The following is a 57,671-nucleotide window of genomic DNA, read 5'->3' on the forward strand; positions in this document are numbered from 1 at the left end:
GTAGTAAGTGGCGAGTAACCCCGTCACCAAGGGCCGAACAGGTTATGCCGCCAGTAGGCGTCAGAGTCTCGTCGAATGTTGAAACGCAGAATATTCTCCCAGAGAAAACTGTTACCCCAAGTCCCGGACGGTATCCGAGGATGACGGCTGACAGGGCGCAAGCATCGACGGCGTCTGTGACGTGGACGAACGCGGAGCCGGACACGCTGATGGCGCGGGTGCTTGCACCGGCCAACCTCAAGCGTGCGTATCAACGCGTAGTCAGCAACAAGGGYGCRCCGGGTGCCGATGGCATGACGGTCGACCAATTGGCRGGCTAYGTGAAACAGTATTGGCCGATCCTCAAGRCYCGGTTGCTGGCCGGCGAGTACCAMCCGCAAGGTGTACGCGCCGTCGACATCCCCAARCCCAAAGGCGGAACACGGCAACTGGGYATYCCCWGYGTCGTGGATCGCCTGATCCAACAGGCTTTGCTGCAACAGCTCACACCTATCTTTGATCCGCTGTTCTCGGACTACAGCTACGGCTTTCGTCCGGGCAGAAGCGCTCATCAAGCTATCGAAACGGCCCGTGCCCACGCGGCGGCGGGTCACCGCTGGTGCGTGGAACTCGATCTGGAGAAGTTCTTTGATCGGGTCAACCATGATGTTCTGATGGCCCATGTTGCGCGTCAAATCGAAGACAAACGCGTCCTCACGCTGATCCGTCGCTACCTCGAAGCGGGAACGATGTCAGGCGGCCTCGTCAGCCGACGGCAGGAAGGGACGCCGCAAGGCGGCCCGCTCTCGCCGTTGCTGTCGAATATCCTGCTCAACGAACTTGATCGTGAATTGGAGCGGCGGGGCCATCGCTTCGTGCGGTATGCCGATGACGCGAACATTTATGTGCGCAGTCGTCGMGCAGGTGAACGGGTGATGGCCAGCGTTGAGCGTTTCCTGAGCGAGCGCCTGAAACTGACGCTGAACCGGGAAAAGAGCCGAGTAGCCGGGTCGTGGATGTGTGATTACTTGGGCTATGGGATGAGCTGGCATCAACAGCCGAGACTAAGAGTGGCAACGATGAGTCTGGATCGCTTACGCGACCGACTTCGAAGTTTGCTGCGCACAACGCGAAGCCACAAAGTGGCGAGCGTCATCGAGCGGATAAACCCCGTACTGCGTGGTTGGGCTGGCTACTTCAAGCTGAGTCAGAGCAAGCGGCCACTTGAGTATCTTGATGGCTGGGTGCGTCACAAACTTCGCTGTATCATCTGGCGCCAATGGAAGCAGCCCTCGACGAGGGCGCGCAACTTGATGCGTCTAGGGCTCAACGAAGCCCGTGCTTGTCACTCAGCATTCAACGGTCGAGGCCCTTGGTGGAATTCGGGAGCACCCCATATGAATCAGGCGCTGCCGAAGAAACTCTGGGATCGACTCGGGCTGGTCTCAATACTGGACACGATAACCCGGCTTAACCGCTTAACCTGAACCGCCGTATACGGAACCGTACGTACGGTGGTGTGAGAGGACGGCGGATGTAAATCCGCCTCCTACTCGATTCTGATCCGAAAGTTGTGTTGTCCAGTCCGGCCYCATCGCGAGCAAGCTCGCTCCCACATTGTCCGCAGATGCTCACAGATCATGTGTCCACCACGAATCCCTGTGGGAGCGAGCTTGCTCGCGATGRGGCCGGCCCTGACACCGAAAACTCAATGCCGCTTGATAAACCCGGTCAACGCCGCCAACGCTTCCGGCGACCGCAGCCGCTGAGTAAACAAAGCACCCTCTTCTTCTATCACCTTGCGCACCAACTCCCGATCCGGCGCCTTCATCAATTGCTTGCTGATCCGCACCGCTTCCGACGGCAGCGACTCAAAGCGCAACGCCATCTCCCGCGCCTTGGCCAAGGCCTCCTCGCCACTGCCCAGCGCCTCGGACGCAATGCCCCACGCGGCCGCCTGTTCACCATTGAAACCATCACCGAGCAGCAACAACTCCGCTGCCTTGGCCTGCCCGAGCAAACGCGGCAGGATCAGGCTGGAGCCAAACTCCGGGCACAGGCCAAGGTTGACGAACGGCATACGCAAGCGTGCATCGCGGCTGACGTAGACCAGATCGCAATGCAGTAGCATCGTCGTGCCAATGCCCACCGCCGCGCCAGCCACGGCGGCGATCACCGGTTTGCGGCATTCGAGCAGATTGAGCATGAAGTGAAACACCGGGCTGTCGAGGCCGTTCGGTGGTTGCTGGATGAAGTCGGCGATGTCGTTGCCGGCGGTGAAGCATTCGGCAGAGCCGGTGATCAGCACGGCGTTGATCCCGGGGTCGCTGTCGGCCTGTTTCAACGCCTCGGCCAAGTGGCTGTACATGGCACGGGTCAGGGCGTTTTTCTTGTCCGGGCGATTCAGGCGCAGGGTCAACAGGCCGCGTTCGCGTTCAACTTCGATGGCATCGGTCATGGCAGGTCTCGCGTCTGAAAAGTCAGCGCTCAACCACGGGGCAGGAATACATCGGCCAGCAGTTGATTGCGCGGCAACCCCGCCAGGTACAGGCGCCGGGCAAAGGCATCGACACTGTCGGGGGCTCCGCAGAGTAAGGCCAGGGTTTGCCGCGAAACAAGCCGCAGTTGCGCCAAAGCCGCCGGCAACTCGGCCGGGGTCCACAGTTCGACACTCAGGTTCGGACGACTGGCTGCCATGGCTTGCAGGGGTTTGGCCAGGTAGTGCTCATCGGCATCATGGGCCAGGTGAATGACGCGGATGGCGCCTTGGTGATCCTGCCGCAGCGCTTCGCGCAAGACGCCAAACAATGGCCCCAACCCGGTGCCGGCCGCCATCAACCACAACGGCCGGGCGTGCCAGTCCGGATCGTAATGCAAGGCGCCGCCGCGCAGCTCACCGAGGCGGATCGGATCGCCGATGCGCAATTGCCTGGCGGCATCGCTGAATTCCCCGGGCTTGCGGCAATCGAGATGAAACTCCAGAAAGCGGTCTTCTTGCGGCAGGCTGGCGAGGGAATACGGCCGCGCCACGCTGCCCGTCCACAACACCAGGTGCTGGCCGGCGCTGTAGCGCAATGGCCGCTGCGGGATGATCCGCAAACGCAGCACCGTAGTGCTCAGCCAATCGACCGCCGCGACCTCAGCCGGATGGCCATCGAGCTGCGGGTCGAAGGCGTGCACCTGCAAGTCCTCGATCACCTGGCACTGGCACGCCAGGCGCCAGCCCTGTTCACGCTGCTGTGCACTCAAGGCATCCGGGCAGCTGTCGCTCGGCAGGCCCTGCACACACTGCACCAGGCACGCATGACAACTGCCGGCGCGGCAACTGTAGGGCACCGGCACGCCGTTCTGATTCAGTGCGTCGAGCAGATTGCTGCCCGCCGCCACCGACCAGCGAAGTTCACCGACCCGCAGCTCAGGCATCGACGTTCTCCCACGCCGCCGCGCATCGATTACGGCCGTCACGCTTGGCGCGATAGAGCGCCTGATCGGCCTGTTGCAAGGCGTCATCGAGATCGTCGCCCAGCTCCAGCAGGGTCATGCCGGCGGACAGGCTGAGGTTGCGCACATCCAGGCCGATCAACTCGACATCGGTGAACGCGATGCGCAGCCGTTCGCAGCACGAAGTCAGACTGTCGGCATCGCAATCGGGCAGCAGCACCACGAACTCTTCACCGCCGTAACGGGCCAGAACGTCACCGTCGCGCAGGCACGCGGTGGCAACGCCGGCGAAGGCTTGCAGCACCTGATCGCCAGCGGCGTGACCGTGCAGGTCGTTGATGCGTTTGAAATGGTCGAGGTCGATCAGCGCCAGGCCGTGCACCACATCGGCGTCCATGGCGTTCAACTCGCGGGAAGCCAGGCGCAGGAAATGCCGGCGATTGAACAGGCCAGTGAGCTCGTCGGTGGCCACCAGGTCTTCGAGCTGGCGCATCATCCCGCGCAAGGTGTCCTGGTGCGCCTGCAAGGCAAAACGTCGCTGGCGCATGCGTTGTCGCGAAGTCTGTACATGGCGGGCATACAGCACCAGCCACACCAGTACGATGAGCAGTACACAGACTTGGAGCACCGCCATGGCCGGGTCAGGCAGCTGGAAGTGGTAGCCCTCCCACAGCGTGATCGCGCTGAAACTGAAGAACACCAGCAGCGCGCACCGTACAAAGGACCTGCGTGACAGATGGAACAGGCCGAATAGCAGGATCAGCACGTAAAACACCAGAAACGCACCCCTGGCTTCGTCCAGATGGGCGATCAGCCAGGTTTGCCAGCCCAGCCCCAGCAACACTTGCGCCTCGGTCAGGCTGGGGTCGGCGAAACGCAGGTTGTAGCCGCTGTAAAACACCGCGAACAGGGAGGCCTGGCTAATCACCACCAGCGTGCTGCCGATGATGACACTGGAAAGCGGCGCGTCGTAGTGACCGGTAAAAAACGCCAGCCAAAGCAACAGCAATGCCAGGGCATAGGTGCCGGCCGCGAGGGCGAAACGTTTGAGCAACAGGCGCTGGATGGCGTTATGGGTCAATCGTTGATTCACCGAATGAAAGGAGACTGACAGAGCGTCCTACTCTACAGACCGAATGTCACTTTAGTGGTGTGGCCGATAAATGACCATTCAATTTTCGGGATGGCCTTATGCGACCAACGATTGACTGCCGGCGCGTGTGCCTGTCCGCGAGGCGCGGTATACTGCCGCGCCTTTTTAGCGTCGCGCCAGCTTGCCCGGCGTGCCTTGAAAGGTGCTTGCAACCGACCGATGCACCCAAGCTGCAAGCACCTTATTGAATGTTCCCGTCTTTTAGAGGAGCGCGACTCATGACCGTGATCARGCAAGACGACCTGATTCAGAGCGTTGCCGACGCCCTGCAATTCATTTCCTACTACCACCCCGTGGATTTCATCCAGGCGATGCACGAGGCCTACCTGCGCGAAGAATCGCCAGCGGCCCGCGACTCGATGGCACAGATCCTGATCAACTCGCGCATGTGCGCCACCGGCCACCGCCCGATCTGCCAGGACACCGGCATCGTCACAGTGTTTGTCCGTGTCGGTATGGACGTGCGCTGGGACGGCGCCACCATGGGCCTGGACGACATGATCAACGAAGGCGTACGTCGCGCCTACAACCTGCCGGAAAACGTCCTGCGTGCTTCGATCCTCGCCGACCCGGCGGGCGCTCGCAAGAACACCAAGGACAACACCCCGGCCGTGATCCACTACTCCATCGTTCCGGGTAACACCGTGGAAGTGGACGTGGCGGCCAAGGGCGGCGGTTCCGAGAACAAGTCGAAAATGGCCATGCTCAACCCGTCCGACTCGATCGTCGACTGGGTGCTGAAAACCGTCCCGACCATGGGCGCCGGCTGGTGCCCACCGGGCATGCTCGGCATCGGCATCGGCGGCACCGCCGAGAAAGCCGCGGTCATGGCCAAGGAAGTGTTGATGGAATCCATCGACATTCACGAGCTCAAAGCGCGTGGCCCACAGAACCGCATCGAAGAAATGCGTCTGGAGCTGTTCGAGAAGGTCAACCAGTTGGGCATCGGTGCCCAGGGCCTCGGTGGCCTGACCACCGTGCTCGACGTGAAGATCATGGACTACCCGACCCATGCAGCCTCGCTGCCGGTGTGCATGATCCCTAACTGCGCCGCCACCCGTCACGCGCACTTCGTGCTCGACGGTACAGGTCCAGCCTCGCTGGAAGCGCCACCGCTGGATGCCTACCCGGAAATCGTCTGGGAAGCCGGCCCGTCGGCCCGTCGCGTCAACCTCGACACCCTGACGCCTGAAGAAGTGCAGAGCTGGAAACCGGGCGAAACCGTCCTGCTCAACGGCAAAATGCTCACCGGTCGCGACGCTGCGCACAAGCGCATGGTCGAGATGCTGAACAAGGGTGAAACCCTGCCGGTTGACCTCAAAGGTCGCTTCATCTACTACGTCGGCCCGGTCGATCCGGTCGGTGACGAAGTGGTTGGCCCGGCCGGCCCTACCACCGCCACGCGGATGGACAAGTTCACCCGTCAGATCCTCGAGCAGACCGGTTTGCTGGGCATGATCGGCAAATCCGAGCGCGGCCCGACCGCGATCGAAGCGATCAAGGACCACAAGGCCGTTTATCTGATGGCAGTGGGCGGCGCGGCTTACCTGGTGGCGCAAGCGATCAAGAAGTCCCGCGTTGTCGCTTTCGCCGAACTGGGCATGGAAGCGATCTACGAGTTCGACGTCAAGGACATGCCTGTGACCGTTGCGGTCGACAGCAAGGGCGAGTCGGTGCACATCACAGGTCCCGCCATCTGGCAGCAAAAGATCAGTGAAAGCCTGGCGGTGGAAGTGCAATAAACAGCACTCCCCCCTGAAAAAAACCGGCCGGTCGGCAACGACAGGCCGGTTTTTTTTGGGGCTGGCAAAAATCTGATTCCACAAACGACCAACGCATTGAAACCACCGTCAGCGCATGGCTTCCAGCGAGTGATGAACACTGTCCGCATGGTATGGTGCTCCCCCTTATTTTCGTCTGTTGTTCTGAGCATGCTGCTGACTTCCCGATCGCTGCGCCTGGCGCTGTACACCCTATTGATCATCGCCGGTGCCGCCATCGTCGCCACGCTGGCCATGCGCCACGCCGTACGCCAGTCAATGGTCGAAGACGCGGCCCGCGCCAATCAGCAACTGGCGCTGTATGCCACGTCCCTGCATACCCTGATCGAACGTTACCGCGCCCTGCCCGCGGTGCTGGCGCTGGACCCGGAACTGCGCTCGGCGCTCAAGGGGGCGATGAGCCCCGGGCAACAGGATGCGCTGAACCGCAAACTGGAAAAGATCAATGGTGCCGCCGAATCCTCGACCCTGGAATTGCTCGACCGCAGCGGCCTCGCCGTGGCGGCGAGCAACTGGCGTTTGCCCAGCAGCTATGTCGGTCACAACTACGGTTTCCGCCCTTACTTCAACCAGACCCGCACCCAGGGCACCGGGCGCTTTTATGCCGTGGGCGTGACCAGCGGGATTCCCGGCTACTTCCTCTCCAGCGCGGTCAGCGATGACGATGGCCAGTTCCTCGGCGCCATGGTGGTAAAACTGGAGTTTCCCGAACTGGAGCGGGAGTGGCGTCAGGGCAGCGACACGCTGCTGGTCAGCGACGCACGCGGGATCATCTTCATCGCCAACCAGCCGGGCTGGCGCTATCGCCTGCTCAAGCCGCTGAGCGACAGCGATCATGCCGAACTCAAGACCACCCGCCAATACGACAAGCAGCCGCTGACGCCACTCGATTTTCAATCGTTGCGGCGCTTCGACGACAACAGTGACCTGGCTCGGGTTGACGGCCCGGACGGCAAGGCGGATTACCTGTGGGAATCCCTGCCGCTGAGCACCGAGGGCTGGACCCTGCACCTGCTGCGTCGCCCGCAGGTCGCCTTCGAAGACAGCCGCAACGCCGCGCTTGCCGCGGCCGGGTTGTGGCTGACCCTGGTGTTCCTGTTGCTGTTTCTCAACCAGCGCTGGCGCCTGGCGAAAATGCGCCAGCGCAGTCGCGAAGAACTCGAACGACTGGTAGAAGAACGCACCCGCGACCTGCGCACCGCCCAGGAAGGCCTGGTGCAATCGGCCAAACTCGCGGCGCTGGGGCAGATGTCCGCCGCCCTGGCCCACGAAATCAACCAGCCGCTCACCGCCCAGCGCATGCAGCTGGCAACCTTGCGCCTGCTGCTCGACCACGGCCGGGTCGACGATGCCTACAAGGCGCTCAAACCGGTGGATGAAATGCTCACGCGCATGGCCGCCCTCACCGGCCATCTGAAAACCTTCGCCCGCAAAAGCCCCAGCGGTTTGCGCGAACGCCTGGACCTGGCGGCGGTGGTGGATCAGTCGCTGCAACTGCTCGACACCCGGCTGCGCGACGAACAGGTCAGCACGGTGCTGCACCTGACCCGCCCGGCCTGGGTGCGTGGCGATGCGATTCGCCTGGAGCAGGTGCTGATCAACCTGCTGCGCAACGCCCTCGATGCGATGCAGGACAAACCCTGCAAACGCCTGGAAATCCGCCTCGAAGCCGACGAGCAATTGTGGCGCCTGAGCGTGATCGACAATGGTGGCGGTATCGCCGAAGAGAACCTGTCCAAGGTCTTCGATCCGTTCTTCACCACCAAACCGGTAGGCGATGGCCTGGGGATCGGTTTGGCCGTATCGTTCGCCATCGTTCACGAATCCGGCGGACGCCTGAGTGCCGGCAATCATGACAAAGGCGCTGTGTTTACCGTGACTTTGCCCATCGACCTGGAGGTGCATGAAGCATGCTGAACTCAGTGATCGTGGTCGACGACGAAAGCAGCATCCGCAGTGCTGTCGAGCAATGGTTGAGCCTGTCGGGTTTCGAGGTGCAGCTGTTCAGCCGCGCCGACGAATGCCTGGCGCAATTGCCCAGGCATTTTGCCGGGGTGATTCTCAGCGATGTGCGCATGCCCGGCATGACCGGCCTGGAACTGCTGGCCGAGGTGCAACGCCGGGATGCCGATTTGCCGGTGATCCTGCTGACCGGCCACGGCGATGTGCCGATGGCCGTCGAAGCCATGCGCGACGGCGCCTACGATTTCCTGGAGAAACCCTTCAGCCCGGAAACCCTGCTCGGCAGCCTGCGCCGCGCCCTCGACAAGCGTCGGCTGGTGCTGGAAAACCGCGCGCTGCACGAACAGGCGGACAACCGTGCCAAGCTGGATGCCACGTTGCTCGGCGTGTCCCGGGGCCTGCAAAACCTGCGTCGGCAGGTTCTCGATCTGGCGGCGCTGCCGGTCAACGTTTTGATCCGCGGTGAAACCGGCAGCGGCAAGGAACTGGTCGCCCGCTGCCTGCACGACTTCGGGCCGCGGGCCGACAAGCCCTTTGTGGCGCTCAACTGCGCGGCTATCCCCGAGCAATTGTTCGAGGCCGAGCTGTTCGGTCACGAGAGCGGCGCGTTCACCGGGGCGTCTGGCAAGCGTATCGGCAAGCTCGAATACGCCGACGGCGGCACGTTGTTTCTCGATGAAATCGAAAGCATGCCCCTGGCCCAGCAGGTGAAACTGCTGCGGGTGTTGCAGGAGCAAAAGCTTGAACGACTGGGCTCGAACCAGAGTATCCGCGTGGATTTGCGCATCATCGCCGCGACCAAACCGGACCTGCTCGACGAGGCTCGGGCCGGGCGTTTTCGCGAAGACCTGGCCTATCGTTTGAACGTCGCAGAACTACGCCTGCCGCCCTTGCGCGAACGCCGTGAAGACATTCCGCTGCTGTTCGAATCCTTTGCCCAAAACGCCGCCRAACGGCTGGGACGTAAATTTCCACCGTTGAGCGGCGCACAGTTGAGTCACCTGCTGAGCCACGATTGGCCAGGCAATGTGCGCGAACTGGCGAACGTCGCCGAGCGTCAGGTATTGGGGTTGGGTGAGCCGGAGCCCTTGGGCATCGAGCCCGGCCAGTCACTGGCAGCGCAGCAGGAAGCGTTCGAAGCGCAATGCCTGCGTGCCGCGTTGACCCGACACAAGGGCGATGTGAAAGCGGTACTCGAAGAACTGCAACTGCCGCGCCGGACCTTCAATGAAAAGATGCAGCGGCATGGGTTGAGCCGGGAGATGTTTTTGCAGGACAGCTGAGTTTTTGCAGTGCCTGCCCTGCCCCCATCGCGAGCAAGCTCGCTCCCACAATGTTCGGCGTACACAGATCCACTGTGGGAGCGAGCTTGCTCCGGGCGGCGTTCCGACGATGAGGCCGGCAAAGGCAAAACAAATACACAAGCCGACAAGCAATTTTCCGCTCATCACCAAACTTTTATAAGCGGATTTCCGCTCACCAAAACACCACCACCCTTCTAAACCGGCCCTCTCCCCCTTGGCACAGCTCCTGCTATAGCCCCTGCAGGCTGCGTTTATTCGCGCTCCACAAAAACAATTAAATGAAGGATCCTTCAATGGATAACTCCAACTCCCTGCCGCTTGGGTCGGCTGCCGCACCGACCAAGGAAAGAACCACCGCCAGTCGCATCAAATCGATCTTCAGCGGTTCAGTCGGCAACATGGTCGAGTGGTACGACTGGTACGTCTACGCCGCATTCTCCCTGTACTTCGCCAAGACCTTCTTCCCCAAAGGCGACACCACCGCCCAACTGCTCAACACCGCCGCGATCTTCGCCGTGGGCTTCCTGATGCGTCCGATCGGAGGCTGGCTGATGGGTCTGTATGCCGACAAGGTCGGGCGCAAAAAGGCCCTGATGGCCTCGGTGTACCTGATGTGCTTCGGCTCGCTGCTGATCGCCCTGAGCCCGAGCTATGAAGTCATCGGCATCGGCGCGCCGATCCTGCTGGTGTTCGCGCGTTTGCTGCAAGGCCTGTCGGTGGGTGGCGAATACGGTACCTCCGCCACCTACCTCAGCGAGATGGCGACCAAGGAACGTCGTGGCTTCTACTCCAGCTTCCAGTACGTGACCCTGATTTCCGGCCAGCTCATCGCCCTGGCGGTGTTGATCGTGCTGCAACAACTGCTGACCACCGAAGAGCTCTACGCCTGGGGCTGGCGCATCCCGTTCGCCATCGGCGCGCTGTGTGCCGTGGTTGCGCTCTATCTGCGTCGTGGCATGGAAGAAACCGAGTCCTTCACCAAGAAAGAAAAAGCCAAGGAAAGCGCGATGCGCACCTTGATGCGTCACCCCAAGGAACTGATGACCGTGGTCGGCCTGACCATGGGCGGCACCCTGGCGTTCTACACCTACACCACGTACATGCAGAAATACCTGGTGAACACCGTCGGCATGAGCATTTCCGACTCCACCACCATTTCCGCCGCCACGCTGTTCCTGTTCATGTGCCTGCAACCGATCATCGGCGGGCTGTCGGATAAAATCGGTCGCCGGCCAATCCTGATTGCCTTCGGCATCCTGGGAACCCTGTTCACCGTGCCGATCCTCACCACCCTGCACACCATCCAGACCTGGTGGGGCGCGTTCTTCCTGATCATGGCGGCGCTGATCATCGTCAGCGGCTACACCTCGATCAACGCCGTGGTGAAAGCCGAACTGTTCCCGACCGAAATCCGCGCGCTGGGCGTGGGCCTGCCGTACGCACTGACCGTTTCGATCTTCGGCGGCACCGCTGAATACATCGCGCTGTGGTTCAAGAGCATCGGCATGGAGACGGGTTACTACTGGTACGTGACCGCGTGCATTGCCGTGTCGTTGCTGGTGTACGTCACCATGAAAGACACCCGCAAGCATTCGCGGATTGTCACGGACTAAATCAAGCCTCAAGGAAAAGGGGCAGATCTCACCGGGGTCTGCCCCTTTTTTATTGAATCAACATAACCCCTTGTGGGAGCGAGCCTGCTCGCGATGGAGTGTCAGTCGACACCAACTTTCTGATACACCATCGCGAGCAAGCTCGCTCCTACAGAGGGTAGAGTCGACTGGAATTCAGCGGTTCATCCTTGCACTATGAACGCCACCCGAACTACGCCCTGGAATTACTCCATGCCCGACGACATCCACTTCTACGAACCCGCCAACGGCCACGGCCTGCCCCACGATCCGTTCAACGCCATCGTCGGCCCGCGCCCCATCGGCTGGATCTCTTCACAGAATGCCGAGGGCCACCTGAACCTGGCGCCCTACAGCTTTTTCAACGCTTTCAACTACATTCCGCCGATCATCGGGTTTTCCAGCGTCGGGCGCAAAGACAGCCTGAACAACATCGAACAAACCGGCGAATTCGCCTGGAACCTGGCCACGCGGCCGTTGGCCGAGCAGATGAACCAGAGCTGTGCGATGGTCGGGCCTGATGTTAATGAATTCGAACTGGCCGGGCTGACGACCGTTGCCTCGAAGGTCATCCAGGTGCCACGGGTGGCCGAGAGCCCGGTGTCCTTCGAGTGCAAGGTCACGCAGATCATTCAGTTGCAACGGGCGGACGGCAATGTAGTGCCCAGCTGGCTGATCCTCGGCGAAGTGGTCGCCGTGCATATCGCCAAATGGCTGTTGAAGGATGGGATATACGACACCGCCGCGGCAGAACCGATTCTGCGCGGCGGCGGGCCAGCGGATTATTTCCAGCTGGGGCCCGAGGCGTTATTCAAGATGTACCGCCCGGGGCGGTGAGAATCACCAGAGCAGGTCGGTGTTTTCCTTGACGTCCTTGAGGTGAGTCAGTTCCTTGGCGGCCGCATCATCGGCCTCGTGAGCGGTCTTGAAGACCTGGCCTTCCAGCACTTTGTGAAAACGCGGGGCGCCGGCACCACCCAGCGCTTTGACGGCGATAGCGGCGTGATAACCACCCTCGCCCGGTACTACAGCGGAAACAGCTTCGAAGTGATCAAAGGCTTTACGTGCCATGTCGCGAATCCTGGCTGGTTGAGAATGCCATCATTAAACCCTCAACCGGCCAGTTTGTGTACCGCCGCTTCGGACTGGCGCAAGGCCTGCGCCGCCGTGACATCCTTGAAGGTGTGGAAATCCAGGCTGTTGACCACCAGCTCCTGTACCAGCTCGGCAAAAATCTCCATTGCCGGCGTGCTGAAGTACGCAGTCATGGCCTGCTGATTGCTCCAGAAACCGGAGACCAGCCACAGCTGCGGATCGCACTGCGAATGCTGCAAGGCAAAGCTAAGGCAGCCAGGCGCTGCGCGGGACGGTTCGATCAGGGCACTGAGACGCACACCGAGTTCCGCCGAGCGCCCGGTGCGCGCTCGAACGAAGGCCATATGACTGACGGGGATCTGCTTGGACATGTTCAACCCTCCCGGGGAGTCGCGTGGCAGCCGGGGGACGGGCTGCGACAGGATCAAAGGTTAAGGGCGGCGACGCCTGTCTCGTTAGTCGATTCCTGCCGGCGCGTTGCACAATCCTGCGAAACTGCATGGACCGCCCGTAACAAACGGTAAAACCCTGTCACGGTTCTGCCATACGAGTTTCAAGCAAGTTCTTCAGGCACATGGCTCTAGTAGCTACACCGCCGGTGGACCCCGGGCAGAATCAGGCAAGCATCCGGCAGGATGTGTCTACCGCTACCGCTTGCACAAACTTATGCTCTGCCCCATTCCCTCCATGCCTTGCCGAGGATGCCGCGCATGTCGTCACTCGATCACTTTCAAGCCCCGCTGGACACCGACATGGAAAAGCAGCGCGCGGAACTGGCGGCCATCATCCGCCGCAACACCGCCGAAGATGGCAGTTATGCCACGGCCATCGGCTCGCTGTTCATGTCCCGCCACAGCCAGTCCCACGAGTTCGCTCCGGTACTCGCGCAACCGGCGCTGTGCATCATGGCCCAGGGGCGCAAGGAAGTTCAGCTGGCCAACGAATACTTCAACTACGACCCACTGAATTACCTGGTGGTCTCGGTCTCGATGCCGCTGAGTGGACGAGTGGTGGATGTCTCGGCCGAGGAACCGATCCTGGCCTTGCGCCTGGACATCGACCCGACGGAAATCACCGCACTGATCGCCGACGCTGGCCCCCTCGGCGTGCCTACCCGGCCGACCGGACGCGGGCTGTATGTCGAAAAAATCGACACCGCGATGCTCGACGCGGTGCTGCGCCTGGCGCGGTTGCTGGACACGCCGAAAGACATCGCCATGCTGGCGCCGCTGATTCGTCGGGAAATACTCTACCGATTGTTGCGCAGCAAGCAGGGGCATCGACTGTATGAAATCGCCATCGCCAACAGTCAGAGCCATCGCATCAGCCAGGCGATCAAATGGCTCAACGGCAACTTTGAACAGCCGTTGCGCATTGATGATCTGGCCAAGGAAGTGAACCTGAGCGTGTCGACGCTGCATCACCGCTTCAAGGCGATGACGGCGATGAGTCCGTTGCAGTATCAGAAGCAGTTGCGCCTTCAGGAAGCCCGGCGATTGATGCTGGCCGAAGGGCTGGAAGCTTCGGCGGCGGGGTATCGGGTCGGGTATGAAAGCCCTTCACAGTTCAGCCGGGAGTACAGCCGGTTGTTCGGGGCGCCGCCGTTAAGGGATCTGGCGCGGTTGCGGTTATCGGTCTGATCCAGAGTTTTTGTTGGTTGTGCCGGCCCCATCGCGAGCAAGCTCGCTCCCACATTGGACGGTGTACGCCGATACCTGTGGGAGCGAGCTTGCTCGCGATGGGGCCGGTCATCAGGCCAACATCAAACCCGGATCAGGCGCCAAGTACCCGGCAAGCCTCCACCGGCAAGGTCACCGACACCGGATGCCCAACGCTCAGGCCAAAGCCCTGGCACGGCGTGCTCAGTGCGGTAAACGACACCCCGGAACACTCCACCGTGGTCTCGATGGTCGCACCGATATCGCGCACGAAGGTCACCTTGCCCAGCAAGCGGTTGCCTGCGGTCGCCTGCGGAGCCGACAGTTGCAGGTCTTCCGGGCGAATCAGCATCTTCACCTTCTCACCGGCCACAATGCTGCTGCAGATCGGCACTTGCAGCGCATCGCCGCCCGGCAAGCTGACCTTGCCGTTACCCAGCACCGTGGCCGGGAAGATGTTGCCCGAGCCGATGAAGTCCGCGACGAACTCGTTGGCCGGGTGGCGGTAGATCTCGATCGGCGTGCCCACCTGCTGCACCTTGTGCTCACCCAATACGACCACGATATCGGCCATGGTCATGGCCTCGCGCTGGTCATGGGTCACCATGATGGTGGTGATGTTCAGGCGTTGTTGCAGTTGACGGATTTCCACCTGCATCGACTCGCGTAGCTTGGCGTCCAGCGCTGACAACGGTTCGTCGAGCAGGAGGATTTTCGGGTGCGAGGCAATCGCCCGGGCAATCGCCACGCGCTGGCGTTGGCCGCCGGACAGCTTGGCCACCGGACGATTGATCATCGCTTGCAGCTGGATCAGTTCCAGCAACTCCACCACCCGTGCCTGCTGGTCAGCCTTGCTGACCCCGCGCAGTTTCAGCGGATAGGCGATGTTCTCGCCCACGGTCATGTGCGGGAACAACGCCAGGGACTGGAACACCATGCCGAAATTGCGCAGGTGCGCCGGGGTGTTGCCGATGTCTTCACCGTCCAGGCGGATCTCGCCGCCGGTCAGGGTTTCAAGGCCGGCAATCATGCGCAGCAAGGTGGTTTTGCCGCAGCCCGAAGGGCCGAGGAAACACACCAGTTTGCCCTCGGGCAAATGCAGGTTCACATCGGTTACCGCGCAGGCCGAGCCGTAATGTTTCTCGACGTTTTCCAGAATCAGACCAGACATGTGAATCACCTCAAGAAATCAGAACGAAACGCCACCTTCACCAACCAGTTTTTCGAGCGCCCAGATCAGGACGAAGTCGATCAACACGATCAGCACGGCAAACGAAAATACGGTCGGGTCGAGCGAAGACACGGTGCGGCTGTACATCCAGATCGGCACGGTCATCACATCGATGGTGTAGAGGAAGTAGGTCACGGTGAATTCGTTGAACGAGACGATGAACGCCAGCAGCATGCCCGCCAGGATCCCCGACTTCATCAACGGCACCACCACATCGACAATTGCCCGCAGCGGCGACGCGCCGAGCATTTGCGCGGCCTCTTCGACTTCGCTGCCGATGGAGAGCATGGCCGCCGTGCAGTTTTTCACCACGAACGGCAATGCGAGGATCACGTGGGCAATCACCAGGCGCGAGGTGGTCATCTGGAACGGCAGGCTGTCAAACACCAGCAGCAACGCCAGACCCAACACCACCATCGGGAACACCAGTGGCAACGACATCAATTGCAGCGCCACGGCCTTGCCACGGAACTCGCAACGGGTCAGCGCGTAGGCCGCTGGCACCGCGATGATGGTCGCGAAGACCATGGTCAGGCAGGACACCATCAGGCTGGTGGTCATGGCTTTGCCCAGGCTCAACACATCGCTGGCGTCCGGCGACACAAAGGTGTGCCAGGCGGCCTTGTACCATTGCAGGCTGTAGCTGCTCGGCGGGAAGTCGAGGTTCGACGCGCCGCTGAACGACATCACGATCATGGTCAGGATCGGCAACACCGCCAACAGCAGGATGAAGCCCGAGAGGATGCCGGCAAACTTGCCGGTATCACCCGGCAACAGCGACTGGCGCTTCTTGGTCAGGGTACTCATTGCGAAGCCTCCAGCATGCGGCGACGGCGGCCAGTGATGTATTCGGACAGGGTCATGATCGCGAGGGTGGTGACGATCAGCACCACACCGGCGGCGGACGCGGCGGGCCAGTTCATCAGCGGGGCGATCTGGTCATGCACCATCACCGCCAGCATCGGCACGCGCCGGCCACCGAGCAGCAACGGCACCACGAAACTGCTGGCGTTGTAGGCAAACACCAGGGTCGCACCGGTAATGATCCCCGGCAGACTCATCGGCAATACCACCTGGCGGAACACCTGGAAGCGACTGGCGCCGAGGGTCGCGGCGGCTTCTTCGTAACTGCGGGCGACGCCGCGCATGGCGCTGGCAATCGGCAATACGGCCAGCGGGAAGGCAGTTTGCACCAGGCCCATCAACACGCCGTTCTGGTTGTACAGCAGCATGATCGGGCGCTTGATCAGGCCCAGGCCCATCAGGGTCTGGTTGAGCATGCCACCGGGACCGAGGATCACCAGCCAGCCGTAGCTTTGCAGCAACAGGTTGACCAGCAAGGGCAGCAACACTGCCGCAAGGAAGATCCGGCGCACGAACGGCGAGGTCAGGCGCGACATGGTGTAGGCCACCGGTATCGCCAGGATCACTGCGATCACCGCGCTGATCAGCGCCAGGCGCAGGGTCAGCATCAGCGATTTGAGGTAATAGGGTTCCAGCAACTGGGCGTAACTGGCCAGGCTGAACCCGGACCATTCCGCGCCTTTGGTGCCCACGCTCATGCGCAGTACCAGCAGGCTCGCGGCAATCAGTACGCCAAGAAACAGCATCGACGGCGAGAGGAAAAACCAGGCCCGCGTCGTTGGCGAAACACCCCGAGCGGCGCGCACGGGGGCGGCACTCACCGGATGAGTCAGAGGTTGGTGTTCCATAGCAAAGGTCTCGTCAATGGAAAGCAGCTGACAAACACAAGACTCAAGCTCACTTTGCCCCCTGTGGGAGCGAGCTTGCTCGCGATGACTGCCTATCAGTCGCCAATGATGTCGACTGACACTCCGCTATCGCGAGCAAGCTCGCTCCCACAGGGGATCTTCAGTGTTTGAAGATCCTGTGTACGTCACTCGATCAGGAAGAAAAGATTTCCGTGTAACGACGAATCCATTGGTCATGCACAGTCGCCAGGAAGGCGTTGTCGTGCATGATCGCCTTCTCGGCAATCTGCTCCGGCGTGAGGATGTACGGGCTCTTGCGCGCTTCGGCGGAGATGATCGCCTTGGCGTTGACCGGGCCGTTATAGATGTCTTCAGCCATCTTGCCCTGCACCAGCGGGTCCAGAGAGTGGTTGATGAAGGCGTAGGCCATGTCGGTATCGCCCGGACGATTCTTCGGCATCACCGACAGCATCAGGTCGGTGTAGAAACCTTCCTTCATGCCGAACGTGGCGCCCAGGCCGTAGTTCGGATCGCGGATCTGTTTCGGGAAGAACGCTGGTGCGTACAGGCCGCCCATGTCCAGGGAACCGGTGCGGAACAGTTCGGCGATCTGGTTCGGGTTTTCGCCCAGGGTCACCACACGATCCTTCAGCTCGGCGAGCTTCTTGAAGCCCGGTTCGATGTTGTGTTCGTCACCACCGGCCAGTTTGGCGGCGATGATGATCAGGTCCATGGCCTCGGTCCAGTTCGGCGGCGGCAGGAAGATGTTCGGGGCCAATTCTGGATCCCACAGGGCCGCGTAGCTGTCCGGTGCTTGTTTCTGGGTGCGGGTGCTGTAGACCAGGCTGTTGCACCACAGCAGGTAACCGATACCGTGGCCATTGGCGCCGGTGCGGTATTTCTCCGGTACATCGACGAGGTTGGGAATGCGGTTGAGGTCAGGTTTTTCCAGCAGGTTGGCGGCGGCCAGACCTTCGGCGCCGACGCCTGCCAGGGTGATGATGTCGTACTGCGGACGATCACCGCCGGCCTTGAGTTTGGCGACCATTTCCGAGGTACTGCCGGTGCGGTCAGCGATGACCTTGCAGCCGTACTTGTCTTCGAAGGTCGCGGCGATGTTGCGCAGTGCAGCCAGGCCGGTGTCATCGGACCAGGTCAGCAAACGCAGGGTCTTGCCGGCAAAACGTGTGTCGCTGGCATTGGCCTTGATGAACGGCATGCTCATTGCCGCTGCTGCAACCGAGGCTACGCCCACGGTCTTGATGAATTGACGTCTGTTCAGATCATGCTCGCCCATTACGGACTCCCTTTGTTTTTGTAGGTATAAGGCAGGTCGAAACTGTTGCATCCGCGCGACTGGACCAGCGTTATCCCTCGTATTTTCGGGGGTTTGGCTGAGCCAGCAAGTTCATCCTGAGGTCGTGTAAAACACCTGACTATCGATAAAAACTCATTGAAGCCATGACGCCAGCGCATGCCTCCTGTAGGAGCGAGCCTGCTCGCGAAAGGTGCAGAGGCACCGCGCTCGTTCAGGCTAACCGCGTCATCGTTGACGTCCTTCGCGAGCAGGGCTCGCTCCTACAGGGATTGGCGTCAGACGGCCCGGATCACGTGTTTTATTTCCTGGAAAGCCTGCAAGCCCCACGGCCCCAATTCACGGCCGATGCTGCTCTGCTTGTAGCCGCCCCAGGCGGTCTGCGGAAAGATCACCTGCGGCGCGTTGATCCACACAAGCCCCGCCTGCAATGCGTTGGCGACGCGATCGGCGGTCTGTGCATCGCGTGTCACCACGCTGGCCACCAGGCCAAACTGGCTGTCGTTGGCCAGGGCAATCGCTTCAGCCTCAGAGGAGAAACTGCGCACGCAGATCACCGGGCCGAAAATCTCTTCACACCACAGCGCACTGTCGAGGGGCACTTCGGTGAACACCGTCGGCTGCAAAAAATATCCGCGCGGCAGGTCGGCCGGGCGATTGCCACCGCAAACCAGCTTGGCGCCGGCACTCAGACCGCGGTCGATGTGACCGAGCACGCGCTGGTATTGCGCCTGATTGACCAGCGCGCCCATTTCCACGTTCGGCTCGAACGGGTCGGCCACGCGAATCGCTTCGGCACGCGCCTTCACGCGGGTCAGGAATTCATCGGCCAGCTCATCGGCGACCAGCACGCGGCTGGTGGCTGAGCACATCTGCCCGGCGTTGAAGAAACCACCGCCGCAGGCCACTTCCACCGCCAGGTCGAGATCGGCATCGGCCAGCACCAGCAGCGAAGATTTGCCGCCCAGCTCCAGGCTCACGCCCTTGACGGTTTCCGCCGCCCGTTGCATGACCTGCACACCGACCGCGTTGCTGCCGGTGAACGACACCTTGGCGATTCTCGGGTCCGCCGACAGCGGTGCGCCAACGGCCAGGCCGGTGCCGCACACCAGGTTGAACACACCCGCTGGCACACCGGCTTGGGCGATGATCGCCGCCAGTTCCAGCTCCGGCAGCGGCGTCACTTCCGAAGGCTTGAGCACCACGCAGCAACCGGCGGCCAGGGCCGGGGCGAGCTTCCACGCAGTGGTGACCATCGGGAAGTTCCACGGCACGATCAAGCCGACCACACCGCACGGCTCACGGCGCAGGCGAGCGCTGAAGTCGTCGGTCGGCAGCTCTATCGCGCTGTCTTGTTTGGCGTCCAGGCCTTCGGCCAGGCCGGCGTAATACTCGAACGTGGCGATCACGTCATCAACGTCGATAGCCGCTTCGAACTGTGGCTTGCCGTTGTTGCTCGACTGCAAGTGCATCAGTTTTTCACGATTGGCCTGCACGCCCGCGGCGATTTTGCGCAGGATCGCGCCGCGTGCGGCACCCGTGGTTTTCGACCAGTCTGCGAACGCCTGGGTCGCCGCGCTTACCGCTTGATCAACAGCGTGCTCATCGCCGCCATTCACCGTGGTCAACAGGGCTTCGGTCGCAGGGTTGATCACCCGCAGGTGTTCGTTGCCGGCCGACCACTGGCCGTTGATGTACAGGCCATCCAGCGTTGTAGGGAACGTCATTTCGACACCGCCTGCATCCACTCGGCCTGGTCGATTTCAATCAGGGTCGGGCCTTGGCGATCAGTGGCCATACGCAATGCGCCTCGCAATTGCTCGACACTGCTGACCGCTTCGGCCGCACAACCCAGTGCCTTGGCCACACCGATGAAGTCCGGAGTGTAGATGTCCACGCCGACCGGCTCGATGTCGCGGTTGACCATGTATTTCTTGATCTCTTCGTAGCCCTGGTTATTCCACAGCAGCACGATCACCGGGGTGCGCGCCTCAACGGCGCTGGCCAGTTCCGGCAGAGTGAATTGCAGGCCACCGTCGCCGATCAGGCACACCACCGGAGGACGCGCGCCACCTTCGACGCTGCCACCGAGCCAGGCGCCAATCGCCGCCGGCAAGGCGTAGCCGAGGGTGCCGTAACCGGTGGACGAGTTGAACCAGCGACGCGGACGCTCCGGGTTGAACGTCAGGTTGCCGGTGTACACCGGTTGCGTCGAGTCGCCGACGAATACCGCGTTCGGCAATTCATGCAGCACGGTTTCGAGGAATCGCGTCTGAGCCAGGGTCGGTGCGTCCCAGGTCGCGGCCAGCTCTTCACGCAGACAAGCGGCGCGCACCTGGCCCCAATCGTTGCGGCGCTCGGCCAGGGACTTGTGCGACAAGGCGCTGAGCAAGGCCTGGGCGGCGTTGCGCGAGTCGGCCACCAATGCCACGTGCGGCGGGTAGTTGCGCACGGTCTGGTCCGGGTCGATGTCGACGCGCAGCAGTTGGCCTGGAATCTCGAAGCCACCGGCGAAGGTCACGTCGTAGTCGGTCTCGGCCAGCTCGGTGCCAATGGCCAGGACCACATCGGCCTCGGCGACCAGCGCACGGGTAGCGACCAGGCTCTGGGTCGAGCCGATCAGCAACGGGTGGCCGGAGGCGAGCATGCCCTTGGCATTGATGGTCAGCGCTACCGGTGCGTCCAGCAGCTCGGCCAGTTCAGTCAGCTCGGCCGCCGCGTCGATGGCACCGCCACCGGCGAGAATCAGCGGACGCTTGGCGTCGGCCAGCAATTCGGTCATGCGTGACACGGCGCTTGGCGAAGCACCGGCGCGGTCGATATTGACCGGCAGGCTGGCGAGCAAGTCGTCGGCTTCTTCGACCAATACGTCCAATGGAATTTCGATGTGCACCGGACGTGGACGGCCAGCCTGGAACAGTGCAAAGGCGCGAGCCAACACACCCGGCAACTCCGACGCCGACATCAGGGTGTGGGAGAACGCCGCGACACCGGCACACAGTGCGCCCTGGTTCGGCAGCTCATGCAGCTTGCCGCGACCGCCGCCCAACTGGCTGCGCGATTGCACGCTGGAGATCACCAGCATCGGGATCGAATCGGCGTAGGCCTGGCCCATGGCGGTGGTGATGTTGGTCATGCCAGGGCCGGTGATGATGAAGCACACACCGGGTTTGCCGCTGGTGCGGGCGTAGCCGTCGGCCATGAAGCCGGCGCCCTGTTCATGGCGCGGCGTGACGTGGTTGATGCTCGAACGGGCCAGCCCGCGATACAGCTCAACGGTATGCACCCCCGGAATGCCGAACACCTGCTCGACCCCGTAGTTTTCGAGTAACTTGACCAATACTTCGCCGCACGTCGCCATGTGAATTGCCCTTCTTGTTCGATTTGAGACGCCGGGCATGCGCTGTGTTTATGATGGATTCGCAGGCCCGGGAATGGCCTCATTGGAACGGGCGACAGGTAGCCGCAACAATGGATAAAAAGTCATACTAGCCATGTCCTCACGTCATACCTTGGATCCCAATGAAACGACTGCCTCCCCTGCCGGCGCTGCACACTTTTCTGATTACCGCGCAGTGCTGCAATTTCACCCGGGCCGCCGAACAGCTGCACATCACCCAGGGCGCGGTGAGTCGACAGGTCGCCGGGCTGGAAGATCATCTGGGTTATGAGCTGTTCATCCGCCTGGCCCGAGGCCTGGACCTGACGGCCGAAGGGCGGGAATGGCTGCCACGGGTGCAGCAGATTTTCGGTCTGATCGACGAGGCGGTCGAGCAGATCGGCGAGAAGCGCGAAACCCTGCAACTCAAGGCCCCGACCTGCGTCATGCGCTGGTTGCTGCCGCGTTTGTTGCAATGGCAAAGGGAGCGCCCGGACGTGCCGGTGGAACTGACCACCACGGTCAAGCACGGCGTGGATTTTCATCGCGAGCAGTTCGATGCGGCGGTGATGTACGGCGCACCGCCGGACGATTCATTGATGTCGCAAAAACTCTTCGACGAACAACTCACGCCGGTGTGTTCCAGACCGATGCTCGAAGGCCCCATGCCCCTGCAGACCCCGGCCGATTTGCAACAGCACCTGTTGCTGCACCCGACCCGCGACGAGCGTGACTGGAAGGCCTGGTTGAAAGCCGCGGATGTGCATTTGACCAATGTCGGCAAGGGCCAGCATTTCGAAACACTGGACCTGGCGATGTCGATGGCGTCCCAGGGAACGGGGGTGGCGATTGGCGACTGGTCGCTGATCGGCGATGACCTGAACGCCGGGYGGCTGGTCATGCCATTCGAATTGAAGGTGACAACGGGGCTGGCGTACTACCTTGTTTTCCCCGAAAAACCCGGACCTTCGCCGAAGTTGCGTGAATTGATGGGGTGGTTGGTGGAGCAGGCTCAGAGCCGCTGAACCCTGAAAGGCCTGGTATGTAACCCTGTGGGAGCGAGCTTGCTCGCGATGGCGTCGGGTCAGTCGACATCAATGCCGAATGATCAACCGCTATCGCGAGCAAGCTCGCTCCCACAGGTGATCGGTGTGCTCAATAACCGACCGCAAACCGCTGCCGCGAATGCTTCGGCGTTTCCACTTCGTCGAGCATCGCAATTGCGTAGTCGGCAAAGGTAATCCAGCTGCGCCCTTCGCTGCTCACCAGTAAATCATCCTGACCGAGGCGGAATTTCCCCGTGCGCTCGCCCTCGACAAATTCAGCCGACGGCGACAGGAAGGTCCAGTCCAGTTGCTGTTCCTGACGCAGGTTCCCCAGGAATTCGGCACCGGCACTGGCTTCGGCCTTGTACGCGTCCGGAAAACCTTTGCTGTCGATCACCCGCGTGCCATCCGGCAACAGGAGCGAACCGGCCCCGCCCACGACCAGCAGGCGTTTGACTCCGGCCTGTTTCACCGGCCCGATGACAGCGCTGGCAGGCAGGGTCGCGAAATGCGCGGCGCTGATGACTACGTCATGGCCCTCGATGGTTGCTTGCAAAGCATTGGCATCCAATGCGTCGATGTCGCGCGTGATCACACCGGCACGCTGGCCGATTTTCGCCGTGTTGCGGGCAATGGCGGTAACGCTGTGACCACGACGCAGGGCTTCTTCCAGCAGTTGGCTACCAGCACGACCGGTGGCACCGATGATTGCGATTTTGCTCATGACACTCTCCAGTTGGCTTGAAAGTTTTGATATCAAAGACCTGCTGCCTCTTAAACTCATTCACCCCACTTCATCTCGCCCTTGGCGACCTTGGCGCTCAGCTCCAGGGAGCTTTCATCACCCAGGGTCGGGAAGCGTTTTTTCATCGCCGCGATCAGCGCGGCAGAATCCTTGGCCTTTGCGGTTTCCTCGTCGAAAGCCTTGATGTAAGCGGCGGAGAACTGCACGGCTCCCAGGGAGCGATCGCTCTCGCCGAGGTAATGACCCGGCACCACGGTCTGCGGTTTCAGGGCTTCAATGGAATGCAGCGTAGCCAACCAATCGGCATGGGACTGTGGTGTTTGCGTGTCAGCCATCCACACGTGGATGTTCTGCGCCACCACGACGCCACCGACGACCGCCTTGATCGACGGAATCCACACAAAGCTGCGATCCGGCTGCGGACCCTCAAGACCAACCACCTGCAACTTCTGCCCTTCGAGGTTCAGGCTGTCGCCCTTGAGCACACCTGGCACGATGGTTTTGGCCGGCACGTCGGTGCCCATTTTCGGGCCCCAGAACGCCAGTTTGCCGTCGACGGTTCGCTTGATGTGGTCAACGGTCGGCTGCGAGGCGAGGACCTTGGCCTTGGGGAACGCAGCCGTCAGGGTATCGAGGCCGAAGTAGTAATCCGGATCGCCATGGCTGATGTAGATGGTGGTCAGCTGCTTGCCGCTGGCGCGGATTTTTTCCACCAACTGCTCGGCCTGGGACTTGCCGAATTGTGCATCCACCAGGATCGCTTCTTTCTCGCCGCTGACCAGTACCGAGGTCACCGGAAAGATGGCTTTTTCACCGGGGTTGTAGACATCCAGCGTCAGGGTCGAGGCGGCTGCATGGGCGGCAAAACCGAAGGCCGCGCTTGCCAGCAAAATGCGCTTTAAAGTGGTGAAACCGATCATCTGTTGCTCCGTATTCCGAATGGCTGTCGTGGTCCCTTGTAGGAGCGAGCTTGCTCGCGATGGTCGTAAACGATGACGCGTACTTGCCGGTTAAACGCGGCGCCTGGGGGTCCATCGTCGGAACGCCGCCCGGAGCAAGCTCGCTCCTACAGGGAACAGAGCTTAGTTGCCTGACTCAGTACAAAAAATGCGATGCTTGAACATAGTTTGTTTCTGAAAGCGGGCAAATCATGGATCGTCTTCAAGCAATGCGCGTGTTCGTCACGGTGGTCGACCTCGGCAGCCAGTCGGCCGCCGCCGATCATCTGGAGCTGTCACGGCCAGTGGTGTCGCGGTATCTGGCGGAACTGGAAGACTGGGTTGGCGCGCGCCTGATGCATCGCACCACGCGCAAATTGAGCCTGACCGCCGCCGGCAATGAGATCCTGCCGCGCTGTCGGCAGATGCTCGATTTATCCACCGACATGCAAGCCGCCGTCAGCGAGCCGGATGACGCACCGCGCGGCCTGCTGCGGATCAGCGTCAGCACCTCCTTCGGCCAGGCGCAACTGGCCGATGCCATGGCCGTGTATGTCCGACGCTACCCAGGCGTCAGTATCGACATGCAGATGCTCGACCGCACTGTGAACCTGGTGGATGAGCGCATCGACCTGGCGATCCGCACCAGCAACGACCTGGACCCGAACCTGATCGCCCGCCGCCTGACGGTTTGCCGCTCGGTGATCTGCGCGTCCCCCGCTTACTTGCGCGAACATCCCGCGCCGCAACGGGTCGAGGACCTGAGCCGGCACAATTGCCTGACCCATTCCTACTTCGGCAAAAGCCTGTGGCATTTCGAACAGGACGGCGAGCAGGTTTCTGTACCGGTGCAGGGCAACATCAGCGCCAACGAGGCCAGCACGCTGTTGCGCGCAACGATCGCCGGTGCCGGGGTGGCGATGCTACCCACGTATCAGGCCGGCGTGCACATTCACAGCGGCGAATTGATTCGCCTGCTGCCGACGGCCGAACCCCGGCAAATGAACGTGTATGCGGTGTACGCCTCACGCAAGCACATGCCGGCGGCATTGCGCAGCTTGCTGGATTTTCTGGTGGTGAGGTTTCCGGAGGAACCGGAGTGGGATATCGGGTTGTGAATGGAAACCCTGTGGGAGCGAGCTTGCTCCGGGCGGCGTTCCGACGATGGTGTCAGGTCAGTCGACAACAATGCCGGATGATCCACCGCTATCGCGAGCAAGCTCGCTCCCACAGGAGACATCAGCGTTCTGAATGTCGCGGTACATCCATGACGCGGCTTGCTGGTAACTCACCGGCGCTGACCTATGCTCAAAGTAATACCGAAAGGTATTCGTTCAGAGGTCAACGCCATGAACATCAGAACAAGAAGATACCTCGCGATCTTCATCACCTGCGCGGTCACGCTCGGGCTGTATGGCGCTGCCGCCTGGCGCGTAGAGCAACTGCGCAACCTGCCCCGCGAATATGCGAGCTGCAACTTCGAGCGCTGCATTCCCCACAACGCCACCCTCAACGCCCTCCGGTAACGAAGGGGGTCAGGCTTCGTTGTCCTGATCGGCCTTCAAGCGGTCGCGAAAGGCCTTGGGCGAAATCCCCACACGACGCCGGAACAGGCGCGTGAAGTTGGTCGGATCGGAAAACCCCAACACGTCGGACATTTCATAAATGGTCATGCCGGTGTAGGTCAGCAAACGCTTGGCCTCCAGCAATTGCCGTTCGTGCATGATCTGCAATGCCGGTTGCCCCGCCAGCTCACGACAGGTGCCATTGAGGTGCGACACGGAAATCCCCAGCCGGTGCGCCAGGTCCTCGACCTTGACGTGCTGGCGATAGGTCTCTTCCACCAGTTGAATAAAGCCGTTGAGGTATTCCCGGGCCCGCTGCGGTCGCGCCATGGCGGTGCGACGCTGAATCACCTGGCGGCTGACCCACACCATGATCACACTGACCAGCGAATGCATGAGCATTTCCCGCGCCGGTTGATGGCTGGTGTATTCGTTCTGCAGGGCACTGAACAGGCTGTTGAGGTACTCGGCGTCCTTGCCTGCCGGGTAACTTTCGGCCTGGGCCAGGGCATTGACCGAGTGTCCCAACTGCATTTGAAGGTGCGCGATCAGCGGCGCGGCCAGGGTCACGACAAAGCCTTCCACGTCTTCGGAAAAACGAAAGCCGTGCACCGACAGCGGTGGCAGGATCTGGATCGCCGGTTCCACCAGTTGCGTACGTTGGCCTTCGATTTCAAGCTCTGCCTGACCTTTGAACACGAAGAGCAACTGGCACAAATCAGCGTGGCGGTGGGGTTTGATTTCCCAATGATGTTCGCGACTGCGTTTGGAAATGGTTTCACAGTGCAGCAAGTCCGGGGTCGGCCAATCCAGGCTTTCACCGTAGAGCTTGAACACCGGAATCGAAGGCAGGTCAGGCTTGTTCATCACTTCAATCCAGGTCTCGGAGTAGATGACGGGCGATAATCGCACCGATTGGCAGAATGTACAGGTATCGGCTCAGTTTTCACCTTCAATTGACAGACTCGCAAGGGAAAAATGCAAGCACTCGATCCATAAAAATCATTCACCGGCCCTGGTCGCGTGGAGCTTGCGAGTCATAAAAACAATGAAAACGCTGAAAACCCAAGTCGCCATCATTGGCGCCGGCCCTGCAGGCCTGTTGCTCGGCCAATTGCTGCACAACGCCGGTATCGACACCGTCATTCTAGAACGCCAGGCCCCGGACTATGTGCTCGGCCGAATCCGCGCCGGCGTACTTGAACAAGGCATGGTAGAGCTATTGCGCCAGGCCGGCGTGAGTCAGCGCATGGACGCCGAGGGACTGGTGCATGGCGGCTTCGAACTGGCCCTCGACGGGCGCCAGGTCCACATCGATCTGCACGCCCTGACAGGTGGCAAAACCGTGATGATCTACGGCCAGACCGAAGTCACCCGCGACCTGATGGCCGCTCGTCGGGAGGCCGGCGCGCAGACGATTTATCAAGCCACCAACGTCGTTCCCCATGGCATGAAAACCGATGAAGCGTTTGTCACTTTTGAGAAGGACGGTGAGACCTGGCGACTCGATTGCGACTACATCGCCGGTTGCGACGGCTTCCATGGGGTGGCGCGGCAATCGATTCCCGCCGACAGCCTGAAAGTCTTCGAACGGATCTATCCGTTCGGCTGGCTCGGGATCCTGGCCGATACCCCGCCGGTCCACGAAGAACTGGTCTACGCCCGCCATGAGCGCGGTTTTGCCCTGTGCAGCATGCGCTCGCCGACACGCACCCGTTACTACCTGCAAGTGCCCACCAGCGATCATGTCGATAACTGGTCGGATCAACGCTTCTGGGACGAACTCAAATCGCGACTGCCACAACAGTTGGCGGACAAACTGGTAACGGGGCCGTCCATCGAAAAAAGCATCGCGCCACTGCGCAGCTTCGTGGTCGAACCCATGCAGTACGGGCGCATGTTCCTGGTCGGAGATGCCGCGCACATCGTCCCGCCCACCGGCGCCAAGGGCCTGAACCTGGCGGCCAGTGATGTAAGTACGCTGTTCAACATCCTGCTCAAGGTTTACCGCGAAGATCGCCTTGATCTGCCGGAGAAATACTCGGAAATCTGCCTGCGCCGGGTGTGGAAGGCCGAGCGGTTTTCCTGGTGGATGACCTCGATGCTGCACCGATTCGACGACCACGATGCCTTTAGCCAGCGCATTGCCGAGTCGGAACTGGACTATTTCATCGACTCCGAGGCGGGTCGAAAAACCATTGCGGAAAACTACGTCGGGCTTCCGTACGAGACTATCGAATAGCTTGCTATCGACTTACACTGGCGAGCATTCCCGCTCGCCTTGCCTCGTGCGGGTCAATCACTGCCCGCAGGTTTTCCCGTGACCAATCTCCACCAGCCTGAAACGCTCAAACCCGCCATCCGCAGCGTGCTGATCGCCCTGATGCTGGCGATCTTTCTCGGGGCGCTGGACCAGACCATCGTCGCCGTTTCGATGCCGGCCATTTCCGCGCAATTCAAGGACGTCAGCCTACTGGCCTGGGTGATTTCCGGCTACATGGTGGCCATGACCGTGGCGGTGCCGATCTACGGCAAACTGGGCGACCTGTACGGGCGGCGCAAGCTGATGCTGTTCGGCATGGGCCTGTTCACCCTGGCATCGGTGTTCTGCGGCATGGCCCAGAGCATGGAGCAACTGGTACTGGCGCGGATCTTCCAGGGCATCGGCGCCGGCGGGATGATTTCGGTGAGCCAGGCGATCATCGGTGACATCGTGCCGCCACGGGAGCGCGGTCGTTATCAGGGCTATTTCAGCAGCATGTACGCGGTGGCCAGCGTGGCCGGCCCGGTGCTTGGCGGCTACATGACCGAATACCTGTCCTGGCGCTGGGTGTTTTTGATCAACCTGCCGCTGGGCCTGGGTGCCTGGCTGGTGGCTTACCGTACGCTGGTGGGCCTGCCGATTCCGCAACGCAAACCGATCATCGATTACCTGGGCACCGTGCTGATGATCATCGGGCTGACGGCGTTGTTACTGGGCATCACGCAGGTCGGTCAGGGCCATTCCTGGCGCAGTGCCGAAGTGCTGGCGCTGCTGGCCAGTGCGGTGCTGGTGCTGGGGCTGTTCGTCGTTCACGAGCGGCGGGCACGGGAGCCGTTGCTGCCCATGCATCTGTTCGCCAACCGCAACGCGATCCTGTGCTGGTGCACGATTTTCTTTACCAGTTTCCAGGCCATCTCGCTGATTGTGCTGATGCCATTGCGCTTCCAGAGCGTAACCGGTGCCGGTGCCGACAGCGCCGCCCTGCATTTGCTGCCACTGGCCATGGGTTTGCCGATTGGCGCGTATTTCGCCGGCCGCCGTACTTCCGTGACCGGGCGCTACAAACCGATGATCCTTACCGGTGCTGCGCTGATGCCCATCTCGATTCTTGGCATGGCGTTCAGCCCGCCGCAGGCATTCGTCGTGAGCAGCCTGTTCATGTTGCTCTGCGGGATTTCTTCCGGCATGCAGTTCCCGACGTCATTGGTCGGCACGCAGAACTCGGTGGACCAGCGCGACATCGGTGTCGCCACCAGCACCACCAATCTGTTCCGTTCGCTGGGTGGTGCCGTGGGTGTGGCATTGATGTCGGCGCTGCTGCTGGCGCTGTTGCAGGATTCAAGTTTTGCGCACCTGACCGGTTCGTCGCTGATTGCCGAAGGCAGTTCGGGGAATGTGTTGCTCGACGGGTTGAACGCCGCACCGGGTGAGGCACAGAACGCCTTGCGCGCTGAGCTGTTGCTGACGTTCCGGCACTTGCTGACGGTCAGTGCAGTGGTGTCGCTGCTGGGGTTGGCGGCGGCGATTGCCATGCCGAACATGTTGTTGCGCGGGCGCGAGGACAAAGTTCGATAGGCAGGCCGTACTGCGGCCTTCGCTGGCCGATGCGCAGGTAGTAGACATGCTTGTGGCGAGGGAGCTTGCCCTCGCCACTAAATGCTCATTAACAGTCGACTACTGCCGGGCGCGCAGTTGCTGCTGCAAGTTCTGGACCTGCGCCTGAAGGGTGTTGATGTTGCGGGTGACCTGGCTGCGGAACGCATCGAACTCGGCAGTGTTGGTCGAGCCCTGTGCGGCAGCCGGACGGTTGTCCTGCTGGCTCTTGAGCACGATCATGTCCTGCTCGAGACGCTCGATAGCAGCGCTCGGGTTACCTTGTTTCTTCAGCGCGGTGATATCGGCGCCCAGGCTTTTCAGCTGTGCATCGAGTTTTTCCGAATCGGACGGGGCACTTTTCAAGACGGCCAATTCAGCGCTCAAGGCTTTGACCTGGGCCTGCAACTGCGTATTGGCCGTCTGATGTTCGGTATCCTGGGCAGTCAACTGCGCCAGGCGTTTGTCCAGTTCGGTGGTTTGCGCGGTCATTTGTGCCAGTCGCTTGTCCAGGTCCGAGGCCTGACCGGCAACACCTTGCTGCTGGGCGCCCTGATCCTTGAGTTTGCTTTCCAGCTGGCGGATTTGCAGCTTCAAGGCCTCGCTGTCGGTGGTGACACTGGTCTGGCTGGCAACAACCTTTCCGGAAATGTCCTGCAGTCGCCCTGCCGCTTCCTCACTGATTCGCGCGAAACTTTCCTGGGTCGCCACCAGTTGCTGTTCCATCAGGGAAATCTGCTGAAAGCTCCACCAGGCCAGGCCCGCGAACGCAAAGAACAGCGCCCCGACCAACGCCCACAGGGGGCCGGTGCTCGGCGCCTTGACCTTTACCACCGGCGCCGTGCGCGAATGCACGACCGTGCGGGCAGTGGGCGGAAAATCGTCATCGAGAACGTCTGCACGCAAGCTCGGTACATCGTCAAAGTCGTCGTTGGCATCGTTACGCATGGACATTGAATAAACCTTAGTGAAACACATGATGGCTTTATGCCGCGCAGTATAAACCCCACAGCCGTAACCATTGACCCTGAAGCCCCGTATCCGGTTCAGTAAGGGGTCGTTGTTCTAACGTCAGCGAATAGCCTGAGCCTTCCACCAGCCACAGAATTCATCGAGGGCCGCCCAGAGGCTGACCTTGGGATCGTAATCCAGATAATGCCGGGCGCGGCTGATGTCCAGGGTGAAATTTTTGTTCATGACCTGCATGCCCAGACGCGACAGCGTCGGTTCGGGACGCCCCGGCCACAACTTGCACACACCCTCGTTGAGCGCCGCCACGCTGTAGGCCAGGCCGTAGGAACGGTGGCGGGTTACCTGTGGGACTTCCATGTTGCGCATGACGTAATTGACCACGTCCCACAGCGGAATCGGCGTGCCGTTGCTGATATTGTAAGCCTTGCCCAACGCAGAACCGCTGGCCAGCAAACTGCTGAGCAATGCCTCGTTGAGGTTTTGCACACTGGTGAAGTCAACTTTGTTCAGACCGTTGCCGATGATTGCCAGGCGCCCCTTGCGCTGCATGTTCAACAGGCGCGGGAAGATGCTCATGTCGCCAGCCCCGGTGACGAAACGCGGGCGCAGGGCCAGGGTTTCGAGGCCGAACTCCTGGGCGCCGAAGACTTTTTGCTCGGCCAGGTATTTAGTGGCAGCGTAAGGGTGTTTGAAGCGCTTGGGTACCTGTTCTTCGGTCAGGCCCAGGTGATCGCGACCATCGAAGTAGATCGACGGCGACGACAAATGCACCAGCCGCCGAACCCGTTGCTTCAGGCAGGCTTCGACCACATTCTCGGTGACCTGGACGTTGCCCTGATGGAAATCCTGATAACGCCCCCACAAACCGACGGCACCGGCGCAATGCACCACGGCCTCGACGTCCGAACACAGTTCGCGCGCCAGTTCCGGGTCGCTCAAGTCACCCGGGATGAACTCGGCTCCGCGGCGTACCAGATGCTCCACACTCTCGGCCCGGCGACCGTTGACCCGCACGTCCAAGCCCTGCTCCAGGGCAAAACGCGCAAAGCGCCCGCCGATGAAGCCGCTTGCGCCGGTAACCAGAATCTTCATGAATTGCTCCGAATTTTTCGTTTTGCGTATTACGTGAGGTCTTGACGCTGCGCGTCAGTCCAAGGGCACCAGCCACTGCTTCGATGCGCTGACCAATTGATCGGTGAGCAGCCCCAGCAGCTGGCCGCCATTACGCCAATGATGCCAGTACAACGGCACATCGATCGGCTTATCTGGCAGCAGCTCCTGCAATACACCCCTTTCCAGTTGCTCGCGCACCTGCAGTTCCGGAACCAGCCCCCAACCCAGCCCGGCTTCCGTCAGACGAATGAAACCTTCGGAGGACGGGCATAAATGGTGTTCGAAACCGCCCTCGACGCCGAGGGACGCAAGGTAGCGATGCTGCAGGAAATCGTCCGGGCCAAACACCAGCGCCGGGGTGCGGGCCAACTGATCGGCGCGTACGCCCTGCGGAAAGTGCCGGGCAATAAACGCGGGGCTGGCCAGTGCCCGGTAACGCATGGCCCCCAGCAACACGCTGCGCGCACCCGCCACCGGACGCTCGCTGGCGCAGACGCAGGCCGCCACTTCACCGGCGCGCATGCGCTTGAGGCCGACGGTCTGGTCTTCGACCACCAGATCCATCAACAGATGCTGTTCCGCGCAAAACGCCCCCACGGCCTGCGCCCACCAAGTGGCCAGGCTGTCGGCATTCAGGGCGATCCGCAGGCGTTCCGGCAGGCCCTCTTCATCCAGCGCCGGCACCAGGCTTTGCAAATCCCGTTCAAGCAAGCGCACCTGCTGCACGTGGTTGAGCAGCCGCCGACCGATTTCCGTCGGCGTCGGCGGCGTGGCCCGCACCAGCACCGGCTGGCCAACCCGCGCTTCCAGCAGCTTGATGCGCTGGGAAATCGCCGATTGCGACAAACCCAGCACCTGGGCCGCCCGTTCAAAACCGGCCTGTTCGACCACGGCGGCCAGGGCAGAAAGCAATTTATAGTCGAACATCAGTTTTCCTAATGAGCGATCAGCAAGATTGGTTTTTCTTATACAACCTTCACAAGGACAATGACCAGCACGAACTCTTGAACAAGGATCACCCACATGGCTGGCGAAACTTCATTGGCAACGCTGCTGCGCAGCATGAGCCCGCAACTCAACGCCGGCGAATACGTGTTCTGCACCCTGCGCGACGGCAAGTTGCCCAAGGATCTGGAGATTGTCGGCAGCTTTCGCGAGCAGGAAGGCCTGACCGTGATTCTCGAACGTTCCCTCGCCGAAAAAGCCGGATTCAGCTTCGACTACATCGCCGCCTGGATCACCCTGAACGTGCATTCGGCCCTCGAAGCGGTCGGCCTGACCGCCGCGTTCGCCACCGCATTGGGCAAGGCCGGAATCAGCTGCAACGTGATTGCCGGCTACTACCACGACCATTTGTTTGTCGGTCAGGCCGACGCCGACCGTGCCCTGCAAGTACTGCGGGATCTGGCAGCCAACGCGGAGTAAAAATCATGTGGCAAAGTTATGTGAACGGGCTGCTCGTGGCCTTCGGCCTGATCATGGCGATCGGCACCCAGAATGCGTTTGTGCTGGCGCAAAGCCTGCGGCGTGAACATCACCTGCCGGTGGCGGCGCTGTGCGTGGCCTGCGACGCCCTGTTGGTGGCCGCCGGGGTATTCGGCCTGGCGACGGTGCTGGCGCAGAACCCGACGCTGTTGGCCATCGCCCGTTGGGGTGGCGCAGCGTTTCTGTTGTGGTATGGCAGCCAGGCACTGCGCCGGGCCTTTTCGAAACAGAGCCTTGAGCAGGGCGAGAGCCAGACCGTACGCTCGCTGCGGGCGGTCATGCTCAGCGCGCTGGCGGTGACCTTGCTCAACCCGCACGTTTATCTGGACACCGTTTTGCTGATCGGCTCCCTGGGCGCACAACAAACCGAGCCCGGCGCTTATGTAGTAGGCGCGGCCAGTGCCTCGCTGCTGTGGTTTTTCACCCTGGCGCTCGGTGCGGCATGGCTGGCACCGTGGCTCGCCCGCCCCAGCACCTGGCGAATACTCGATCTGTTGGTGGCTTTGATGATGTTTGCCGTAGCGCTGCAGCTGATCGCGGCCATCTGATTGGCGCAACCTCTATTCCACACAGTTGTTGCGTGGTTATGCCGCCCCCCCGGTGCTATGATCCGACTCCCTGCGCCGCAAAGAGTACAAACTCCCCGGCGCTTGTCTGGCCGCCCGTGATCGGCCTTGCGCTCACCGCAACTGACCTGATTAGGAGAATCATTATGGCTTTCGAATTGCCGCCGCTGCCGTACGCACACGATGCCCTGCAGCCGCACATTTCCAAGGAAACCCTGGAATTCCACCACGACAAGCACCACAACACCTACGTCGTGAACCTGAACAACCTGGTGCCAGGCACCGAGTTCGAAGGCAAGACCCTGGAAGAAATCGTCAAGACTTCCTCGGGCGGTATCTTCAACAACGCCGCTCAGGTCTGGAACCACACTTTCTACTGGAACTGCCTGGCGCCAAACGCTGGCGGTCAACCAACCGGCGTACTGGCTGAAGCCATCAACGCGGCCTTCGGTTCGTTCGACAAGTTCAAGGAAGAGTTCAGCAAGACGTCCATCGGCACCTTCGGTTCCGGTTGGGGCTGGCTGGTGAAGAAAGCTGACGGTTCCCTGGCCCTGGCCAGCACCATCGGCGCCGGCAACCCGCTGACCAACGGCGACACCCCGCTGCTGACCTGCGACGTCTGGGAACATGCTTACTACATCGACTACCGCAACCTGCGTCCAAAGTACGTCGAAGCGTTCTGGAACCTGGTCAACTGGAAGTTCGTGGCTGAGCAGTTCGAAGGCAAAACCTTCACCGCTTAATCTCGACGCCAGTCAAAAGAACCCGGCTTTTTAGCCGGGTTTTTTATTGCCCGGGATTTTCAGCGTTCGGCAGAGCCCCTTCGCGAGCAGGCTCGCGATGAACGACGAAGCGGTCAACCTGACTGAATACCTATCCCTGCGGATCGACGTTATCCAACGCACGATTCACCGCCAGTTCCGCCAGCATGATGATCTGCGCAATGGCCAACGCCGTATTGCGCTGAGGGCCGGTCAGGAAGGTGGCGAAATCACTCGCCATGACATTGGCCGAAGCCAATGACTCACAAGCGTGGGCCAGCAGGGATTCGGTGTCCATGTCCGGGACGATCATGAACATGGTGTTCGGGGTATAGGGTTTGGCTGTATTTAAGGGCGGATCGGGGATTAACTTATCCACTGAAATATTCCTATGCGGTGGGTGCCACCCATTGCCGTTCTCACACGGCAAAGAGGTGGCAGCTATGTGCGAGGTGAGAAAACCGGTCATAGGCACCCGGCCAGACAAAAGTCTGCCCGCACACAGCCGCCATAACGCATTTACAAACAGCGGATAAGCTGGCGGCAATTATGCGGATACTGGCACTGGATGACTATGACTTGCCGGGTTCTCACACCCGATCGCTGAGTTTTCAGCGACAGCCAAAGGCTATTCAGCCCGCTTCCGACGGGCAACCTGAAAACTGCGTGGGAAACTTCTGGCGCTTTCCTACACCGCTAACCAGCAAAAACGTAACGCGGAGCGTCTCTGGCAGCATTCCCACGCGGGAACGTGGGAACGATCAGCTTAGAGGCGTGGGAGATTGGTCGGCTGGCAGGCCTGGTTCTTCATGCGTACGCATTTCCCTGTAGGAGCTGTCGAGTGCAACGAGGCTGCGATCTTTTGGCTTTATTACCTACAAACAAGATCAAAAGATCGCAGCCTTCGGCAGCTCCTACGGAGTAATACATCCGCGAAATCAGGTCGGCTATCTGGCCGCCTGAGCGAGCAACCCAGGACAATTTCCCACGATGAAACAAGTCTTGCCCTCCTTGCCCCAACGCCCCGGACGACTAACATCAAACAAAAGGAAAATATCTCCACTCCTGCCCCTCAAGTTGAAGGACTCGACAACCGACACAGTGCTAATAGGCTAACTCGCCAGGACAACTGCAAATCGGCCAGGCTGAAGGCAAAATCCCCCAGGGATGATTGTCCCTTTGACTGCCATCACGGGATTGCCAATACTCATGGCAACTTGATGCTACCCGCACGGAACAAGGAATAACCCTTTGAAGCTGGAACTCAAGAACAGCTTGTCGGTGAAGTTGCTCCGGGTCGTGCTCCTGTCGGCATTGATCGTCGGCGTGGTCTTGAGCTGCGCCCAGATTGTGTTCGATGCCTATAAAACACGCCAGGCCGTCGCCAGCGATGCCCAGCGCATCCTCGACATGTTTCGCGACCCCTCGACCCAGGCTGTATATAGCCTGGACCGGGAAATGGGCATGCAGGTAATCGAAGGCCTGTTTCAGGACGCCGCCGTGCGCCAGGCCTCCATCGGCCATCCCAACGAAGCCATGCTCGCGCAAAAAACCCGCGAGTTGCAGCACTCCTACAGTCGCTGGCTGACCGACCCGATTCTTGGCAAGGAACGCACCTTCACCACCCAACTGGTCGGTCGCGGGCCTTACAGCGAGTATTACGGCGATCTGAGCATCACCCTCGATACCGCCACTTACGGCCAAGGGTTCATTGTCAGCTCGGTGATCATCTTCATTTCCGGCGTACTGCGCGCGCTCGCCATGGGGTTGGTGTTGTATCTGGTCTATCACTGGCTGCTGACCAAGCCGCTGTCGCGGATCATCAAGCACCTCACGGAAATCAATCCGGATCGTCCCAGCGAACACAAGATTCCGCTGCTCAAGGGCCACGAGAAAAACGAACTGGGCATCTGGATCAACACCGCCAACCAGTTGCTCGAATCCATCGAACGCAATACCCATCTGCGCCACGAAGCGGAAAACAGCCTGTTGCGCATGTCCCAATACGACTTCCTGACGGGACTGCCGAACCGGCAGCAATTGCAGCAGCAACTGGACAAGATCCTCATCGACGCCGGCAGACTGCAGCGCCGGGTCGCGGTGTTGTGTGTCGGCCTCGATGACTTCAAGGGCATCAACGAGCAGTTCAGCTACCAGACCGGCGACCAGTTGTTGCTGGCCCTGGCCGATCGCCTGCGCGGGCATAGCGGTCGCCTGGGTGCCCTCGCCCGTCTCGGTGGCGACCAGTTCGCCCTGGTCCAGGCCGATATCGAGCAACCCTATGAAGCCGCCGAGCTGGCACAAAGCATTCTCGATGATCTGGAAGCGGCGTTTGCTCTCGATCATCAGGAGATCCGCCTGCGCGCCACCATCGGCATCACGCTGTTCCCCGAGGACGGTGACAGCACCGAGAAGTTGCTGCAAAAGGCCGAGCAGACCATGACGCTGGCCAAGACCCGTTCGCGCAACCGCTATCAGTTCTATATCGCCAGCGTCGACACCGAAATGCGCCGCCGCCGCGAGCTGGAAAAAGACCTGCGCGATGCACTGATCCGCAATCAGTTCTACCTCGTCTACCAGCCGCAGATCAGCTATCGCGATAACCGCGTGGTGGGCGTCGAAGCCCTGATTCGCTGGCAACACCCCGAGCACGGCATGGTGCCACCGGACCTGTTCATCCCGCTGGCCGAACAGAACGGTACCATCATTGCCATCGGCGAATGGGTGCTGGACCAGGCCTGCAAACAATTACGCGAGTGGCATGACCAGGGCTTCAGCGACCTGCGCATGGCGGTAAACCTGTCCACGGTTCAATTGCACCACGCCGAACTGCCACGGGTGGTCAACAACCTGCTGCAGATGTATCGCCTGCCACCACGCAGCCTGGAGCTGGAAGTCACCGAAACCGGTCTGATGGAAGACATCAGCACGGCGGCCCAGCACCTGCTCAGCCTGCGCCGCTCCGGCGCGCTGATCGCCATCGATGACTTTGGCACCGGCTATTCATCCTTGAGTTATCTCAAGAGCCTGCCGCTGGACAAGATCAAGATCGACAAGAGCTTCGTTCAGGACCTGCTCGATGACGACGACGATGCGACCATCGTTCGGGCCATCATCCAACTGGGCAAGAGCCTGGGCATGCAGGTGATTGCCGAAGGCGTGGAAACCGCCGAGCAAGAGGCCTACATCATCTCCGAAGGCTGCCACGAAGGTCAGGGCTATCACTACAGCAAACCCTTGCCGGCACGGGAGCTGGGCGCCTACCTGAAGCAGGCCCAACGCAGTAACGCCGCTATTTTGTAAAAAACACACCCCTCCTGTAGGAGCGAGCCTGCTCGCGATGGACGTCTCGGCGCCGCGTACATTCAGACTGCGCGCGTCATCGTTGACGTCCATCGCGAGCAGGCTCGCTCCCACAGGATGAAATGCGCGCCTCCGTGAATAAGAAATATTTACAGGTACAACCCTTTACACATAATGCGAAAGATTTGCATTATGTCGCAGTTTTGCGTGCGCATCGCACCACTCCACCCCTTATCGAAGCAGGATGTTCGCCATGATTCGTATGCCTCTGGCTACCGCCAGTCTGTTGGCCATCGCTATTTCCCTCGCCGGTTGCGGCGAAGGTAAAGACCAGGAAAAAGCTGCCGCGCCTGCACCAGCTGCCAGCACTGCGACTGCCCCGGCTGCTCCAGCCGCTGCGCCTGCCGCTGCCGGTAAAGTCGACGAAGCCGCCGCCAAAGCCGTTGTCGCCCATTACGCCGACATCGTTTTCGCCGTTTACAGCGATGCCGAATCCACCGCGAAGACCCTGCAAACCGCCGTCGACGCCTTCCTCGCCAAGCCGAACGCCGACACCCTGAAAGCCGCCAAGGCAGCCTGGGTTGCCGCTCGCGTGCCTTACCTGCAGAGCGAAGTGTTCCGCTTCGGCAACACCATCATTGACGACTGGGAAGGTCAGCTGAACTCCTGGCCGCTGGACGAAGGCCTGATCGACTACGTCGACAAGTCCTACGAACACGCCTTGGGCAACCCGGGTGCCACCGCCAACATCATCGCCAACACTCAAGTGCAGATCGGCGAAGACAAGGTCGATGTCAAAGACATCACCCCGGAAAAACTCGCCAGCCTGAACGAGCTGGGCGGTTCCGAGGCCAACGTCGCCACCGGCTACCACGCCATCGAATTCCTGCTCTGGGGCCAGGACCTGAACGGTACCGGTCCTGGCGCCGGCAACCGTCCGGCTTCGGACTACCTGGAAGGCAAAGGCGCCACTGGCGGTCACAACGATCGTCGTCGTGCCTACCTGAAGTCCGTGACTCAGCTGCTGGTCAGCGACCTGGAGGAAATGGTCGGTAACTGGAAGCCGAACGTGGCCGACAACTACCGCGCCACCCTGGAAGCGGAACCGGCTGAAACCGGCCTGCGCAAAATGCTGTTCGGCATGGGCAGCCTGTCCCTGGGCGAACTGGCGGGCGAGCGCATGAAGGTTTCCCTGGAAGCCAACTCCCCGGAAGACGAACAGGATTGCTTCAGCGACAACACCCACAACTCGCACTTCTACGATGCCAAGGGCATCCGTAACGTGTACCTGGGTGAATACACCCGTGTCGACGGCACCAAAATGACTGGCGCCAGCCTGTCGTCCCTGGTGGCCAAGGCTGATCCGGCCGCTGACACCGTACTGAAAGACGACCTGGCTGCTACCGAAGCCAAGATCCAGGTCATGGTCGACCACGCCAACAAGGGTGAGCACTACGACCAGTTGATCGCTGCCGGCAACACTGCGGGCAACCAGATCGTCCGCGACGCTATCGCATCGCTGGTCAAGCAGACCGGTTCGATCGAAGCCGCCGCTGGCAAACTGGGCATCAACGACCTGAACCCGGACAACGCTGATCACGAATTCTGATCAACGCTGGCTGAGTGATCAGTAAGGCGACCTTCGGGTCGCCTTTTTCTTACCTGCTACACGCAGTCCCCCTTGTGGGAGCGAGCTTGCTCGCGATGCGGTATGTCATTCAAAGTTGATGTCGACTAACACGGCCCCATCGCGAGCAAGCTCGCTCCCACAGGGGGCCGGGTTGGCCGCGACAATTGCCCCACATCAAGCAAACGATAATTCCTCTTATTCAAATTCCCATCCCCTGTTAGACTTTGCGCCCTTGTTTTGCTCGTCTTGCAGGATGTCTGATGCCCTCGCTGCCTCTTCGCTTGTCCGCACTGTTTCTGGCCCTGGGCCTGAGTGCCTGCGATGACGCCCCGCAATTCACCCGGGCAGAACCCGGTGAAGCCCGCTCCGGCGGCAGTGCGACAGTGCGCAAGACCGATCAGAACGCGTTTTCCATGCCCTCGGCGAATCTGCCGCCGTCACGGCGCGTGGATTTCAGTGTCGGCAACAGTTTCTTCCGCAGCCCTTGGGTGATCGCCCCGTCGACGACGACCGCCCGCGATGGCCTCGGTCCACTGTTCAACACCAATGCCTGCCAGGGCTGCCACATCAAGGACGGCCGCGGCCATCCGCCGACTCCGGACGATGTGAACGCCGTGTCGATGCTGGTACGCCTGTCGATTCCCGACGCCCCGGCGTATGCCAAGGTCATCGAACAGCTTGGCGTAGTGCCGGAGCCCGTCTACGGCGGTCAGTTCCAGGACATGGCCGTACCCGGCGTGGCCCCCGAAGGCAAAGTGCGAGTCGACTACACCCCCGTGCAGGTTCGCTTCAAGGACGGCACCGAAGTCGAACTGCGCAAACCAAGCCTCAACATCACCCAGTTGGGCTACGGCCCGATGCACCCCGACACCCGTTTCTCGGCACGTGTAGCGCCGCCGATGATTGGCCTGGGCCTGCTCGAATCGATCCCCGACGAAGCGATCCTGGCCAATGCCGAGGCACAGGCCAAGGCGAACAACGGCATCGCCGGACGCCCGAACCAGGTGTGGGACGATGCCCAACAAAAGACAGTGTTGGGACGATTTGGCTGGAAAGCCGGACAACCGACCCTCAATCAACAAAATGTTCACGCGTTCTCGGGTGATATGGGCCTCACGACCAGCCTCAGACCCTTTGATGACTGCACGGACGCGCAAACGGCTTGCAAACAGGCACCCAGTGGCAACGGCCCGAATGGCGAGCCGGAAGTCAGCGACAACATCCTGCGTCTGGTGCTGTTCTACAGCCGTAACCTCGCCGTACCGGCCCGTCGTGACGTCAACGCACCTGAAGTGCTGGCCGGCAAGTCCCTGTTTTATCAGGCGGGCTGCCAGTCCTGTCACACCCCGAAATACACCACCGCCGCCAACGCCGCCGAACCTGAACTGGCCAATCAAGTGATTCGCCCGTACAGCGATCTGCTGCTGCATGACATGGGCGACGGCCTGGCCGACAACCGTAGCGAATTCCAGGCCAGCGGCCGCCAGTGGCGTACCCCGCCCTTGTGGGGCATCGGCTTGACACAGGCGGTCAGCGGCCACACCCAGTTCCTGCACGACGGCCGCGCCCGCAACCTGCTCGAAGCCGTGCTCTGGCATGGCGGCGAGGCGACAGCGGCGCAGCAACAGGTTTTGTCTTTCAATGCCGAGCAACGCGCTGCGTTGCTGGCGTTCCTGAATTCCCTTTAACACGCATTCCACTCGCGGGAGCCCGACATGTTCCGTCCCAAACTGTTGTTCACCAGCCTTGCCGCACTCGCCCTGGGCGCCTGCTCGCCCCAAGACCCACAAGCGGTCACGTCGTCGGCCATCGCCAAGTCGGTGATCCTGCCGACCTATACCCGCTGGGTTGAAGCCGACCGTCAATTGGCGGTCAGCGCCCTCGCCTACTGCGAAGGCAAGGCAACCCTGGAAACCGCTCGTGCCGATTTCCTGCACGCGCAAAAGGCCTGGGCCGAACTGCAACCGCTGCTGATCGGGCCGCTGGCCGAAGGCAACCGTTCGTGGCAAGTACAGTTCTGGCCGGACAAGAAAAACCTGGTCGGCCGTCAGGTGGAGCAACTGGTCACCGCCCAGCCACAGATCGATGCCGCTGCTCTGGCCAAATCCAGCGTCGTAGTACAGGGCCTTTCGGCTTACGAATACATTCTGTTCGACAGCAAGCCTGATGTGGCCAACGCTGAACAGAAGGCCAAGTACTGCCCGCTGTTGGTCGCGATTGGCGAACGCCAGAAGCAACTGGCCGAAGAGATTCTGCAAACCTGGAACAACACCGATGGCATGCTCGCGCAAATGAGCAAATTCCCGAACCAGCGCTACGCGGACTCCCATGAGGCGATCGCCGATCTGCTGCGCGTGCAAGTCACGGCCATCGACACCCTGAAGAAAAAACTCGGCACGCCGATGGGCCGCCAGACCAAGGGCGTGCCGCAACCGTTCCAGGCCGATGCATGGCGCAGCCAGTCGTCCCTGACCAGCCTCGAAGCCAGCCTCGCGGCCGCCAAAACGGTCTGGGAAGGCGTGGACAACAAAGGCCTGCGCAGCCTGTTGCCGAGCGAGCAGAAACCGTTGGCCGACAAGATCGATGCCGCCTATGCCGCCTCGCTGAAACTGTTCGCCAGCAACCAGCGCTCGCTGACCGAAATGCTCGGTGACGACGCCGGCCGCCAGCAGCTCAATGACCTGTACGAAAGCCTCAACGTTGTACATCGTCTGCACGAGGCTGATCTGGCCAAAGCGCTGGGCATCCAACTGGGCTTCAACGCCAACGACGGTGACTGATGAGGGCCCGTTCCATGCTGCGACGCCAGGTTCTGACATTAGGTAGTTTGCTGCTGGGTGCAGTGACGCTGAGCGGCTGGAAGCTGTTCAAGCAAAAGGACAAGAGTCCATTGTTGCTGTCGGCACGGGACGATACCGATGGCCGGCATTACGCCGTCGGTTATCGACTCGATGGCACCCAGGTGTTCGCCACCCGGGTCGGCCAGCGTTGCCACGACATCATCAACCACCCGACACTGCCGATTGCGCTGTTTGTCGCCCGCCGCCCGGGTACCGAGAGCTACCTGATCGACCTGCGCGACGGCGCGCTCCTGCAAACCGTGGTGTCACAGCCGAACCGGCACTTCTACGGACACGCGGTCATTCACCACAGCGGCGACTGGCTGTACGCCACCGAAAACGACACCAGCGATCCGGGTCGCGGCCTGCTCGGCGTGTACAGATTCGAAGGCGAACGGCTGGTGCACAGCGGTGAGATTTCCACCCACGGCCTCGGGCCGCACCAGGTGTCGTGGATGCCCGATGGCGAAACCCTGGTGGTGGCCAACGGCGGGATTCGCACCGAGGCCGAAAGCCGGGTTGAGATGAACCTCAACGCCATGGAACCAAGCCTGGTCCTGATGCAACGTGACGGCACCCTGCTGAGCAAGGAAACCCTCGCCCAGCAGATGAACAGCGTGCGCCATCTGGCCATCGCCAGCGACGGCACCATCGTCGCCAGCCAGCAGTTCATGGGCGCGGCCCATGAGTCGTCCGAACTGTTGGCGATCAAGCGTCCCGGTCAGCCTTTCGTCGCGTTCCCGGTGCCCGAGCACCAGTTGCAGGCCATGGGGCATTACACCGCCAGCGTCGCGGTACACAGTGACTTGCGCCTGGTGGCGTTGACCGCACCGCGGGGCAACCGCTTTTTCATCTGGGACCTGGACAGCGGTGAAGTACGGCTGGATGCACCTCTGCCCGATTGCGCCGGGGTCGGTGCCGTGGCCGATGGTTTTGTCGTGACTTCGGGACAGGGGCGCTGCCGCTACTACGACTGCCGCCAGACCAATCTAATTGCAAAGCCCTTGGAGCTACCCGCAGGGCTCTGGGACAACCATCTGCATCTGATGGCGTAAATCATTCAAAAGATCGCCGCCTTGGGCCGCRCCTGCATCGGGATAACGAACATCCCGCAGGCGCGGCCCGAGGCGGCGAATCTTTTCAGGCTTTCCCCCCTCTAATACCTCACAACCTGTAAAAACGGCAGTCGGATTACCCTCTACACTCCCGGTAATGTGCCCCGCTGTCTCACCTGATTTTCTCCAAGGAACTGGATATGCTGCGTCGCCGCATGCTGATCATGTTGGGTGTCGTTCTACTGATTGTGCTGGTCCTGGCCGCGTACAAAGCCTTCTCGATCTACACGATGGTTCAAGGCTACTCTGCGCCCAGACCGGCCATCAGCGTTGCCGTGGCCACCGCCACCGAGCGCCCATGGCAAGCCCGCCTGCCTAGCGTTGGCACGCTCAAGGCATTGCAAGGCGTGGACCTGAGCCTGGAGACCGATGGTACCGTCATTGATGTCCAGTTCGAGTCAGGGCAAAAGGTCAAGGCCGGTCAACCACTCCTGCGCCTCGACAGCGCCGTGGAAAGTGCCCTGCTGGAAACTGCCCTGGCCGACCTCGGGCTGGCACAGCTCGATTACGGTCGCGGTAGCCAACTGGTCGGCAGCCAGGCCATTTCCAAAGGCGAGTTCGACCGACTTTCAGCGGTGCTGAAAAAGAGCAAGGCCACGGTCAATCAACTCAAGGCCGCGCTCGGCAAAAAAAGCATCGTCGCGCCCTTCAGCGGCACCATCGGCATTCGTCAGGTAGACGTTGGCGACTATCTTGCCAGCGGCACCATGATCGCCACCCTGCAAGACCTCAGTAGCCTGTATGTCGACTTTTTTGTGCCCGAGCAGTCGGTGCCGAAGATTGCTCTCGGCCAGCCAGTGCAGGTCATTGTCGCGGCGTATCCGACCCAGGAGTACCCCGGCACCATCAGTGCAATCAACCCCAAAGTCGAAAACAGCACCCGTAACGTGCAGGTCCGCGCCACGCTGGCCAACCCCGATGGCAAGTTGATGCCAGGCATGTTCGCCAGCCTCCAGGTGCTCCTGCCCGACCCGCAATCGCGCATCGTGGTACCGGAAAGCGCGATTACCTACACGCTCTACGGCAACTCCGTGTATGTGGCCGTACCAAAGAAGGCCGAAGATGGCAGCCCGGAAAAGGACGACAAGGGCCAGCCGGTGCTGATCGCCGAACGGCGTTTTGTCGAAACCGGCGAACGCCGCGATGGGCAAGTGATGATCACCAAAGGCGTGCAGAGCGGCGAGAAAGTGGTGACCGCCGGCCAGCTCAAACTGGACAACGGCGCACACATTGCCATCAGCGACGACAAGACCCTGGCCGAGCGGAACAGCCCGCCACGCGCGGACTGATCAAGGAATCCCCATGGCTTTTACCGATCCGTTCATCCGCCGCCCGGTTCTCGCAACCGTGGTCAGCCTGCTGATTGTGCTGCTGGGCTTCCAGGCCTGGGGCAAGCTGCCCCTGCGCCAGTACCCGCAAATGGAAAACGCCCTGATCACGGTGACCACCGCCTACCCCGGGGCCAACGCCGAGACCATCCAGGGCTACATCACCCAACCGATGCAGCAAAGCCTGGCCAGCGCCGAGGGCATCGACTACATGACCTCGGTGAGTCGCCAGAACTTTTCGGTGATCTCGATCTACGCGCGCGTCGGCTCCAACAGCGACCGTCTGTTTACCGAACTGCTGGCCAAGGCCAACGAGGTCAAGAGCCAGCTGCCCCAGGACGCTGAAGACCCGGTGCTGAGCAAACAATCTGCCGATGCGTCAGTGCTGATGTACATGAGTTTTTTCAGCAAGGAATTGAGCAACCCGCAGATTACCGATTACCTGTCGCGGGTGATCCAGCCGAAACTGGCGACCTTGCCCGGCATGGCCGAAGCCGAGATCCTCGGCAACCAGGTCTTTGCCATGCGCCTGTGGCTGGACCCGGTGAAGCTCTCTGGTTTCGGCCTCAGTGCCAGCGATGTGACCAACGCGGTGCGCCAGTACAACTTCCTCTCGGCCGCCGGTGAGGTGAAAGGCGAATACGTTGTCACCAGCATCAACGCCAATACCGAACTCAAGTCCGCCGAAGCCTTCGGGGCGATTGCGCTCAAGGTCGATGGCGACAGCCGCGTGCTGCTGCGCGATGTGGCGCGTGTGGAAATGGGCGCGGAAAACTACGACACCATCAGCTCGTTCGGTGGCACCCCTTCGGTGTACATCGGCATCAAGGCGACGCCCGGCGCCAACCCGCTGGAAGTGATCAAGGAAGTGCGCAAGATCCTTCCGGAACTTGAAGCCCAGCTACCGCCGAACCTCAAGGCTGAGATCGCCTACGACGCCACCCTGTTCATCCAGGCCTCGATCGATGAAGTGGTGAAAACCCTGTTCGAAGCGGTGCTGATCGTGATCGTGGTGGTGTTCCTGTTCCTCGGCGCCCTGCGTTCGGTGGTGATCCCGGTGGTGACCATCCCGCTGTCGATGATCGGCGTCATGTTCTTCATGCAGATGATGGGGTACTCCATCAACCTGCTTACCCTGCTGGCGATGGTATTGGCCATCGGTTTGGTGGTGGATGACGCCATCGTGGTGGTGGAAAACATTCACCGCCACATCGAGGAAGGCAAGACACCGCTCGACGCCGCCATTGAAGGTGCCCGGGAAATCGCCATGCCGGTGGTCTCGATGACCATCACCCTGGCCGCGGTGTATGCACCGATCGGCTTCCTGACCGGCCTGACCGGGGCACTGTTCAAGGAGTTCGCCCTGACTCTGGCCGGCGCGGTGGTGATTTCCGGCATTGTTGCCCTGACCCTGTCGCCGATGATGTGTGCGTTCCTTCTGCGTCACGATGAGAACCCCAGTGGCCTGGCCCATCGCCTGGACATGATTTTCGAAAACCTCAAGCGCCGCTACCAGAGCATGCTTCACGGCACTCTCAACACCCGGCCGGTGGTGCTGGTGTTCGCCGTGATCGTACTGTGCCTGATTCCGGTCTTTCTCAAATTCACCAAATCGGAACTGGCGCCGGATGAGGACCAGGGCATCATTTTCATGATAGCCAACGCCCCGCAACCGACCAACCTCAACTACCTGAACATCTACACCGATGAGTTCGTCTCGATCTTCAAGGCGTTTCCCGAGTACTACTCGTCATTCCAGATCAACGGTTTCAACGGCGTGCAGTCGGGCATCGGCGGTTTCCTGCTCAAGCCGTGGAACGAGCGCAGTCGCACGCAAATGGCGATCCTGCCCGAGGTGCAGGCCAAACTGGAAAAGATCCCGGGGTTGCAGATTTTCGGCTTCAACCTGCCATCACTGCCGGGCACCGGCGAAGGCGTGCCGTTCCAGTTCGTCATCAACTCCGCCAACGATTACGAATTGCTGCTGCAGGTGGCCGACCGGGTAAAAAAACGTGCAAAGGAATCCGGCAAGTTTGCGTTTGTCCACGTTGACCTGGCCTTCGACAAGCCGGAAGTGGTGGTCGATATCGACCGCGCCAAGGCCGCGCAGATGGGGGTTTCCATGCAGGATCTGGGGGGAACCCTGGCGACCATGCTGGGTGAAGCCGAGATCAACCGTTTCACTGTTGAAGGTCGCAGCTACAAAGTCATTGCCCAGGTCGAGCAGCCGTTCCGCGACAACCCGGACTGGCTGAACAATTACTACGTGAAAAACACCAAAGGCGAACTGTTGGCGTTATCGACCCTGATCACCGTCACCGACCGTGCCCGACCACGACAACTGAACCAGTTCCAGCAACTCAACTCGGCCATCCTGTCCGGAGTACCGCTGGTGAGCATGGGGGAAGCCATCGACCTGGTGCGCCAGATCGCCCGGGAAGAGGCACCCGCCGGCTTTGCCTTCGACTACGCCGGCGCATCGAGGCAGTACGTTCAGGAAGGCAGTGCCCTATGGGTCACCTTTGCCCTGGCACTGGCGATCATTTTCCTGGTGCTGGCGGCCCAGTTCGAAAGCTTCCGCGACCCGCTGGTGATCCTGGTCACCGTGCCCCTGTCTATCTGCGGAGCATTGATTCCGCTGTTCCTGGGTTGGTCGAGCATGAACATCTACACCCAGGTCGGGCTGGTGACGTTGATCGGGCTGATCAGCAAGCACGGCATTCTGATCGTCCAGTTCGCCAACCAGCTACGCAAGGACAAGGGCCTGACGGCACGGGAAGCAGTAGAGGAAGCGGCGGCCATCCGGCTGCGTCCGGTCTTGATGACCACCGCGGCGATGGTGTTCGGCATGGTGCCATTGATCATCGCCACCGGTGCCGGCGCGGTCAGCCGGTTCGATATCGGCACGGTCATCGCGACGGGCATGTCGATCGGCACGCTGTTCACCCTGTTTGTGTTGCCCTGCATCTACACGTTGCTGGCCAAGCCCGATCAACCCTGACACAGATGTATCTATGGGAGAGGAACCTGTGGGAGCAAGCTTGCTCGCGATGAGGGCGTGTCAACCACCATAGATATCGACTGATACGCCGCCATCGTCGGAACGCCGCCCGGAGCAAGCTCGCTCCCACAGGGTTTTGTGTGATACCTGGCTGCTTTCTTCAGGTAAAAAAAAGGCCTCGCATCAGCGAGGCCTTTCATTTGGGCTTCAATCGGTTCAATTTTGCGACCTCAATCCCTGAGAAAGTCCGAACATGAACAACAACAGATCATGATCGGGTCGAGTGGCCACGGATGCCTTCGCAACCCGTGGCAATGGACAATGTTCTTCCGCGCTTATCGAGCTGAGAACCTGGGGGCGTGGTTGCTCCCAGGTTGCCATCGCGATCGATGCAACTGCCAAGGCTCCTACCAGAAACAAACCTCGTGCAATTTCGAGTTTCATCGCTATAAACCCTTGATAGCGCTGCCAAACGCCGTCTCATAAAAATAGATGAACTTTTGCCAGTCTGCCGCGCTGAACGACGAGTGGCGACGCAACTGCTTCAAGTCATGGACAGCTGCGCGATAGGCGGTCAAACGCCGTCGGCACTTCTCCAGATCGATCAGGGCAACTTCGACCTTGGCCGACTCGCCCTCACCCGTCACGCGAACGAATACGTGCTTGTCGTAAAGGCAACCGTGCTGCCAGCGGCCCTTGTGCATGCGAGCCAGGTTTTCAGCCAGGTCCTTGAGCACCCGGTCGTTTATGGCTTCACCATGACGTTCGCGACCGCCACCGGCATACCAGCGATCGATTTCCTCGTAGCCGTCCAGCGACTTGGTGACCAGCAAGGCACGCCACTTGTGCACAGGATCGCGCTGTGCGCCGCAGAAAACGATTTGCGGAACCCGTACGCCAAGCTCGGTCACACCGATGAGCGCAGCATGCTCGCGCATTACCGTAGGCCGCCCGAAAGGGTGCTGCAAGCTACGATGGATATGCCCGGTCTGACGCTTGACGTAGAGCAGTTGACCATCGCTGCCCATCACCCGTTGAACGCCGCTTTCCCCGCCGCGACGGACGTTGGGTTCTTCCACCCATTCACCGCGCTGATTCCAAAAGTAATCGAAGCGGTCCTGGGGAGCGACTTCCGTTTCTGCTGCACACTGCACTGCCATCCTGTTACCTCTTGCGTAATACGTAAACTCGCCACATCGCATAGAGCGGCAAAAAGTCCAGTTGTTCCTGGATGAGGAAACCCGCCTGCTCAATTTCCTTTTCTACGGTAGCGGCCGGTAACACAAACCGGTTTTGGTAACCTTCCTGCCCACGGGTTTTCTCCGAGCGCTTGCGTTTCCATGCCTCGAAGTTGCCATCGACCCACAGCGAAAGGATCACACTGTCACGGGAAACTCGCTCGAATTCGCGCAAAATGGCCATGCGATGCTCGGCTTCACCGATGTGGTGGAACAAGCGCATGCAAAAAATGCTGTCGACGGAGTTGTCCGGCAAAGCAATGTCGAATGCAGACGTGTGCAAGGGTTGTACCCGTTTTACCACGTCGGCAGGTTGCGCCCGGGCTGCGATCTTCAGCATGGACTGCGAGTTATCGGCGCCGATGATCACGCGGTTGGATTTTTTTGCCAGCAAGGGCCAGAAACGCCCTGCACCGCACGGCAAATCGAGGATCAAACCAGGCTCGCCAACCAGAGCCAACGCCTTGCGCGCCAGTTGTTCGTCACGCCAATGGGACAATCGACGGCCGAGACCCTCCTGATGTTTGCGCAAATAGCGTTGTGCGTGCTGATCGTCGTACTTTTCGGAAAAATCGAGTTTGATCGGACCGCCCATCATCAGGTCTCCTGAACTTCTGATAGCAACTACCTTGGGCTTTGGGGTGTCGGCGACAGGTGATCCACTTGTGAAAAATTTGTCACGGGAAACCCCGAAATATTACAGGGTTTTACAGAATAGGTAGCGTTTGCTGAACACCCGACTCAACTGATCAAATTCAGGACAACTCCACCTGAAAACGGCAGCCACTAGGTTCCATGGTTGTCAGGCTGACGCTCCAGCCCTGGTTTTCACAGATCCGCTGCACCAGTGAAAGCCCCAGGCCCAGGCCTTCCCCGCGCTTTTCGTCGCCCCGAACGAAGGGTTCGAACATCGCCTCGCGTTTTTCCTCGGGAATGCCCACGCCACTGTCTTCGACCACAAAGCCCGTACCCGTCAGGGTCAGGCGGATGAAGCCCTGTTCGGTGTAATGCAAGGCATTGCGCAGCAAGTTACCCATCACCGCGTGCAGGAATGTCGCGTTGTAGCCCTTGGCCTTGGGGTTCCCCGGTTCGAAGATCAACTTCAATCCTTTTTCTTCTATGGGCTCGCGCCACAGACCGAGCAGGCCCTCGGCCACCTGGCTAAGGGACTGTTGCGGCGACATGCTGGCGTCTTCGCGTTGAGCACGGGCCAGCATCAGGAAGGTTTGCACCAGCTCACGCATTTCTTCGCACGCCCGGGCAATGCGCTCGACCTGGGCGCGGCCGCGCTGATCGATACCGGGGTTTTCCAGCAACAACTCGCAGGAACTGGCCAATATCATCAGGGGCGTACGCAATTCGTGGCTGACGTCGCTGGTGAACAACCGCTCGCGGGTCAAGGCCTGACGCAAGCGCCCGAGGGTGGCGTCGAAGGCCACGGCCAGTTCGCCCACTTCGTCGGCAGCATAGTCCGGGGCCAAAGGGGGGGCTAAACCGAGCAGTTGATCACGATGGCGTACCTGGCGGGCCAGCCGCACCACCGGCGCCATGACCTTGCGGGCCAGGACCCAGCCGAGAAATACCGCCAGCGCCAGGCTCAGTACGAAACCCACCAGCACCACGGCAAACAGCACCCGCTCACGCTCTTCGAAGTCGCTCTGGTCCTGCAACAGCACGTAACGTCGGCCGTCGACGATTTCGACCATGGCGTGGTACGACAGGTTTTCACGGAACACTTCATGAAAGCCCGGCTCCAGGTGCCGCAAATCCTTGGGCAACCTGAAATCGCCTGGCCCGCTGCTGAAGTAGAATAATTGGTCCGGCTCGGGACGATGGCGCCAGTCCGTGACATTGTCCATCAGCAACAGGCGCTGCAAATCGCCGCCCAGGCCTGCCGAAATCAGCTTTTCTTCCACTAGGTGCACGGTCGCCACGATGCCCATGGCAAAGGCACCCGCCACCAGTGCGCTCATCAGCGCAAAGGCAATGATGATTCGTTGAGAAAGGCTCTGCTTAAACTCCATCACGCCCCTCGGCCAGGCGATACCCCACACCGTGCACGGTTTGCAGCAATGGCTTGGCGAACGGCTTGTCGATCACCTGGCGCAGTTGGTGGACATGGCTGCGCAGGCTGTCGCTGTCCGGGCAGTCGTCGCCCCAGAGCGCTTCTTCAAGAATTTCACGGCGCAACACATGCGGGCTTTTCTGCATCAACACGGCCAGCAACTTCAGGCCGACCGGGTTGAGTTTCAGCAAGCGGCCTTCGCGTGTGACTTCCAGGGTGTCGAGGTCATAGCTCAGGTCGCCGACCTGCAAGGTCCGCCGTCCGCCGCCCTGGGTACGGCGCATGACCGCTTCGATACGCGCCGCCAGCTCAGACAGGGCGAACGGTTTGATCAGGTAGTCATCGGCACCGGACTTGAAGCCTTGCAGACGGTCATCCAGTTGATCGCGGGCCGTGAGCATGATCACCGGCGTTTCGCGGCGGGCATCTTCGCGCAGACGCTTGCACAGGGTGTAGCCGTCGATGCCGGGCAGCATGATATCGAGCACGATCAAATCGTAATGCTCGGTGGCTGCCAGATGCAGACCCGAAAGACCGTCCTGCGCGCAATCCACGGTATAGCCTTTGAGCCCCAGGTAATCGGCCAGGTTGGCCAGGATATCGCGGTTGTCTTCAACCAATAGAATTCGCATGGGTATCTCTCCGTCCACAGTAACGGCCGTCGTGGCCCGCGCAGCTTAAGGCCAAGTGTGGCCCACGGCTAGGGGAAGGCTGTGCATGGATCAATTCGCTCAACCAAAAGGTATGATTGACAGGTTTTTCACTATCGATTCACGCGCTGACTACAGTGGTCAGCCGAGACTCTCACGCGCTTGATAACAAGGAATACAAAAAATGGACTATTTGAAGACGGCACCCATGCGCTTTTTGCTGCTGGTGACCGGGTCCTGGCTGGTGATTTTTTTTCTGACTCGAACGGTCCTGCTGCTCACGCATCTGGATGAGGCCGGAAGCGGCTTCCTGTCGGTGTTCGGCATCGGCCTGCTTTACGACCTGGGCTTTATCGCTTACGCAGCGCTGCCAATGGGCCTCTACCTGTTGCTGTGCCCGCCGGCCTTGTGGCGCACTCGTGGCCATCGCTGGTTTCTTCAAGGTCTGCTGACCGTCAGTCTGTTCGCGATGCTGTTCACCTCGGTGGCCGAGTGGCTGTTCTGGGATGAATTCGGCGTGCGCTTCAACTTCATCGCCGTCGACTACCTGGTGTATTCCGACGAAGTACTTAACAACCTGCTGGAGTCATACCCGATCGGCACGCTGCTGAGCATTCTCGCCGTGTTGGCCGTGGTCCTGAGTCTTGCATTGCGTAAAGCTTTCAACGCAGCACTCGATGCACCGTTGCCGCCCCTGCGTGGCCGCTTGCTCAATGCACTCGGTTTGTTGATCGTCGCCGGCCTGAGCCTGCAGTTGCTCAGCCAGGATGCCCCGCGCGCCCAGGGCGGCAATGCCTATCAGAACGAGCTGGCGAGCAATGGTCCCTACCAGTTCTTCGCCGCGTTCCGTAACAATGAACTGGACTACCCGCAGTTCTACAGCACGCTGCCGTCGGCGGTCGTTGCACAACAGATTCGCGCCGAACTGGCAGAACCCAATGCCCGATTCGTTGGCCAGGACCCGCAGGACATCCGTCGGCAAATCGATAACCCGGGCACGCCGCGCAAGCCCAACATCGTGCTGGTCACCATTGAAAGTTTCAGCGCCAAGTACATGGGCAGCAACGGCGACACCCGCAACCTGACGCCCAATCTTGATGCCTTGCGCAAGCAGAGCCTGTATTTCAATAATTTCTACGCCACCGGCACCCGCACCGATCGCGGCCTGGAAGCCATCACCCTGGCGATTCCGCCGACGCCGGGGCGCTCGATCGTCAAGCGCGTAGGTCGCGAAAGCGGCTTTGCCAGCCTTGGCCAGCAACTCAATGCCGTGGGCTACGACAGTGTGTTTGTCTACGGCGGCCGCGGTTACTTCGACAACATGAATGCGTTTTTCAGCGGCAACGGTTATCGCGTAGTGGACCAGAGCAGCGTTGAAGAGTCGGAGATTCACTTCAAGAATGCCTGGGGCATGGCTGACGAGGATCTCTACAACCAGACGCTGAAACTGGCCGATGCCGACTATGCCAGGCAGCAGCCATTCCTGCTGCAACTGATGACAACGTCCAACCACCGCCCCTATACCTATCCGGAAAACCGGATCGACATCAAGTCCGGCAACGGCCGTAACGGCGCAGTGAAATACACCGACTACGCCATTGGTCAGTTCCTTGATCAGGCGCGTCAAAAACCGTGGTTTGACAATACAATCTTCATCTTCGTCGCCGACCACACTGCAGGCAGCGCCGGCAAGGAAGACTTGCCCATCGACAACTATCAGATTCCGCTGTTCATCTATGCACCCAAGCTGATCGAAGCTCGGGAAACGGCACAATTGGCTAGCCAGATCGATCTGGCGCCGACGTTGCTGGGCTTGCTCAATCTGGATTATGAATCGACGTTCTTTGGCCGCAACCTGTTGCAGGACAACCCATTGCCGCCTCGCGTGGTGCTCGGCAACTATCAGCACCTGGGGTTGTTCGACGGCAAGGACCTGGCGATCTTGAGCCCGCGCCAGGGATTGCGTCGTCACGATGACGCCCTGACTGAAAGCCGCGAGTCCCGGTCGACCGCCGATGACCCGCTGATTACCCGCGCAATCACCTATTACCAAACCGCCAGTTATGGCTTCAAGCAACAGCTGCTTGGCTGGAAAGCACCCAAGGAGGGTGCCGGCCAAGTCGGCGAACGTTAACCGAATCGCCCCGGGCCGATGCCCCGGGGCTTGTTCCTTTGTTCAGGATCCACCATGTCATCAACCGCTGTCCGCCCCACCCCTCGCCCGCTCAATTTCCGGGTGTACCTGGGGGTTCCCGCCGTTGCGGCGATCATTCTGGTGTTGCTCGAACTGACCTCACTGGACATGGACCTTGCCAAGCTGTTCTACGACCCCGTCGCAGGTGACTTCATCGGACGGCACAGTTACTTCCTGGAAAACATCCTGCATACCCGCGCCAAGCAGGTGGTCATTGCCTTCTCGGTATTTGCGATCGTTGTCTACGTTGCCTCGTTTTTCATGATCAAGCTCAAACCGTACAAGCGCGAACTGGGTTGCCTGGTGCTGTCCCTGGGCCTTGCGACTTCCTTTGTCACGCCCATGAAAGCGGTGACCGCTGTGCAATGCCCCTGGAGCCTTGAGCAATTCGGCGGTCACGAGACCTACAGCGAATTGTTGAGCCATCGCCCGGCTACCGAAAAACCGGGACGTTGCTGGCCTGGCGGCCATGCGGCCACCGGCTTCACCCTGTTTGCCCTGTTTTTCGTATTGCGTGATCGTCGCCCGCGCATGGCTCGCGCAGCGTTTGTCTTCGCCTTCGCTCTCGGCTCGGTGTTCTCCATCGGGCGGATGATGCAGGGCGCGCACTTCTTCTCGCACAACGTGTGGACGGCGGTGTTCTGCTGGCTGATTTGTTTGGGGTCGTATTACTACGTTCTGTATCGGCCGGCTTTGAAGGCTGAACGCGGGACCACTGCAGAACCTGTCGGCGCCTGACCTGACAGCCACGCTCCCACAGAGACGATGCAGACCCTGTGGGAGCGTGGCTTGGTCCGGGCGGCGCTCCGACGATGGGCGCGACGCGATCTCCAGCCAACCCCAAATTGAAGGCCATAAAAAACCCCGCCTGCTTTCGCAGGCGGGGTTTTTTCGTACAGGGGTAAGGCTGGCTTACATCATGCCGCCCATGCCGCCCATACCGCCCATGTCTGGCATACCGCCGCCAGCACCGCCGTCTTTCTTCGGTGCATCAGCAACAGCGGCTTCGGTGGTCAGGATCAGACCGCCGATCGACGATGCAGCTTGCAGCGCGGAACGGGTGACCTTGGTCGGATCCAGGATACCCATTTCGATCATGTCGCCGTATTCGCCAGTCGCAGCGTTGTAACCGAAGTTACCTTTGCCGTTCTTGACTTCGTTGACCACAACGCTTGGCTCGTCACCGCTGTTGGCAGCGATCTGACGCAGCGGTGCTTCGATGGCACGACGCAGAACGGCGATACCCACGTCCTGGTCGGCGTTGTCGCCTTTCAGGTCGAGGATTGCTTCCAGAGCGCGGATCAGCGCAACGCCACCGCCAGGTACCACGCCTTCTTCAACGGCTGCACGGGTTGCGTGCAGGGCGTCTTCAACGCGAGCTTTCTTCTCTTTCATTTCTACTTCGGAACCAGCGCCAACCTTGATCACTGCAACGCCGCCGGACAGCTTCGCCAGACGCTCTTGCAGTTTTTCACGGTCGTAGTCCGAGGAAGTTTCGGCAACCTGAGCACGGATCTGAGCAATGCGGGACTCGATGTCGCCTGCTACGCCAGCACCGTCAACGATGATGGTGTTTTCCTTGGAGATGGTCACGCGCTTGGCGCTGCCCAGGTTTTCCAGGGTGGCTGCTTCCAGGCTCAGGCCGATCTCTTCGGAGATAACGGTACCGCCGGTCAGAACGGCGATGTCCTGCAGCATGGCCTTGCGGCGGTCGCCGAAGCCTGGAGCCTTGACGGCTGCGACTTTAACGATGCCACGCATGTTGTTCACGACCAGAGTCGCCAGGGCTTCGCCTTCAACGTCTTCGGAAACGATCAGCAGTGGACGGCCGGCTTTGGCAACGGCTTCCAGCACTGGCAGCATTTCGCGGATGTTCGAGATCTTTTTGTCGACCAGCAGAACCAGCGGGTTGTCCAGCTCGGCAACCATGGTTTCCGGCTTGTTGACGAAGTACGGGGACAGGTAGCCACGGTCGAACTGCATGCCTTCTACAACCGACAGTTCGTTTTCCAGGCCAGTGCCTTCTTCAACGGTGATCACGCCTTCTTTACCGACTTTTTCCATGGCTTCGGCAATGATGTCGCCGATGGAGTTGTCGGAGTTGGCCGAGATGGTGCCAACCTGAGCGATTGCCTTGGTGTCAGCGCATGGCTTGGACAGGTTTTTCAGCTCTTTGACGATGGCGATGGTCGCCTTGTCGATGCCGCGCTTCAGATCCATCGGGTTCATGCCGGCAGCGACGGCTTTCAGGCCTTCGTTGACGATCGACTGAGCCAGAACGGTAGCGGTGGTAGTACCGTCACCAGCGTCATCGTTGGCACGGGAGGCAACGTCTTTGACCAGCTGCGCGCCCATGTTTTCGAAACGGTCTTCCAGTTCGATTTCTTTGGCGACAGAAACGCCGTCCTTGGTGATGGTCGGAGCGCCGAAGCTCTTCTCGATGATCACGTTACGGCCTTTCGGGCCCAGGGTCGCTTTTACCGCGTCAGCCAGGACGTTGACGCCTTTGAGCATTTTCTTGCGGGCGGAATCGCCAAACAGAACTTCTTTAGCAGCCATGATCGATATTCCTTAAATACTTTGTAGTAGCGGAAAATGAACGGGGGTATCAGCCTTCGATAACAGCGAGGATTTCGTTCTCGCTCATTACCAGCAGGTCTTCGCCGTCGACTTTCACAGTGTTGCTGCCGGAGTAAGGACCAAACACAACCTTGTCGCCCACTTTCACGGACAGTGCACGCACTTCACCGTTTTCCAGTACGCGGCCGGTGCCTACAGCGAGGATTTCGCCGCTGTTGGCTTTTTCGGCAGCCGAACCTGGCAGGACGATACCGCCAGCGGTTTTCTTTTCTTCTTCGCTGCGACGGATAACGACGCGGTCATGCAGAGGACGAAGCTTCATTGTCGATCTCTCCTAATTGTGGTTTTCATCGGCCGGTGTAGTCCCGGCGGGTTTAACAAAGGCCGGCGGTGCCGGTTGCGGTTCGTCAAGCGAACCGCGGAAGTCTGTCTGGCGTGTTCGCCAGAAACCTTGCGGTGACCGTTACATAAGGGCGCATAAGCTTATTACAAGGGCAGGGATCGAAAAATTTTCAGTTCGCTGCCCCGCAAACGAACACGGCACCCGAAGGTGCCGTGTCGATGTGCGTATTACTTGGTATCGCGGTGTTCGAACTCGCCTTCGATCACGTTGGGCTCACGGCCCAGCGGCTCGCGAGGTGCCGGGCCGCCACGGGCCTGGAGGTCGTCGGCGAACGCTCGCTGACGCATCGCCTGCTCTTCGGCGCGCTGGCGCATTTTACCCGCCAGCAGACGACGACTGAACGGCAGCAGCATGAACAGGCCGATCACATCGCTGATGAAACCGGGAAGAATCAACAGGCCGCCAGCCAATGCCAGCATCAGGCCTTCGAGCATGGTCTGGGCCGGCAGCTCGCCGCGGTTCAGGCTCTCACGGGCACGCAGGGCCGTGGCCAGGCCGGCGACGCGCAGCACGAACACACCGAACATCGAGCCGAGAATGATCAGCAGCAGGGCCGGGAAAAACCCGATGGACCCTGCCACCTTGACGAATACGAACAGCTCCAACACCGGGAACAGCAGAAAGAGCAACAAAAAA

Annotated in this window: 50 protein-coding genes (1 of these 50 running past the window's edge); 24 read left to right on the forward strand and 26 right to left on the reverse strand. The window is 60.5% G+C overall.

The genetic code is table 11. The features are described from left to right. Positions 1–44 precede the first annotated feature (44 nt). Positions 45–1,466: a group II intron reverse transcriptase/maturase gene (gene ltrA / locus AC1DRN_RS06430; RefSeq protein WP_477786660.1), complete on the forward strand. Its 1,422-nt coding sequence runs from the start codon at positions 45–47 to the stop codon at positions 1,464–1,466. A 221-nt stretch (positions 1,467–1,687) separates the two neighbouring features. Here ltrA and AC1DRN_RS06435 read toward each other — a convergent pair whose 3' ends face one another. The 3 genes from AC1DRN_RS06435 to AC1DRN_RS06445 are packed head-to-tail and all read right to left on the reverse strand — an operon-like array spanning position 1,688 to position 4,501. After that, entirely contained in the window at positions 1,688–2,437 is a 750-nt protein-coding gene (locus tag AC1DRN_RS06435) for an enoyl-CoA hydratase-related protein (protein WP_223460061.1), read from the reverse strand. Positions 2,438–2,466: 29 nt separating this feature from the next. Next, a complete protein-coding gene (locus AC1DRN_RS06440) occupies positions 2,467–3,402 on the reverse strand; it encodes an iron-sulfur-binding ferredoxin reductase (RefSeq protein ID WP_457266023.1) in 936 nt (311 codons plus the stop codon). Further along, on the reverse strand, positions 3,395–4,501 hold the full coding sequence (locus AC1DRN_RS06445) for a GGDEF domain-containing protein (protein WP_223460056.1): 1,107 nt from the start codon (positions 4,499–4,501) through the stop codon (positions 3,395–3,397). The genes AC1DRN_RS06440 and AC1DRN_RS06445 overlap by 8 nt, the downstream gene beginning before the upstream one ends. 290 nt (positions 4,502–4,791) lie before the next feature. Between AC1DRN_RS06445 and AC1DRN_RS06450 the strand changes: the two genes are divergently transcribed. The 5 genes from AC1DRN_RS06450 (at position 4,792) to AC1DRN_RS06470 (ending at position 12,088) form a co-directional block, all read left to right on the forward strand. Further along, positions 4,792–6,315, forward strand: a complete 1,524-nt coding sequence (locus tag AC1DRN_RS06450) for a fumarate hydratase (RefSeq protein WP_477786656.1) — start codon at positions 4,792–4,794, stop codon at positions 6,313–6,315. Between the two features lie 189 nt (positions 6,316–6,504). After that, the gene (locus tag AC1DRN_RS06455) at positions 6,505–8,271 is read left to right on the forward strand and encodes a sensor histidine kinase (RefSeq protein WP_223460051.1); all 1,767 of its coding nucleotides are present in this window, start codon (positions 6,505–6,507) and stop codon (positions 8,269–8,271) included. Then, complete coding sequence (locus AC1DRN_RS06460) at positions 8,265–9,599, forward strand: sigma-54-dependent transcriptional regulator (protein WP_477786657.1); 1,335 nt, start codon at positions 8,265–8,267, stop codon at positions 9,597–9,599. Before AC1DRN_RS06455 ends, AC1DRN_RS06460 begins: the two co-directional genes overlap by 7 nt. 314 nt (positions 9,600–9,913) lie before the next feature. Next, the gene (locus AC1DRN_RS06465; RefSeq protein ID WP_223460047.1) at positions 9,914–11,233 is read left to right on the forward strand and encodes an MFS transporter; all 1,320 of its coding nucleotides are present in this window, start codon (positions 9,914–9,916) and stop codon (positions 11,231–11,233) included. A 231-nt stretch (positions 11,234–11,464) separates the two neighbouring features. Next, positions 11,465–12,088: a flavin reductase family protein gene (locus AC1DRN_RS06470; RefSeq protein ID WP_223460045.1), complete on the forward strand. Its 624-nt coding sequence runs from the start codon at positions 11,465–11,467 to the stop codon at positions 12,086–12,088. A gap of 3 nt (positions 12,089–12,091) precedes the next feature. On the opposite strand, the gene AC1DRN_RS06475 is transcribed toward AC1DRN_RS06470, so the two are convergent. Then, a complete protein-coding gene (locus tag AC1DRN_RS06475) occupies positions 12,092–12,322 on the reverse strand; it encodes a hypothetical protein (RefSeq protein WP_223460043.1) in 231 nt (76 codons plus the stop codon). A 41-nt stretch (positions 12,323–12,363) separates the two neighbouring features. After that, a complete protein-coding gene (locus AC1DRN_RS06480) occupies positions 12,364–12,717 on the reverse strand; it encodes a putative quinol monooxygenase (RefSeq protein ID WP_223460041.1) in 354 nt (117 codons plus the stop codon). Positions 12,718–13,056: 339 nt separating this feature from the next. Here AC1DRN_RS06480 and AC1DRN_RS06485 point away from each other — a divergent pair, with 339 nt between their 5' ends. Then, on the forward strand, positions 13,057–13,986 hold the full coding sequence (locus tag AC1DRN_RS06485) for an AraC family transcriptional regulator (RefSeq protein WP_223460039.1): 930 nt from the start codon (positions 13,057–13,059) through the stop codon (positions 13,984–13,986). A gap of 133 nt (positions 13,987–14,119) precedes the next feature. Here AC1DRN_RS06485 and AC1DRN_RS06490 read toward each other — a convergent pair whose 3' ends face one another. The 6 genes from AC1DRN_RS06490 to AC1DRN_RS06515 all read right to left on the reverse strand — a co-directional run bounded on the left by AC1DRN_RS06490 (position 14,120) and on the right by AC1DRN_RS06515 (position 21,623). Next, positions 14,120–15,175, reverse strand: a complete 1,056-nt coding sequence (locus tag AC1DRN_RS06490; protein ID WP_150757246.1) for an ABC transporter ATP-binding protein — start codon at positions 15,173–15,175, stop codon at positions 14,120–14,122. Between the two features lie 18 nt (positions 15,176–15,193). Continuing rightward, positions 15,194–16,042 (reverse strand): ABC transporter permease, encoded by an 849-nt coding sequence (locus AC1DRN_RS06495; RefSeq protein ID WP_223460037.1) that lies wholly within the window; start codon positions 16,040–16,042, stop codon positions 15,194–15,196. Beyond that, entirely contained in the window at positions 16,039–16,947 is a 909-nt protein-coding gene (locus tag AC1DRN_RS06500) for an ABC transporter permease (RefSeq protein WP_223460035.1), read from the reverse strand. Before AC1DRN_RS06500 ends, AC1DRN_RS06495 begins: the two co-directional genes overlap by 4 nt. A 193-nt stretch (positions 16,948–17,140) precedes the next feature. Next, positions 17,141–18,244 carry an ABC transporter substrate-binding protein gene (locus tag AC1DRN_RS06505; protein ID WP_007986100.1) on the reverse strand — a complete coding sequence of 368 codons (1,104 nt, stop codon included), beginning with the start codon at positions 18,242–18,244 and terminating at the stop codon, positions 17,141–17,143. A 296-nt stretch (positions 18,245–18,540) separates the two neighbouring features. Next, the gene (locus tag AC1DRN_RS06510; RefSeq protein WP_223460033.1) at positions 18,541–19,989 is read right to left on the reverse strand and encodes an aldehyde dehydrogenase family protein; all 1,449 of its coding nucleotides are present in this window, start codon (positions 19,987–19,989) and stop codon (positions 18,541–18,543) included. After that, positions 19,986–21,623 carry a 5-guanidino-2-oxopentanoate decarboxylase gene (locus AC1DRN_RS06515; protein WP_223460031.1) on the reverse strand — a complete coding sequence of 546 codons (1,638 nt, stop codon included), beginning with the start codon at positions 21,621–21,623 and terminating at the stop codon, positions 19,986–19,988. Before AC1DRN_RS06515 ends, AC1DRN_RS06510 begins: the two co-directional genes overlap by 4 nt. A gap of 161 nt (positions 21,624–21,784) precedes the next feature. Here AC1DRN_RS06515 and AC1DRN_RS06520 point away from each other — a divergent pair, with 161 nt between their 5' ends. Further along, positions 21,785–22,666 carry a LysR substrate-binding domain-containing protein gene (locus AC1DRN_RS06520; RefSeq protein ID WP_477786658.1) on the forward strand — a complete coding sequence of 294 codons (882 nt, stop codon included), beginning with the start codon at positions 21,785–21,787 and terminating at the stop codon, positions 22,664–22,666. A 130-nt stretch (positions 22,667–22,796) separates the two neighbouring features. On the opposite strand, the gene AC1DRN_RS06525 is transcribed toward AC1DRN_RS06520, so the two are convergent. Both AC1DRN_RS06525 and AC1DRN_RS06530 read right to left on the reverse strand, forming a co-directional pair. After that, entirely contained in the window at positions 22,797–23,411 is a 615-nt protein-coding gene (locus AC1DRN_RS06525; RefSeq protein ID WP_223460027.1) for an NAD(P)-dependent oxidoreductase, read from the reverse strand. 56 nt (positions 23,412–23,467) lie between these two features. Next, on the reverse strand, positions 23,468–24,352 hold the full coding sequence (locus AC1DRN_RS06530; protein WP_223460025.1) for an MBL fold metallo-hydrolase: 885 nt from the start codon (positions 24,350–24,352) through the stop codon (positions 23,468–23,470). A gap of 230 nt (positions 24,353–24,582) precedes the next feature. Between AC1DRN_RS06530 and AC1DRN_RS06535 the strand changes: the two genes are divergently transcribed. Both AC1DRN_RS06535 and AC1DRN_RS06540 read left to right on the forward strand, forming a co-directional pair. Further along, positions 24,583–25,488 (forward strand): LysR family transcriptional regulator, encoded by a 906-nt coding sequence (locus AC1DRN_RS06535; protein WP_223460023.1) that lies wholly within the window; start codon positions 24,583–24,585, stop codon positions 25,486–25,488. A 231-nt stretch (positions 25,489–25,719) separates the two neighbouring features. Further along, positions 25,720–25,896 (forward strand): hypothetical protein, encoded by a 177-nt coding sequence (locus AC1DRN_RS06540; protein ID WP_007986083.1) that lies wholly within the window; start codon positions 25,720–25,722, stop codon positions 25,894–25,896. A 9-nt stretch (positions 25,897–25,905) separates the two neighbouring features. Here the strand turns inward: AC1DRN_RS06540 and AC1DRN_RS06545 are convergent, their stop codons facing one another. Continuing rightward, positions 25,906–26,802, reverse strand: coding sequence for a helix-turn-helix domain-containing protein (locus tag AC1DRN_RS06545; protein WP_223460021.1), 897 nt, complete (start codon positions 26,800–26,802; stop codon positions 25,906–25,908). A gap of 181 nt (positions 26,803–26,983) precedes the next feature. On the opposite strand from AC1DRN_RS06545, the gene pobA reads away from it, so the two are divergent. Continuing rightward, positions 26,984–28,177, forward strand: coding sequence for a 4-hydroxybenzoate 3-monooxygenase (pobA, locus tag AC1DRN_RS06550; protein WP_223460019.1), 1,194 nt, complete (start codon positions 26,984–26,986; stop codon positions 28,175–28,177). Between the two features lie 78 nt (positions 28,178–28,255). Then, on the forward strand, positions 28,256–29,773 hold the full coding sequence (locus AC1DRN_RS06555; RefSeq protein WP_223460017.1) for an MDR family MFS transporter: 1,518 nt from the start codon (positions 28,256–28,258) through the stop codon (positions 29,771–29,773). A gap of 99 nt (positions 29,774–29,872) precedes the next feature. Here AC1DRN_RS06555 and AC1DRN_RS06560 read toward each other — a convergent pair whose 3' ends face one another. The 3 genes from AC1DRN_RS06560 to AC1DRN_RS06570 all read right to left on the reverse strand — a co-directional run bounded on the left by AC1DRN_RS06560 (position 29,873) and on the right by AC1DRN_RS06570 (position 32,803). Then, on the reverse strand, positions 29,873–30,745 hold the full coding sequence (locus AC1DRN_RS06560; RefSeq protein ID WP_223460014.1) for an ATPase: 873 nt from the start codon (positions 30,743–30,745) through the stop codon (positions 29,873–29,875). A gap of 117 nt (positions 30,746–30,862) precedes the next feature. Then, positions 30,863–31,855, reverse strand: coding sequence for an NAD-dependent epimerase/dehydratase family protein (locus AC1DRN_RS06565; protein ID WP_223460012.1), 993 nt, complete (start codon positions 31,853–31,855; stop codon positions 30,863–30,865). A 54-nt stretch (positions 31,856–31,909) separates the two neighbouring features. Beyond that, positions 31,910–32,803: a LysR family transcriptional regulator ArgP gene (locus AC1DRN_RS06570; protein WP_223460009.1), complete on the reverse strand. Its 894-nt coding sequence runs from the start codon at positions 32,801–32,803 to the stop codon at positions 31,910–31,912. A 96-nt stretch (positions 32,804–32,899) separates the two neighbouring features. Here AC1DRN_RS06570 and AC1DRN_RS06575 point away from each other — a divergent pair, with 96 nt between their 5' ends. From AC1DRN_RS06575 to AC1DRN_RS06585, 3 genes are all read left to right on the forward strand, one after another. Continuing rightward, on the forward strand, positions 32,900–33,301 hold the full coding sequence (locus tag AC1DRN_RS06575) for an ACT domain-containing protein (RefSeq protein WP_223460006.1): 402 nt from the start codon (positions 32,900–32,902) through the stop codon (positions 33,299–33,301). A 5-nt stretch (positions 33,302–33,306) separates the two neighbouring features. Then, positions 33,307–33,909 (forward strand): LysE/ArgO family amino acid transporter, encoded by a 603-nt coding sequence (locus AC1DRN_RS06580; protein ID WP_223460004.1) that lies wholly within the window; start codon positions 33,307–33,309, stop codon positions 33,907–33,909. Positions 33,910–34,073: 164 nt separating this feature from the next. Further along, positions 34,074–34,670: a superoxide dismutase gene (locus AC1DRN_RS06585; protein ID WP_223460001.1), complete on the forward strand. Its 597-nt coding sequence runs from the start codon at positions 34,074–34,076 to the stop codon at positions 34,668–34,670. Between the two features lie 130 nt (positions 34,671–34,800). Here AC1DRN_RS06585 and AC1DRN_RS06590 read toward each other — a convergent pair whose 3' ends face one another. Further along, positions 34,801–35,067: a DUF6124 family protein gene (locus AC1DRN_RS06590; protein ID WP_056726117.1), complete on the reverse strand. Its 267-nt coding sequence runs from the start codon at positions 35,065–35,067 to the stop codon at positions 34,801–34,803. Positions 35,068–35,939: 872 nt separating this feature from the next. Here AC1DRN_RS06590 and AC1DRN_RS06595 point away from each other — a divergent pair. The 7 genes from AC1DRN_RS06595 (at position 35,940) to AC1DRN_RS06625 (ending at position 47,905) form a co-directional block, all read left to right on the forward strand. Next, a complete protein-coding gene (locus AC1DRN_RS06595) occupies positions 35,940–37,991 on the forward strand; it encodes a putative bifunctional diguanylate cyclase/phosphodiesterase (protein WP_223459999.1) in 2,052 nt (683 codons plus the stop codon). Between the two features lie 253 nt (positions 37,992–38,244). Beyond that, a complete protein-coding gene (locus AC1DRN_RS06600; RefSeq protein WP_223459997.1) occupies positions 38,245–39,600 on the forward strand; it encodes an imelysin family protein in 1,356 nt (451 codons plus the stop codon). Positions 39,601–39,881: 281 nt separating this feature from the next. After that, the gene (locus AC1DRN_RS06605; RefSeq protein ID WP_223459995.1) at positions 39,882–41,309 is read left to right on the forward strand and encodes a di-heme oxidoreductase family protein; all 1,428 of its coding nucleotides are present in this window, start codon (positions 39,882–39,884) and stop codon (positions 41,307–41,309) included. 27 nt (positions 41,310–41,336) lie between these two features. Beyond that, positions 41,337–42,401, forward strand: coding sequence for an imelysin family protein (locus AC1DRN_RS06610; protein ID WP_223459992.1), 1,065 nt, complete (start codon positions 41,337–41,339; stop codon positions 42,399–42,401). 14 nt (positions 42,402–42,415) lie between these two features. After that, a complete protein-coding gene (locus tag AC1DRN_RS06615; RefSeq protein WP_223459990.1) occupies positions 42,416–43,516 on the forward strand; it encodes a DUF1513 domain-containing protein in 1,101 nt (366 codons plus the stop codon). A 200-nt stretch (positions 43,517–43,716) separates the two neighbouring features. Continuing rightward, positions 43,717–44,865, forward strand: a complete 1,149-nt coding sequence (locus AC1DRN_RS06620; protein WP_223459988.1) for an efflux RND transporter periplasmic adaptor subunit — start codon at positions 43,717–43,719, stop codon at positions 44,863–44,865. A gap of 13 nt (positions 44,866–44,878) precedes the next feature. Further along, a complete protein-coding gene (locus AC1DRN_RS06625; RefSeq protein WP_223459986.1) occupies positions 44,879–47,905 on the forward strand; it encodes a multidrug efflux RND transporter permease subunit in 3,027 nt (1,008 codons plus the stop codon). A gap of 216 nt (positions 47,906–48,121) precedes the next feature. Here AC1DRN_RS06625 and AC1DRN_RS06630 read toward each other — a convergent pair whose 3' ends face one another. The 5 genes from AC1DRN_RS06630 to colR all read right to left on the reverse strand — a co-directional run bounded on the left by AC1DRN_RS06630 (position 48,122) and on the right by colR (position 51,840). Beyond that, positions 48,122–48,349 carry a hypothetical protein gene (locus tag AC1DRN_RS06630; RefSeq protein WP_223459984.1) on the reverse strand — a complete coding sequence of 76 codons (228 nt, stop codon included), beginning with the start codon at positions 48,347–48,349 and terminating at the stop codon, positions 48,122–48,124. Between the two features lie 2 nt (positions 48,350–48,351). Then, positions 48,352–49,065, reverse strand: a complete 714-nt coding sequence (locus AC1DRN_RS06635) for a lipopolysaccharide kinase InaA family protein (protein WP_223459982.1) — start codon at positions 49,063–49,065, stop codon at positions 48,352–48,354. Between the two features lie 4 nt (positions 49,066–49,069). After that, positions 49,070–49,738: a class I SAM-dependent methyltransferase gene (locus tag AC1DRN_RS06640; protein ID WP_223460067.1), complete on the reverse strand. Its 669-nt coding sequence runs from the start codon at positions 49,736–49,738 to the stop codon at positions 49,070–49,072. 160 nt (positions 49,739–49,898) lie between these two features. Continuing rightward, positions 49,899–51,167: a sensor histidine kinase gene (locus AC1DRN_RS06645; protein ID WP_223459979.1), complete on the reverse strand. Its 1,269-nt coding sequence runs from the start codon at positions 51,165–51,167 to the stop codon at positions 49,899–49,901. Continuing rightward, a complete protein-coding gene (gene colR / locus AC1DRN_RS06650) occupies positions 51,157–51,840 on the reverse strand; it encodes a two-component system response regulator ColR (protein ID WP_007985839.1) in 684 nt (227 codons plus the stop codon). The genes AC1DRN_RS06645 and colR overlap by 11 nt, the downstream gene beginning before the upstream one ends. A 202-nt stretch (positions 51,841–52,042) precedes the next feature. On the opposite strand from colR, the gene AC1DRN_RS06655 reads away from it, so the two are divergent. Then, positions 52,043–53,992 (forward strand): LTA synthase family protein, encoded by a 1,950-nt coding sequence (locus tag AC1DRN_RS06655; protein ID WP_223459977.1) that lies wholly within the window; start codon positions 52,043–52,045, stop codon positions 53,990–53,992. A gap of 54 nt (positions 53,993–54,046) precedes the next feature. After that, the gene (locus tag AC1DRN_RS06660; RefSeq protein ID WP_223459975.1) at positions 54,047–54,790 is read left to right on the forward strand and encodes a phosphatase PAP2 family protein; all 744 of its coding nucleotides are present in this window, start codon (positions 54,047–54,049) and stop codon (positions 54,788–54,790) included. Between the two features lie 174 nt (positions 54,791–54,964). Here the strand turns inward: AC1DRN_RS06660 and groL are convergent, their stop codons facing one another. From groL to AC1DRN_RS06675, 3 genes are all read right to left on the reverse strand, one after another. Then, positions 54,965–56,611, reverse strand: a complete 1,647-nt coding sequence (gene groL / locus AC1DRN_RS06665) for a chaperonin GroEL (protein WP_150728305.1) — start codon at positions 56,609–56,611, stop codon at positions 54,965–54,967. Positions 56,612–56,660: 49 nt separating this feature from the next. Then, entirely contained in the window at positions 56,661–56,954 is a 294-nt protein-coding gene (locus AC1DRN_RS06670; protein WP_007985847.1) for a co-chaperone GroES, read from the reverse strand. A gap of 248 nt (positions 56,955–57,202) precedes the next feature. Next, on the reverse strand, positions 57,203–57,671 hold the 3' portion of the coding sequence (locus AC1DRN_RS06675; RefSeq protein WP_223459973.1) for an FxsA family protein. Its footprint extends 8 nt past the window's final position; only the last 469 of its 477 coding nucleotides appear in the window; its start codon lies off the right edge, out of view — the gene reads right to left on this strand; it ends in the stop codon at positions 57,203–57,205.

This window comes from Pseudomonas sp. P5_B3 (genome assembly GCF_056400405.1).

What these genes read in the sequence shown, in the direction of transcription:
- AC1DRN_RS06435 (WP_223460061.1), bottom strand. Translation starts at nt 2,437, where the DNA reads ATGACCGATGCCATCGAAGTTGAACGCGAACGCGGCCTGTTGACCCTG.
- AC1DRN_RS06440 (WP_457266023.1), bottom strand. Translation starts at nt 3,402, where the DNA reads ATGCCTGAGCTGCGGGTCGGTGAACTTCGCTGGTCGGTGGCGGCGGGC.
- AC1DRN_RS06455 (WP_223460051.1), top strand. Translation starts at nt 6,505, where the DNA reads ATGCTGCTGACTTCCCGATCGCTGCGCCTGGCGCTGTACACCCTATTG.
- AC1DRN_RS06465 (WP_223460047.1), top strand. Translation starts at nt 9,914, where the DNA reads ATGGATAACTCCAACTCCCTGCCGCTTGGGTCGGCTGCCGCACCGACC.
- AC1DRN_RS06470 (WP_223460045.1), top strand. Translation starts at nt 11,465, where the DNA reads ATGCCCGACGACATCCACTTCTACGAACCCGCCAACGGCCACGGCCTG.
- AC1DRN_RS06475 (WP_223460043.1), bottom strand. Translation starts at nt 12,322, where the DNA reads ATGGCACGTAAAGCCTTTGATCACTTCGAAGCTGTTTCCGCTGTAGTA.
- AC1DRN_RS06480 (WP_223460041.1), bottom strand. Translation starts at nt 12,717, where the DNA reads ATGTCCAAGCAGATCCCCGTCAGTCATATGGCCTTCGTTCGAGCGCGC.
- AC1DRN_RS06485 (WP_223460039.1), top strand. Translation starts at nt 13,057, where the DNA reads ATGTCGTCACTCGATCACTTTCAAGCCCCGCTGGACACCGACATGGAA.
- AC1DRN_RS06490 (WP_150757246.1), bottom strand. Translation starts at nt 15,175, where the DNA reads ATGTCTGGTCTGATTCTGGAAAACGTCGAGAAACATTACGGCTCGGCC.
- AC1DRN_RS06495 (WP_223460037.1), bottom strand. Translation starts at nt 16,042, where the DNA reads ATGAGTACCCTGACCAAGAAGCGCCAGTCGCTGTTGCCGGGTGATACC.
- AC1DRN_RS06500 (WP_223460035.1), bottom strand. Translation starts at nt 16,947, where the DNA reads ATGGAACACCAACCTCTGACTCATCCGGTGAGTGCCGCCCCCGTGCGC.
- AC1DRN_RS06505 (WP_007986100.1), bottom strand. Translation starts at nt 18,244, where the DNA reads ATGGGCGAGCATGATCTGAACAGACGTCAATTCATCAAGACCGTGGGC.
- AC1DRN_RS06510 (WP_223460033.1), bottom strand. Translation starts at nt 19,989, where the DNA reads ATGACGTTCCCTACAACGCTGGATGGCCTGTACATCAACGGCCAGTGG.
- AC1DRN_RS06515 (WP_223460031.1), bottom strand. Translation starts at nt 21,623, where the DNA reads ATGGCGACGTGCGGCGAAGTATTGGTCAAGTTACTCGAAAACTACGGG.
- AC1DRN_RS06525 (WP_223460027.1), bottom strand. Translation starts at nt 23,411, where the DNA reads ATGAGCAAAATCGCAATCATCGGTGCCACCGGTCGTGCTGGTAGCCAA.
- AC1DRN_RS06530 (WP_223460025.1), bottom strand. Translation starts at nt 24,352, where the DNA reads ATGATCGGTTTCACCACTTTAAAGCGCATTTTGCTGGCAAGCGCGGCC.
- AC1DRN_RS06535 (WP_223460023.1), top strand. Translation starts at nt 24,583, where the DNA reads ATGGATCGTCTTCAAGCAATGCGCGTGTTCGTCACGGTGGTCGACCTC.
- AC1DRN_RS06540 (WP_007986083.1), top strand. Translation starts at nt 25,720, where the DNA reads ATGAACATCAGAACAAGAAGATACCTCGCGATCTTCATCACCTGCGCG.
- AC1DRN_RS06545 (WP_223460021.1), bottom strand. Translation starts at nt 26,802, where the DNA reads ATGAACAAGCCTGACCTGCCTTCGATTCCGGTGTTCAAGCTCTACGGT.
- pobA (WP_223460019.1), top strand. Translation starts at nt 26,984, where the DNA reads ATGAAAACGCTGAAAACCCAAGTCGCCATCATTGGCGCCGGCCCTGCA.
- AC1DRN_RS06560 (WP_223460014.1), bottom strand. Translation starts at nt 30,745, where the DNA reads ATGTCCATGCGTAACGATGCCAACGACGACTTTGACGATGTACCGAGC.
- AC1DRN_RS06565 (WP_223460012.1), bottom strand. Translation starts at nt 31,855, where the DNA reads ATGAAGATTCTGGTTACCGGCGCAAGCGGCTTCATCGGCGGGCGCTTT.
- AC1DRN_RS06570 (WP_223460009.1), bottom strand. Translation starts at nt 32,803, where the DNA reads ATGTTCGACTATAAATTGCTTTCTGCCCTGGCCGCCGTGGTCGAACAG.
- AC1DRN_RS06575 (WP_223460006.1), top strand. Translation starts at nt 32,900, where the DNA reads ATGGCTGGCGAAACTTCATTGGCAACGCTGCTGCGCAGCATGAGCCCG.
- AC1DRN_RS06580 (WP_223460004.1), top strand. Translation starts at nt 33,307, where the DNA reads ATGTGGCAAAGTTATGTGAACGGGCTGCTCGTGGCCTTCGGCCTGATC.
- AC1DRN_RS06585 (WP_223460001.1), top strand. Translation starts at nt 34,074, where the DNA reads ATGGCTTTCGAATTGCCGCCGCTGCCGTACGCACACGATGCCCTGCAG.
- AC1DRN_RS06600 (WP_223459997.1), top strand. Translation starts at nt 38,245, where the DNA reads ATGATTCGTATGCCTCTGGCTACCGCCAGTCTGTTGGCCATCGCTATT.
- AC1DRN_RS06605 (WP_223459995.1), top strand. Translation starts at nt 39,882, where the DNA reads ATGCCCTCGCTGCCTCTTCGCTTGTCCGCACTGTTTCTGGCCCTGGGC.
- AC1DRN_RS06610 (WP_223459992.1), top strand. Translation starts at nt 41,337, where the DNA reads ATGTTCCGTCCCAAACTGTTGTTCACCAGCCTTGCCGCACTCGCCCTG.
- AC1DRN_RS06615 (WP_223459990.1), top strand. Translation starts at nt 42,416, where the DNA reads ATGCTGCGACGCCAGGTTCTGACATTAGGTAGTTTGCTGCTGGGTGCA.
- AC1DRN_RS06620 (WP_223459988.1), top strand. Translation starts at nt 43,717, where the DNA reads ATGCTGCGTCGCCGCATGCTGATCATGTTGGGTGTCGTTCTACTGATT.
- AC1DRN_RS06625 (WP_223459986.1), top strand. Translation starts at nt 44,879, where the DNA reads ATGGCTTTTACCGATCCGTTCATCCGCCGCCCGGTTCTCGCAACCGTG.
- AC1DRN_RS06630 (WP_223459984.1), bottom strand. Translation starts at nt 48,349, where the DNA reads ATGAAACTCGAAATTGCACGAGGTTTGTTTCTGGTAGGAGCCTTGGCA.
- AC1DRN_RS06635 (WP_223459982.1), bottom strand. Translation starts at nt 49,065, where the DNA reads ATGGCAGTGCAGTGTGCAGCAGAAACGGAAGTCGCTCCCCAGGACCGC.
- AC1DRN_RS06640 (WP_223460067.1), bottom strand. Translation starts at nt 49,738, where the DNA reads ATGGGCGGTCCGATCAAACTCGATTTTTCCGAAAAGTACGACGATCAG.
- AC1DRN_RS06645 (WP_223459979.1), bottom strand. Translation starts at nt 51,167, where the DNA reads ATGGAGTTTAAGCAGAGCCTTTCTCAACGAATCATCATTGCCTTTGCG.
- colR (WP_007985839.1), bottom strand. Translation starts at nt 51,840, where the DNA reads ATGCGAATTCTATTGGTTGAAGACAACCGCGATATCCTGGCCAACCTG.
- AC1DRN_RS06655 (WP_223459977.1), top strand. Translation starts at nt 52,043, where the DNA reads ATGGACTATTTGAAGACGGCACCCATGCGCTTTTTGCTGCTGGTGACC.
- AC1DRN_RS06660 (WP_223459975.1), top strand. Translation starts at nt 54,047, where the DNA reads ATGTCATCAACCGCTGTCCGCCCCACCCCTCGCCCGCTCAATTTCCGG.
- groL (WP_150728305.1), bottom strand. Translation starts at nt 56,611, where the DNA reads ATGGCTGCTAAAGAAGTTCTGTTTGGCGATTCCGCCCGCAAGAAAATG.
- AC1DRN_RS06670 (WP_007985847.1), bottom strand. Translation starts at nt 56,954, where the DNA reads ATGAAGCTTCGTCCTCTGCATGACCGCGTCGTTATCCGTCGCAGCGAA.